At 63.3% G+C, this 57,671-nt stretch carries 41 protein-coding genes (2 of these 41 running past the window's edge); 18 read left to right on the top strand and 23 right to left on the bottom strand.

Features of this window, described 5'->3' with window-relative positions; all coding sequences use genetic code 11:
* The 4 genes from aroG to RUGAMON1_RS06135 form a co-directional block, all read right to left on the bottom strand.
* Positions 1-149: the start of a 3-deoxy-7-phosphoheptulonate synthase AroG gene (gene aroG, locus RUGAMON1_RS06150; RefSeq protein ID WP_445229662.1), read on the bottom strand. It extends 931 nt beyond the left edge of the window; only the first 149 of its 1,080 coding nucleotides appear in the window; it begins with the start codon at positions 147-149; its stop codon lies off the left edge, out of view.
* Between the two features lie 368 nt (positions 150-517).
* Positions 518-1,978 carry a metalloprotease TldD gene (tldD, locus tag RUGAMON1_RS06145; RefSeq protein WP_445229661.1) on the bottom strand — a complete coding sequence of 487 codons (1,461 nt, stop codon included), beginning with the start codon at positions 1,976-1,978 and terminating at the stop codon, positions 518-520.
* Between the two features lie 52 nt (positions 1,979-2,030).
* Entirely contained in the window at positions 2,031-2,828 is a 798-nt protein-coding gene (locus RUGAMON1_RS06140; RefSeq protein ID WP_445229660.1) for a carbon-nitrogen hydrolase family protein, read from the bottom strand.
* Positions 2,829-2,851: 23 nt separating this feature from the next.
* Entirely contained in the window at positions 2,852-7,045 is a 4,194-nt protein-coding gene (locus RUGAMON1_RS06135; protein WP_445229659.1) for a YhdP family protein, read from the bottom strand.
* A gap of 185 nt (positions 7,046-7,230) precedes the next feature.
* Here RUGAMON1_RS06135 and glnE point away from each other — a divergent pair, with 185 nt between their 5' ends.
* The 4 genes from glnE (at position 7,231) to RUGAMON1_RS06115 (ending at position 16,772) form a co-directional block, all read left to right on the top strand.
* Positions 7,231-9,978, top strand: coding sequence for a bifunctional [glutamate--ammonia ligase]-adenylyl-L-tyrosine phosphorylase/[glutamate--ammonia-ligase] adenylyltransferase (gene glnE / locus RUGAMON1_RS06130; RefSeq protein WP_445229658.1), 2,748 nt, complete (start codon positions 7,231-7,233; stop codon positions 9,976-9,978).
* A gap of 120 nt (positions 9,979-10,098) precedes the next feature.
* The gene (locus RUGAMON1_RS06125; protein WP_445229657.1) at positions 10,099-10,560 is read left to right on the top strand and encodes a cache domain-containing protein; all 462 of its coding nucleotides are present in this window, start codon (positions 10,099-10,101) and stop codon (positions 10,558-10,560) included.
* Between the two features lie 189 nt (positions 10,561-10,749).
* Complete coding sequence (locus tag RUGAMON1_RS06120) at positions 10,750-13,671, top strand: TonB-dependent receptor domain-containing protein (protein ID WP_445229656.1); 2,922 nt, start codon at positions 10,750-10,752, stop codon at positions 13,669-13,671.
* Between the two features lie 161 nt (positions 13,672-13,832).
* Positions 13,833-16,772: a TonB-dependent receptor plug domain-containing protein gene (locus RUGAMON1_RS06115; RefSeq protein WP_445229655.1), complete on the top strand. Its 2,940-nt coding sequence runs from the start codon at positions 13,833-13,835 to the stop codon at positions 16,770-16,772.
* A 65-nt stretch (positions 16,773-16,837) separates the two neighbouring features.
* On the opposite strand, the gene RUGAMON1_RS06110 is transcribed toward RUGAMON1_RS06115, so the two are convergent.
* From RUGAMON1_RS06110 to tkt, 3 genes are all read right to left on the bottom strand, one after another.
* Positions 16,838-17,710 (bottom strand): ATP-dependent Clp protease proteolytic subunit, encoded by an 873-nt coding sequence (locus RUGAMON1_RS06110; RefSeq protein WP_445229654.1) that lies wholly within the window; start codon positions 17,708-17,710, stop codon positions 16,838-16,840.
* A gap of 148 nt (positions 17,711-17,858) precedes the next feature.
* Positions 17,859-18,869: a type I glyceraldehyde-3-phosphate dehydrogenase gene (gap, locus tag RUGAMON1_RS06105; RefSeq protein ID WP_020705225.1), complete on the bottom strand. Its 1,011-nt coding sequence runs from the start codon at positions 18,867-18,869 to the stop codon at positions 17,859-17,861.
* 48 nt (positions 18,870-18,917) lie between these two features.
* Positions 18,918-20,912, bottom strand: a complete 1,995-nt coding sequence (gene tkt / locus RUGAMON1_RS06100; protein WP_445229653.1) for a transketolase — start codon at positions 20,910-20,912, stop codon at positions 18,918-18,920.
* 153 nt (positions 20,913-21,065) lie between these two features.
* On the opposite strand from tkt, the gene RUGAMON1_RS06095 reads away from it, so the two are divergent.
* On the top strand, positions 21,066-21,791 hold the full coding sequence (locus tag RUGAMON1_RS06095) for a 16S rRNA (uracil(1498)-N(3))-methyltransferase (RefSeq protein ID WP_445229652.1): 726 nt from the start codon (positions 21,066-21,068) through the stop codon (positions 21,789-21,791).
* 147 nt (positions 21,792-21,938) lie between these two features.
* Positions 21,939-23,243 carry an aspartyl/asparaginyl beta-hydroxylase domain-containing protein gene (locus tag RUGAMON1_RS06090; RefSeq protein WP_445229651.1) on the top strand — a complete coding sequence of 435 codons (1,305 nt, stop codon included), beginning with the start codon at positions 21,939-21,941 and terminating at the stop codon, positions 23,241-23,243.
* A gap of 310 nt (positions 23,244-23,553) precedes the next feature.
* Here RUGAMON1_RS06090 and RUGAMON1_RS06085 read toward each other — a convergent pair whose 3' ends face one another.
* Positions 23,554-26,454, bottom strand: coding sequence for a TonB-dependent receptor domain-containing protein (locus tag RUGAMON1_RS06085; protein WP_445229650.1), 2,901 nt, complete (start codon positions 26,452-26,454; stop codon positions 23,554-23,556).
* Between the two features lie 465 nt (positions 26,455-26,919).
* Positions 26,920-27,111 carry a hypothetical protein gene (locus tag RUGAMON1_RS06080; RefSeq protein ID WP_445229649.1) on the bottom strand — a complete coding sequence of 64 codons (192 nt, stop codon included), beginning with the start codon at positions 27,109-27,111 and terminating at the stop codon, positions 26,920-26,922.
* Between the two features lie 597 nt (positions 27,112-27,708).
* Between RUGAMON1_RS06080 and RUGAMON1_RS06075 the strand changes: the two genes are divergently transcribed.
* Positions 27,709-29,349, top strand: a complete 1,641-nt coding sequence (locus tag RUGAMON1_RS06075) for an NAD(P)/FAD-dependent oxidoreductase (RefSeq protein WP_445229648.1) — start codon at positions 27,709-27,711, stop codon at positions 29,347-29,349.
* A gap of 370 nt (positions 29,350-29,719) precedes the next feature.
* The gene (locus RUGAMON1_RS06070) at positions 29,720-32,485 is read left to right on the top strand and encodes a TonB-dependent receptor (RefSeq protein WP_445229647.1); all 2,766 of its coding nucleotides are present in this window, start codon (positions 29,720-29,722) and stop codon (positions 32,483-32,485) included.
* A 127-nt stretch (positions 32,486-32,612) separates the two neighbouring features.
* On the opposite strand, the gene corA is transcribed toward RUGAMON1_RS06070, so the two are convergent.
* The 5 genes from corA to glnA form a co-directional block, all read right to left on the bottom strand.
* Positions 32,613-33,581: a magnesium/cobalt transporter CorA gene (gene corA / locus RUGAMON1_RS06065; RefSeq protein WP_445229646.1), complete on the bottom strand. Its 969-nt coding sequence runs from the start codon at positions 33,579-33,581 to the stop codon at positions 32,613-32,615.
* A 127-nt stretch (positions 33,582-33,708) separates the two neighbouring features.
* Positions 33,709-35,214, bottom strand: coding sequence for a nitrogen regulation protein NR(I) (gene ntrC, locus RUGAMON1_RS06060; RefSeq protein ID WP_445229645.1), 1,506 nt, complete (start codon positions 35,212-35,214; stop codon positions 33,709-33,711).
* 70 nt (positions 35,215-35,284) lie between these two features.
* Positions 35,285-36,382, bottom strand: a complete 1,098-nt coding sequence (gene glnL, locus RUGAMON1_RS06055; protein ID WP_445229644.1) for a nitrogen regulation protein NR(II) — start codon at positions 36,380-36,382, stop codon at positions 35,285-35,287.
* Between the two features lie 10 nt (positions 36,383-36,392).
* Positions 36,393-36,884: a DUF4124 domain-containing protein gene (locus RUGAMON1_RS06050; RefSeq protein ID WP_445229643.1), complete on the bottom strand. Its 492-nt coding sequence runs from the start codon at positions 36,882-36,884 to the stop codon at positions 36,393-36,395.
* A 125-nt stretch (positions 36,885-37,009) separates the two neighbouring features.
* Positions 37,010-38,425, bottom strand: coding sequence for a type I glutamate--ammonia ligase (glnA, locus tag RUGAMON1_RS06045; RefSeq protein WP_026335076.1), 1,416 nt, complete (start codon positions 38,423-38,425; stop codon positions 37,010-37,012).
* A gap of 312 nt (positions 38,426-38,737) precedes the next feature.
* Between glnA and RUGAMON1_RS06040 the strand changes: the two genes are divergently transcribed.
* The gene (locus tag RUGAMON1_RS06040) at positions 38,738-39,196 is read left to right on the top strand and encodes a rhodanese-like domain-containing protein (protein ID WP_445229642.1); all 459 of its coding nucleotides are present in this window, start codon (positions 38,738-38,740) and stop codon (positions 39,194-39,196) included.
* Positions 39,197-39,296: 100 nt separating this feature from the next.
* Here RUGAMON1_RS06040 and RUGAMON1_RS06035 read toward each other — a convergent pair whose 3' ends face one another.
* The 7 genes from RUGAMON1_RS06035 to RUGAMON1_RS06005 form a co-directional block, all read right to left on the bottom strand.
* Positions 39,297-40,661 carry a TAXI family TRAP transporter solute-binding subunit gene (locus RUGAMON1_RS06035; protein ID WP_445229884.1) on the bottom strand — a complete coding sequence of 455 codons (1,365 nt, stop codon included), beginning with the start codon at positions 40,659-40,661 and terminating at the stop codon, positions 39,297-39,299.
* A gap of 161 nt (positions 40,662-40,822) precedes the next feature.
* On the bottom strand, positions 40,823-43,942 hold the full coding sequence (locus RUGAMON1_RS06030) for a transglycosylase domain-containing protein (RefSeq protein WP_445229883.1): 3,120 nt from the start codon (positions 43,940-43,942) through the stop codon (positions 40,823-40,825).
* Between the two features lie 365 nt (positions 43,943-44,307).
* Positions 44,308-45,093 carry a competence/damage-inducible protein A gene (locus tag RUGAMON1_RS06025; protein ID WP_445229641.1) on the bottom strand — a complete coding sequence of 262 codons (786 nt, stop codon included), beginning with the start codon at positions 45,091-45,093 and terminating at the stop codon, positions 44,308-44,310.
* Positions 45,094-45,108: 15 nt separating this feature from the next.
* On the bottom strand, positions 45,109-45,933 hold the full coding sequence (locus RUGAMON1_RS06020; protein WP_445229640.1) for an EI24 domain-containing protein: 825 nt from the start codon (positions 45,931-45,933) through the stop codon (positions 45,109-45,111).
* A complete protein-coding gene (locus RUGAMON1_RS06015) occupies positions 45,933-46,928 on the bottom strand; it encodes a sterol desaturase family protein (RefSeq protein ID WP_445229639.1) in 996 nt (331 codons plus the stop codon). Before RUGAMON1_RS06015 ends, RUGAMON1_RS06020 begins: the two co-directional genes overlap by 1 nt.
* Positions 46,925-47,962: a polysaccharide deacetylase family protein gene (locus RUGAMON1_RS06010; RefSeq protein ID WP_445229638.1), complete on the bottom strand. Its 1,038-nt coding sequence runs from the start codon at positions 47,960-47,962 to the stop codon at positions 46,925-46,927. Before RUGAMON1_RS06010 ends, RUGAMON1_RS06015 begins: the two co-directional genes overlap by 4 nt.
* Positions 47,962-48,933, bottom strand: a complete 972-nt coding sequence (locus tag RUGAMON1_RS06005; protein ID WP_445229637.1) for a YVTN family beta-propeller repeat protein — start codon at positions 48,931-48,933, stop codon at positions 47,962-47,964. Before RUGAMON1_RS06005 ends, RUGAMON1_RS06010 begins: the two co-directional genes overlap by 1 nt.
* Before the next feature lie 140 nt (positions 48,934-49,073).
* Between RUGAMON1_RS06005 and RUGAMON1_RS06000 the strand changes: the two genes are divergently transcribed.
* Positions 49,074-49,430: an FKBP-type peptidyl-prolyl cis-trans isomerase gene (locus RUGAMON1_RS06000; protein ID WP_445229636.1), complete on the top strand. Its 357-nt coding sequence runs from the start codon at positions 49,074-49,076 to the stop codon at positions 49,428-49,430.
* A gap of 103 nt (positions 49,431-49,533) precedes the next feature.
* On the opposite strand, the gene RUGAMON1_RS05995 is transcribed toward RUGAMON1_RS06000, so the two are convergent.
* Positions 49,534-50,313, bottom strand: a complete 780-nt coding sequence (locus tag RUGAMON1_RS05995; RefSeq protein WP_445229635.1) for a hypothetical protein — start codon at positions 50,311-50,313, stop codon at positions 49,534-49,536.
* A gap of 186 nt (positions 50,314-50,499) precedes the next feature.
* Here RUGAMON1_RS05995 and RUGAMON1_RS05990 point away from each other — a divergent pair, with 186 nt between their 5' ends.
* Both RUGAMON1_RS05990 and RUGAMON1_RS05985 read left to right on the top strand, forming a co-directional pair.
* Positions 50,500-50,805: an HU family DNA-binding protein gene (locus RUGAMON1_RS05990; RefSeq protein WP_328595527.1), complete on the top strand. Its 306-nt coding sequence runs from the start codon at positions 50,500-50,502 to the stop codon at positions 50,803-50,805.
* 187 nt (positions 50,806-50,992) lie between these two features.
* The gene (locus RUGAMON1_RS05985) at positions 50,993-51,244 is read left to right on the top strand and encodes an acyl-CoA-binding protein (RefSeq protein WP_020705202.1); all 252 of its coding nucleotides are present in this window, start codon (positions 50,993-50,995) and stop codon (positions 51,242-51,244) included.
* Between the two features lie 99 nt (positions 51,245-51,343).
* On the opposite strand, the gene RUGAMON1_RS05980 is transcribed toward RUGAMON1_RS05985, so the two are convergent.
* Positions 51,344-51,625, bottom strand: a complete 282-nt coding sequence (locus RUGAMON1_RS05980; RefSeq protein WP_445229634.1) for a polyhydroxyalkanoic acid system family protein — start codon at positions 51,623-51,625, stop codon at positions 51,344-51,346.
* 210 nt (positions 51,626-51,835) lie between these two features.
* Between RUGAMON1_RS05980 and fdxA the strand changes: the two genes are divergently transcribed.
* The 6 genes from fdxA to rsxB form a co-directional block, all read left to right on the top strand.
* Positions 51,836-52,159, top strand: coding sequence for a ferredoxin FdxA (fdxA, locus tag RUGAMON1_RS05975; RefSeq protein WP_008445669.1), 324 nt, complete (start codon positions 51,836-51,838; stop codon positions 52,157-52,159).
* A gap of 106 nt (positions 52,160-52,265) precedes the next feature.
* Positions 52,266-53,333, top strand: a complete 1,068-nt coding sequence (locus tag RUGAMON1_RS05970) for an NAD(P)/FAD-dependent oxidoreductase (RefSeq protein WP_445229633.1) — start codon at positions 52,266-52,268, stop codon at positions 53,331-53,333.
* A 214-nt stretch (positions 53,334-53,547) separates the two neighbouring features.
* Complete coding sequence (locus tag RUGAMON1_RS05965) at positions 53,548-54,783, top strand: polyhydroxyalkanoate depolymerase (RefSeq protein ID WP_445229632.1); 1,236 nt, start codon at positions 53,548-53,550, stop codon at positions 54,781-54,783.
* A 107-nt stretch (positions 54,784-54,890) separates the two neighbouring features.
* Complete coding sequence (locus tag RUGAMON1_RS05960; RefSeq protein ID WP_445229631.1) at positions 54,891-55,319, top strand: MarR family winged helix-turn-helix transcriptional regulator; 429 nt, start codon at positions 54,891-54,893, stop codon at positions 55,317-55,319.
* Positions 55,312-57,072, top strand: a complete 1,761-nt coding sequence (locus RUGAMON1_RS05955) for a chloride channel protein (RefSeq protein ID WP_445229630.1) — start codon at positions 55,312-55,314, stop codon at positions 57,070-57,072. Before RUGAMON1_RS05960 ends, RUGAMON1_RS05955 begins: the two co-directional genes overlap by 8 nt.
* Positions 57,073-57,106: 34 nt before the next feature.
* Positions 57,107-57,671, top strand: partial view of an electron transport complex subunit RsxB gene (gene rsxB, locus RUGAMON1_RS05950; RefSeq protein WP_445229629.1) — the 5' portion only. It continues 146 nt past the right edge of the window; the window shows 565 of its 711 coding nt (coding positions 1-565); its start codon is at positions 57,107-57,109; its stop codon lies off the right edge, out of view.

The raw sequence follows: 57,671 nt of genomic DNA, 5'->3' as shown, positions 1-57,671 counted from the left end.
TCCTGGCCGTGCAGGATGCGGTGCAGCGCGATGCGGGCGTCGGCCGCGGTCTGCTCGGCGTTTTCAGTGCAGGCGAATTCGCGGATCAGATGGGACGGCGGCGTCAATTCCTTCATTTCGCGGATGCGCAAATCATCGGTACGGGGCATGCTGTTCTCCAGGTAATGAATCAAAAAATCAGGGTAAAAAAAAACCGCCTCGGGAGGCGGTTTTTCAGGAATTTGCGGGAACTCGTCTTTGCTTCTACGTGCACCGGCCGCTACTCCACCGCCTCGAGGTTGGAATCGCTAAAGTAAAAGTAGGTGGTAAAGAAGAAGCGGGTCATGATGGTGTTCCGAAAGTATTGGAATGACTATAACGCTATTGCCAACGGCTTGGCAAGTAGTTTATGGCTATAAGCTCATGCTCCAACAGCGGGAACAGCGGGGGTCAGATCTGACATTCGGACACGAGCTCTGCCGTAACGGTGTCCTACGGCAGAGCTCGTGTCCGAATGTCAGATCTGACCCCCGAGGTTTTAAGCGGTGCCGCCGACGGTCACGCCGTCGATGCGCAGCGTCGGCTGGCCGACGCCCACCGGCACGCTCTGGCCTTCCTTGCCGCACACGCCCACGCCCGGATCGAGGCGCATGTCGTTGCCGATCATGGAGACGCGGTTCAGCACTTCCGGACCGTTGCCGATCAGGGTGGCGCCCTTGACCGGGTAGGTCACCTTGCCGTCTTCGATCATGTAGGCCTCGCTGGCCGAGAACACGAACTTGCCGTTGGTGATGTCGACCTGGCCGCCGCCGAAGTTGACCGCGTACAGGCCGTTCTTGACCGAGGCCAAAATCTCCGCCGGGTCCTTGTCGCCGCCCAGCATGTAGGTGTTGGTCATGCGCGGCATCGGCAGGTGGGCGAACGATTCGCGGCGGGCGTTGCCGGTCACCGGCATCTTCATCAGGCGCGCGTTCATGGTGTCCTGGATGTAGCCTTTCAGGATGCCGTCCTCGATCAGCGTGGTGCACTGGGTCGGGTTGCCCTCGTCGTCGATGTTGAGCGAGCCGCGGCGGTCGGCCAGCGTGCCGTCGTCCACCACCGTCACGCCCTTGGCGGCGACGCGCTCGCCGATCATGCCGGAGAAGGTCGACGAACCCTTGCGGTTGAAGTCGCCCTCGAGGCCGTGGCCGATCGCCTCGTGCAGCAGGATGCCGGGCCAGCCCGGTCCCAGCACGACGGTCATCGGACCGGCCGGCGCCGGACGCGCGTCCAGGTTGACCACCGCCGATTTGACGGCGTCGGTCGCGTATTCTTCCAGCAGGGCGTCGCTGAAGTAGCCGTAGTCGTAGCGGCCGCCGCCGCCGGACGAACCCATCTCGCGCCGGCCGTTCTGCTCGACGATCACCGTCAGCGACACGCGCACCAGCGGGCGGATGTCGGCCGCCAGCACACCGTCGCTGCGCACCACCAGCACCACGTCGTATTCGCCGGCCAGGCTGGCCATCACCTGCACCACGCGCGGGTCCTTGGCGCGCGCCATCTTCTCGATGCGCTCCAGCAGCTTGACCTTGGCGGTCGCGTCGAGCGACGCCAGCGGATCGTTGGGCAGGTACAGCGAGCGGCCGCCGGTCGGCGTCATCGCGCTGGCCACCTTGATCTTGCCGGCGCCGGCGCGGGCGATGGTGCGCGTGGCCGAGGCCGCATCCATCAGGGCCGCTTCCGAGATATCGTCCGAGTAGGCGAAGGCGGTCTTGTCGCCCGACACGGCGCGCACGCCGACGCCCTGGTCGATCGAGAAACTGCCGGTCTTGACGATGCCCTCTTCCAGGCTCCAGCCTTCGTTCTTGGTGAACTGGAAATACAGGTCGGCGTAGTCGACCTTGTGGGTGAACATCGAGCCCAGTGTCTTGAGCAGCTTGGCTTCGTCCAGCCCGAACGGCGTCAGCAGGATGTCGCGCGCTACGGCAAGGGTGGACAGATTCGGTTCAAATGGCTTCATGATGGTGTCTTCTAAGAGTGTGGTGCAATTGTAGCGGAGTTCACATGCGCCGTTACATGGTCCTGTGTTTCAGTGCCGGCAGGCTCTGGCGTACGCTGTCCATGAACATCAGGTCGATGTCGCCGTGGACCACGCCCTCGCCCTCGGCCAGCACGCTCTTGACCGCGCCCCACGGGTCGATCAGCATGCTGTGGCCCCAGGTGCGGCGGCCGTTCGGATGGGTGCCGCCCTGCGCGGCGGCCAGCACATAGCACTGGTTTTCGATGGCGCGCGCGCGCAGCAGGATTTCCCAGTGCGCGAGGCCGGTGGTGTAGGTGAACGCGGCCGGCACCACGATCAGCGCCACCGGTCCCATCGCGCGGTACAGCTCGGGGAAGCGCAGGTCGTAGCAGACCGACATGCCGACCTTGCCGAACGGCGCCTCGAACACACCGACATGCCGGCCCGGCACGATGGTCCTGGATTCATTGTACGACTCCGTGCCCTTGGTGAAGCCGAACAGGTGGATCTTGTCGTAGCGGCCCACGTGCTCGCCCTGCGGGTTGTAGACCAGCGTGGTGTTGATGACTTTTTCCGTATCCTCGGACGCCAGCGGCAAGGTGCCGCCGATCAGCCAGATCTCCAGCTCCCTGGCCAGCGCGGACATGAAGTCCTGGATAGGTCCCTGGCCCAGCGGCTCGGCGACGGCGACCTTGTCGCTGTCCTGCAAGCCCATGATGGCCCAGTATTCCGGCAGCAGCACCAGGGTCGCGCCAGCCTCGGCGGCCTGGGTGACCAGGCGGCGCGCGGTGGCGATATTTTCCGTCACGGACGGCGAGGAAATCATTTGTACTGCGGCGACTGTATTCATGGCTGTCCCGTTCAACGAGTTGATCACTGCGCGCCCTTGGCGGGCGGTTCCACCTTGGAGGCATCGAGCTTGGTCACCACCGGCGCCTTCCACGGCCCGGTGACCTGCATATGATAGGTCAAGGCCTTCATCACCGGCGCGCTCAGGAACAGCTGCGCCAGGAAACTGCCCAGGCCGATCACCGGATTGACGGCCAGCGCGTACACCAGCGGCGCCGTGCCCAGGTTCACTTCCGGTATCACCACCACATGCAGGTTGGTGGTTTCGTTGGCGATGTCGGCGCTGCCGTCCATCAGCACGGTGGCGGCGACGCCGTGCATTTTCAAGTTGTCGGTCTTGGCGATGCCGTGGTTGATGGCGGCGTTGGCGGTGATGCCGTCGAACGCCAGGCCTTCCGAAAACACATCGTGGAAATCCAGCTTGAGCAGGCGCGGCAAGGCTTGCAGGCTGAGCACGCCGAGCAGCTTGGCGGCGCCCGCATCCTGCTTCAGGAACTGGCCTTTTTCCACGTTCAGCTTGATGTCGCCGGACAGGCTGGGCAGGTCCAGCGAATACGGCAGGCCCTTCCAGGCGATGTCGCCGTTGAGCGTGCCCTTGCCGTTGCGCAGCGTGCCGGCGAAGCCGAAGCGGTCCAGCAGCTTGCCGGCGTCGGCGATGTCGAGATTGAAGTTCAGGCTGGTGGTGTGGGCGCCGTCCCTGGTGACCCATTTGCCGGTGCCCTTGAGCTCGCCGTCCGGGTTGGCCAGCGACAGCTTGCCGATCCGCCATTCGCGCGCGTTCGGCAACTGCGCGTTGCTCGCCTGCAGTTCCAGCCGGCCCAGCTGCTTGTTGAACAGGTCGAAGCGCTCGACCACCACGTCCAGCGCCGGGATGGTGGCGGCCGCGCTCTTGCCGTCCAGCAGATCCTGCACATCCTTCGACGCCGATTCCTGGATCACCAGCGACGACAGGCGCGCCGTCACCTTGCCCAGGCCCTGGCCGGTGGACGGCTCGCTCCAGGTCACATAACCGTTGGCCTGGCTGGAATCGACGCTGGCCTGCCACACCGATTTCTGGCGGCTGACGCCGACCACCACGTTCTCCAGCTTGCGGTCGCCGATCACCAGTTCGCTGGCGCGCGCGGCGATGGTGTCGGGCATCACGTATTGGGCGACATCGGCGCCGTCGGCGGCAGGGCCGGCGGACGGCTCGGCCTTGCCGGCGATCTCGCTGCCGAAGTCCAGCCAGTTGTCGACGTTGAGCGCGCGCAGGCTGATGTTGAAGGACATGCCGCTGTCCGGCTCCGGCGCCGGCGCGTTGACGCCGATGCCGCCGCGCACCAGCTTCCACGGCGTCTTGCCGGTTTTCTGGCGCTGGTAGCGGGCGTTGATATTGCCGCCGAGGGCGACGCGCATGTCGTCATGCACGGCGCCGGCGGCGTCCGGCGTCAGCGCGCTGCTGAGCACGAAGCGCACCGGCAACGCATCCGGCGCGGCCTTTTTGACCGGCGCCGGCAGTTCGATGCCGAGGCCGTTCAGCGTGGAGTCCACCGCCACCACCACCTGGTGATCGCGCGCCGTGACGGTGCCGGTGTAGCGCGTGCCGCCCGAGAAGTGGCTGGCCAGGCGCTGCATGGCCGGCATCGGGTAGGCCTTGCGGAAGCCGTCGGCCGTCATCGCGCCGGCCAGCTTGACGACGATGGCGTTGTCCTTCTGGCTGCCGCCGGTGATGCTGACCGGTCCGCCGAGGAAGTTGCCCGACAGCTGGCTCAGGTTGACGCCGTGCTCGTTGAACTCGATCTTGCCCTGCGACGCCTGCACCGGCGGCAAGTCGTTCATCAGCGTGATGTCGTTGTTGGCCAGTTGCAGGGCCCCCTGCACCTTGGCGTCGATCAGGTGCGACAGCGGCAGGCGCAGGCTCAGCGCCAGCTTGGCGTTGCCGCTGGCCTGGGTTTCGTCGGTGAAGTGCGAGATCCATTCCAGCACCGGGCTGACGCTCATGTACTTGAGGAATTCCTGCATCGGCCCGGCGGCGTTGCCGTCGATTTCCAGCATCGCGTCGTGGATCATCAGGTCGGGAATCACCGCCTTGACGCCGGACAGCGCGACGCCGGCGGTGGTGGCGGTGTCGCCGCGGATTTCCATGCGGGCGCGGTCGAACACGAAGCTGCCCTTGATGTGCTCGGCCTGCGGCCACAGCGGCAGCGGCTTGCCGTCCTTGCCCAGCTCCTTGCCGTCGTGCAGGAAATGGCTGGGAGAATAATTGAGCTTGCCCTCGGTCAGCTTGCCGGCCACGCGGAATTCGCCGCGCGCCTTGTCGGCGCTGCTGTCGCCGTGGAAGGGGAAATGCGCCAGGTCGCCGCGCAGGCGCACGGTGACGTCGCTGGCGACGCCGCCTTCAAGCGCGCCGGTCAGCCAGGCGCGCAGGTCGTGCGGGGTCTGCATCGGCAGGTAGTTGTCGATGCGGTTCAGCTGGAAGCCGTTCAGCGTGCCGGTCAGGTCGGCATGGCCGGCGCCCTTGCCGGCCAGCGGCATCTTGTGCGAGCCCTGCAGCGTGCCGCTCAGGCCGTTTTGCAGGAAGTCCATGCTGTCGATCTGGAACAGCAGCTGGTTGTCCGGCTCGAACGACCAGCGCGCCTTCAGGTTCAGGTGGTCGAACGGCATCGCCGCTTCGCTGAAGTAGTCCGGCATTTGCAGCACCAGCTGGGTCGAGGCCAGGCTGAAGCTGCCGCCCTTGTCGGTGGCGTCGATGGCGCCGGTCAGGTTGTCGAAGCCGGGGATGGCGGGCAAGGCGGCGATGGCCGGCGACCTGGCGGTCCTGGCCTGCGCCAGACGCGGCGGCTGCGGCTTCAGACCCAGGCCCACCAGCTCGCCCTTGACGCGGTAGGACTGCAAGGCCGGATAGGCGCCCTGCCATTCGGCGGAAAAGTTTTGCAGCAGGCCGCGCGGCGCGAAATCGGCCAGCAGCTTGCGCTGGTGCTCGGTCAGCGGCAGGCGCTCGGCCAGGCCGGCCATGGTTTGCAGGTCCAGCTGGCGGGCGCGGATTTCATAGCGCTCCGGCTTGGCGCCGCTGGCGACGGTGTAGTGTTCGGACAGCGAGGTCGGCGCCATCAGCAAGCCGTCGCTGGTGGTCAGGGTCAGGTTGGTCAGCTCGACACTGTGGCCCAGCGCGCCGAAGCGCGGGCGCACGGCGCCCTTCTTGACCAGCGGCGCGGTGGCGGACAGCTCTTCGCGGGCGGCGATGCGGCCGCTGAGCTGGCGCAGGTCCAGCAGCGGCAGCTCCTTGCCGAGCACGGCGGAAACGTCGCGCAGGCCGACATCGGCGGTAAAGCCGGTCACGCGCGACTGGTCGATGCCGACCCAGGCGCGCAGCGAACCGCCGCCACTGTTGAGCTCGAACGGGAAGTCCAGCCACGGCTTCCAGGCCTGCAGGTCGGTGCCGCGCACGTCGGCGTACAGCTCGCCCTTCCACATCGACAGGTTGGACACGCGCGCGCCGAAGGCGGGATGGCTGAAGTCGGCGCGCACGTCGAGCGGCGCGGCCAGCGCGGCCGGCGGCGTCGCCTTCAGCGCCAGCTGGTGATGCAGCCATTGGTTGCGCAGCAGGATGCTGACGCCGTCCAGCGCCAGCGGCGGCGCGCCGCGCTGCAGGTCGGTCCATTGCAGGCGGCCTTCGCGGATGACGATCTCGCGCTGCGCCAGCAGCCAGTCGGCGCCGCGGCCGTCGCTGGGCTTGCGCGGGTCGATGTAGATGCCGGCCACCAGCAGGCGGCCGTCGGCTTCGCGCCGCACGTCGAGCTCGGGGCGCACCAGTTCCAGCGATTCAAAGCGCACGGCGCCGGCCAGCACGCTCCACCACGACAAGGTGGCCGACACGCTGGGCAGGGTCAGCGCCTGCTGGCCCTGCTGGTCGTGCAGCACCACGTCGCCCAGGAACAGGTTGGGACGCAGGCCGGTCCAGGAAGCGTAGATGCGGGAAATGGAGACGCGGTTGCCGACCGCGCCGCTGGCCAGGCGCTCGATATCGCCCTTGTAGTGGTCGATGTTCGGCAGCACCACGTAGCGCAGCGTCAGGAACAGGATGGCGAAGGCGAAATACAGCAGCAGGAACAGCTTCAGCGTGAAGCCCAGCACATGGTGGCTGGCCAGGTTACAGATGCGATAGGCGGCACGCAGCCGGTGCCAGCGCGCAGCCAAAGGGCCCTCGCCTGTCACAGTCTCCTCTTCTGGTTTTTGCATCAATAAGCTAATAAATCAGGCCATGCGTCAAATAAATCGCTAAACTCGGTTTCAAGCTTTTATGCCTGCGCAGCAATTCTACCGCAAGCCCTGCGCCAACCAGCGCCGCTTAGAGCGGGTCCGCGCCGGTTTTACATGCTTTACATGCTGTTACCGACTAACTTGTTTCAGGAAACACGTTGCCAATGATTGCACCAACCGTGTCACGTTTTTACCAGCGTTGGCTGGCCGCCGCTCCCGACCGCGCCGCCAAGGCTGATGATTTAGCGCAATTATCGCTTGCCCAGATTAATCTTGCTGATTATTTAGCAAAAGAAGCCGCCAATGTGCCCCCGGGCGCCCCGCCGCTGCCCTTGCCGCGCGCCATGCGCCGGCTGCGCAATCTGCTGGTATGCGTGCTGATCCGCCGCGACCTCGAAGGCAAGGCCAACCTGGCCGAGGTGGTGGAAGCCATGACCCGCTTCGCCGACTTCGCCATCCAGCAGCATATGCGCGAGATTTACGCGGAAATGACGGCGGCGCACGGCACGCCGATCGGCCGCGATTCCGGCCTGCCGCAGGAGTTGATCGTGCTGGGCATGGGCAAGCAGGGCGGCGGCGAACTGAACGTCTCGTCCGACATCGACCTGATCTTCGTCTATCCGGAGGATGGCGACACCGTCGCCGGGCCGGGCCAGCGCAGCCTGTCCAACCACGAATTCTTCATCCGGCTGGGCAAGAAGCTGATCGCGGCTTTGTCGGAGATCACGGAAGATGGCTACACGTTCCGGGTCGATATGGCCTTGCGGCCGAACGGCGGCTCGGGCCCGCTGGCCGCCAGCCTGAGCATGGTGGAGCAATACCTGATCGTCCAGGGCCGCGAGTGGGAGCGCTACGCCTGGGTCAAGGCGCGCGCCGTGACCGGTCGCGCCGAGGACATCGCCGCGCTGGACGCCATCGCCCGGCCGTTCGTGTTCCGCCGTTACCTGGATTTCGGCGTCATCGACGCCATCCGCAATATGCACGCGCAGATCCGCGCCGAGGTCAACCGCCAGGAGCGGCTGCACCCGGACCGCAGCAACAACGTCAAGCTGGGCCGCGGCGGGATCCGCGAGATCGAGTTCCTGGCGCAGGTGTTCCAGCTGATACGGGGCGGTCGCGACGCCGCCCTGCGCGACCGCTCGACCCGCACCACGCTGCGCATCATCGCCGAGAAGGGCCTGCTAAGCCACGCCATCGTCTATCAACTGCTGGCTTCCTACACCTTCCTGCGCAACCTGGAACACCGCCTGCAATACCTGGACGACGCTCAGACCCACACCCTGCCGGCCAACGACGCCGACCGCCTGCTGGTGGCGCAGATGATGGGCCTGCCCGACACCGCCACCCTGCTGACCCAGATCGAAGCCCATCGCCAGTTCGTCGCCGGCCAGTTCGATGAAATGTTCTCGGACAAGACCAGCGGCAGCGACAACGACATCAATCCGCAGTCGAGCAACGAGTGCGCCGATCCCGACAACCGCGAAGCCATGGTGTCGCGCTTCACCGCACTGGGTTTCGACGATCCCGAGGGCGCGGCCAAGCGCCTGATTTCGACCTGGCAGGCGCCGCGCCTGCAATCGCTGCCGGAAGCCAGCCGCAACCGCCTGCTGGGACTGGTCAACGCGGCGCTGCCGCTGATCGTCCAGTGCTCGCTGGAATCGAGCGGCGGCAACCAGCAGGCCACGCTGGGCCGGCTGCTGGATTTCCTGGAGGCGATCGCGCGCCGCTCGGCCTATCTGTCGTTGCTGACCGAGTATCCGCACACGCTGGCGCGGGTGATCCGCATGGTGCACGCCAGCGGCTGGGCCGCGCAGTTCCTCAGCCAGCACCCCATCCTGCTCGACGAGCTGCTGGACGACCGCGTCCGCAACGCCGTGTTCGACCCGGTGGCGCTGGCCGCCGACCTGGAAATACAACTGGCCTCGGCGCCCGGCGACACCGAGCGGCAGATGGATATCCTGCGCGAAATCCACCACGCCCAGCTGTTCCACCTGCTGGCGCAGGACCTGGCCGGCGACCTGACGGTGGAAAAGCTGGCCGACCACCTGTCGGCGCTGGCCGACACCATCGTCGCCGCCGCCATCAAGGCGATCTGGCAGATGGTGGCCACGCGCCACCGCGAAGTGCCGCAGTTCGCGGTGATCGCCTACGGCAAGCTAGGCGGCAAGGAGCTGGGCTATGTGTCCGACCTGGACGTGATCTTCCTGTACGACGACAGCGACCAGGAGGCGCCGGCCCAGTACGCCAAGCTGGCGCAGCGCTTTATTACCTGGATGACATCGCACACCTCGGCCGGCATCCTGTTCGACATCGATACCGCGCTGCGCCCGGACGGCGCCAGCGGCATGCTGGTGTCGAGCGTGTTGGCGTTCGAGAAGTACCAGAGCAGCTCGGCCTGGGTGTGGGAGCACCAGGCGCTGACCCGCGCCCGCTTCTGCGCCGGCGACGCGGCGATCGGCGCGCGCTTCGAGCAAATCCGCGAGGCGGTGCTGCGCAAGGAGCGGCCGGCCGACGGCCCGCTGAAGCAGGAAGTCATTGCAATGCGGAAACGCATGGTCGACGCCAAGCCGAACCACAGCGAGCTGTTCGACCTGAAACAGGATCCGGGCGGCATGATCGACATCGAGTTCATCGTCCAGTTCCTGGTCTTGCAGCACGCGGCGGCCTATCCGCAACTGACCGCCAACTACGGCAACATTGCACTTTTGAAAATGTGCGGCGAGCTGGGTTTGATCGATGCAGGCCTGGCGGCGCGGGTCGGCGACGCCTACCGGCAGTTGCGCAAACTACAACACCAACTGCGCCTGCAAGGCCAGGACCTGGCGCGCGTCGATCCACAATTGGTGGCCGCCCACGCGGCCCAGGTCATGGAGTTATGGCGCACTATATTTGAAGGCAATGTTGCCAAGTAACAACGAAGCCTTTGTTAAATTGCTGCTGTTGAGATTTAAACTCGTCAACTACAGTAATATTGAAAACCACAACATCAGAGCGCCCAGCGCCATCGCCGTTTTATTCAAAGGAGAAATGATATGAGAGCATTAATCGGTGCCGCGGCGTTAAGCTTCAGCATGTTTGCAATGTCATCGACCGCTGTGGCCGCCGACAAGGGAACGCCGGACGAAGCGGTCGCCATGGTAAAGAAAGCGGTTGCCCTGATTAAATCCGATGGCAAGGAAAAAGCTTTCGCCGCGATTTCCGATCCGGCCAATACGACTTTCCATGACCGCGACCTGTATATTTATGTGTACGATTTAAACGGCATCGCTTTGGCCCATGGTAATAATCCTAAAATGGTCGGCAAACCTTTGATTACCCTCAAGGATAATGAAGGAAAACCGATGATTAAAGAAATGGTCGACCTCGCCAAATCCAAGGGCAAGGGCTGGGTGGATTTCAAATGGCCGAATCCGGTCACCAAGGCGGTGGAAGCCAAATCCGGCTATATCGAAAAAGTCGACGACATGTTGGTCGGCTCCGGCATCTACAAATAAAAGCAGTAGCGTGAAGCAACAACCGGGACGATGTCCCGGTTTTTTTTCGCCCTCATTCTTGGATCATGCCAAAAATTGGCGCGTAAACACCAGAAACGAGCTTACGGACGTGGGAACTCTTCGGCAGCCTAGTCAGTCTATCAGCGGTGGCATTCCAAAATAACCGTGACACACCCTAGGAGCCGGATAATGAATAATGAAACCACGATCGCCCGCGCCATTCGCCTGCTGTGCATAGTCGGCCCCGCATTGGGCGCGCAAACCGCAATGAGCCAGGAAACTGCTGAACCGATGCAGAAGGTGCTGATAACCGGCTCCCGCATCGCTTCGCCGGCGGCGGAATCACCCTCGCCATTGCAGATATTAAACTCGGTGGATATTGCCGCGTCCGGCGCCACCAATCTGCAGGATTTATTGCAGAAGAACCCGACCATGGGTACGCCGACCATCAGCCGTTCCAATTCCAATTTCCAGACATCGAGCGCCGGGGTTTCCACCGTTAATTTAAGAAACCTCGGCGATTCACGCACCCTGGTATTAATTAACGGCCGGCGTTTTGTTTCCGGCGTGCCCGGAGATACTGCGGTCGACCTCAACACTATTCCCACGGATTTTATCGACCGGGTGGAATTATTAACCGGTGGCGCCTCGGCAACTTATGGCTCGGATGCCGTGGCAGGCGTGGTCAATATTATTCTGAAGAAAAACTTTAACGGCGTGCTGTTCGACGCGCAAACCGGCCGCAGCAACGAGGGCGACGACTTCAAGAAAAAACTGGCGCTGACTTTCGGCACCACCAGCGCCGACGGCGCCAGCAATGTCATGGGCCATTTCGGCTACTCGAAACAGGGCGCGGTCTACTCGCGCGACCGTCCGGCCTCGGCCGTCGACCAGACCTCGGCCATCACCCAAGGGCACCCGGAACTGGCCTTCGTGGTCAAGCGGCCCAACTTTTCCGGCTATGCGCCGCAGGGCCATTTCTTCGGCGACAGCGAAGATTTCACCTATGATAAAAACAATAACATTATCCCGTGGAATCAAAATGGCGCGGCCGGCAGCGGCGCCGGCGCCACCGGTTTCAACCGATCGGCCTACCGCCTGATCGCCGTGCCGACCGAACGCTACCTGTTCGCCACCAACGGCAACTGGGCGTTCAACGACCAGCACAGCGCGTTTTTCGAGGGCACCTACGCCTCGTCCAAGGTCGATACCAATATCGAACCCTTCGCACTGGGCTCGGACCAGGTGTACAAGCCCAGCGGCCAGGTGCCGGCCGCTTCCCTGGTCAACGGCGTGCTGGTCAAGAACCCGCTGGTGCCGCAGTACCTATATGACCGCATCAGCGACACCGACGGCGACGGCGTGCCGGATTACTTCTTCACCCGCCGCCTGTCCGAATTCGGCCCGCGCCACGCGACGGTCGATCGCGACACTTTCCGGCTGGCGACCGGCCTCAAGGGCACGGTGCGCGACTGGAGCTATGAAGCCTACCTGGCCTACGGCAAGACCAAGGAGGCGCAAAACTCCACCGGCCAGGTCAATGTGATGAGCCTGCGCAATGCGCTGGAGGCGATCCCCGGCCCCGACGGCACGCCGGTGTGCCGGGACGTGCACGCGACGGCCGAGGGTTGCGTGCCGATCAACATCTTCGGCTACAACAGCATCACCCCGGCCGCGCTCAAATACGTGACCGCGCCCGGCTCGCTGGAAACCGCGATCACGCAGAAACTGGTTGGCGGCTCGGTCACCGGCGAGGTGCCCGGCCTGGCCGCCGGCCGCATCGGCATCGCCGCCGGCTTCGAGTGGCGCAGCGAGGATTCCAGCGCCGTGCCCGACCCGCTGACCCAGTCCGGCCTGAACGCCGGCAACGCCCTGCCCCCTACCTTCGGCAACTTCCTGGTGCGCGAAGTGTTTGTCGAAACCCGGGTGCCGCTGCTCAAGGAGCGGCCGTTCGCCCGCGAACTGAGCTTCCTCGGCACGGTGCGCCACGGCGATTACTCCACCGTCGGCAGCACCAACAGCTGGAACGCCGGCCTGGAATGGGGCGTCAGCTCCGACTTCAAGCTGCGCGGCACGCGCGCGCAATCGACGCGGGCGCCCAATATCAACGAGCTGTTCCAGGCGCCCAGCCAGGATTTCCCCACCGGGCTGGTCGATCCCTGCGAGGGCGTGTCGTCTTCCGGAACCGGCGCGCTGGCCGTCAATTGCCGCAATGCGGCGGGAGTTGCGGCCAATATGGCGGCACATGGCGGCATTTTCACGTTAAACCAGGCCGACCAGCAGGGCATCAGCGGCTACAACACCGGCAACCCCAAGCTCAAGGCGGAAAAAGGCCGCTCCACCACGATAGGCCTGGTGGTGACGCCGCGCTCGGTGCCGATGCTGCGCCGCTTCACCTTCACGCTCGACTATTTCACCATCAAGATCGCCGACGCCATCGTCAGCACCGACCGCCAATATGCGCTGGATCAATGCTACAACCAGAACAACCAGGCGTTTTGCAGCTTCATCACGCGCCGCCCCGCGGCCGTCGGCAACCTGAGTTCCGGCTCCATTCAATATAGCAACATCGCCTCCACCAACAGCGGCGGCTTCGGCACCGAGGGCGTCGATGTCACGGCCTCGTGGTCGGACAAGGTCGGCCCCGGCAACCTGAGCGCCCGCCTGGCCTGGACCTGGCTGCGCCAGCTGTGGCAGAAAGCGACGCCGGAAGCGGAGAAGAACAGCGACGTCGGCGAGGTCACGGCGGCCAACACCAACGCGCCGCGCAACCGGGCCGGCCTCAACCTCGCCTACAAATGGGGGCCGGCCGGCGTCAACTGGACTGCCACCTACACCGGCCCGGTGTCGCTGGACGACCAGTTCCTGAAGAGCTTGAGCATCGCGCCGGGCTCGGTGGGCGTGGGTTCGCGCACCTACAACGATTTCCAGTTCACCTATGACGTGAAGAAATACCTGCAGCTGTACCTGGGCATCGACAACGCGTTCAACGCCAAGGCGCCCCCCATCATCAGCGGCCTGCCCGGCAACCAGACCGGCACCGAGACCGACACCTCGACCTATGACGCGATCGGCCGGCGCTACTATTTGGGCTTGCGCATCACCTTGTAGCGTAAAAAGAACAGCAACGTTATTTTTTTGATTATTTTGGTATTTTATGTTTACAGAAATACCATCGACCCAATACATTAGCAGATCGGAAAAAATGTTTTTCCGGCAAGTTGCAATGCTCATGAAAATTGGAGGAGTTGGTAATGATCAAGGAAACAACGTTGTCCCGTTCTGTACGCATGATCTGCGTGGGCGGACTGGCGCTCGGTTTACAAGCCGCCCACGCCCAGGACGCCGCTACGGAACCGCTGCAGAAAGTACAAATTACAGGTTCGCGGATTTCGGCACCCGGCGCCGAATCGCCGTCGCCGCTGCAAATCCTGACTTCGGCCGATATCGCCGCCTCCGGCGCGGTCAACTTGCAGGAACTGCTGCAAAAGAATCCAACGCTGGGCACGCCGACGCTGAGCCGCACCAACTCGAACTTCCTGACCTCGGGCGCCGGCGTTTCGACCGTCAACCTGCGTAACCTGGGCGATTCGCGCACCCTGGTGCTGGTCAATGGTCGCCGCTTCGTTTCCGGCGTGCCGGGCAGTACTTCGGTCGACTTGAACACCATCCCGACCGACTTCATCGAACGGGTTGAGATGCTGACCGGCGGCGCTTCGGCGACCTACGGTTCGGACGCGGTGGCCGGCGTGGTCAACATCATCCTGAAGAAAAACTTCGACGGCGTACTGGTCGATGCCCAGTCCGGCCGCAGCAGCAAAGGCGATGACCTCAAGAAAAAACTGGCGCTGACCTTCGGCACCACCAGCGCCGACGGCGCCAGCAACATCATGGGCCACTTCGGCTACTCGAATCAAGGCGCGGTGTTCTCCAAAGACCGCGATCGCTCGTCGAAGGACCAGACCTCGTCCATCAGCAAGGGCCACCCTGAACTGGCCTTCATCCCGAAATCCCCGAACTTCTCCGGCTATGCGCCGCAAGGCCACTTCTACGGCGACTCCGAAGACTTCACCTACGACAAGAACGGCAACGTCATCCCGTGGAGCACCAACGGCGTCAACGGCGTCGGCGCGACCGGCTACAACCGTTCCGGCCTGCGCACCATCGCTGTACCGACCGAACGCTACCTGTTCGCGTTGAACGGCACCCACGCCTTCAACGACAACCACAGCGCCTTCTTCGAAGGCACATACGCATCGACCAAGGCCTCGAGCAATATCGAAGCCTTCCCGCTCGGTTCGGACCAGGTCTTCAAAGGCAGCGGCGGCCAGGTTCCGGCCGGCGCTATGGTCAACGGCAAGCTGGTCAAGAACCCGCTGGTGCCGCAATACCTGTACGACCGTATCAGCGACACCGACGGCGACGGCATCCCGGATTACTTCTTCACCCGCCGTCTGTCCGAGTTCGGCGCGCGCCACTCCGACGTCGACCGCGACACCTTCCGCATCTCCACCGGCCTGAAAGGCACGGTCAAGGATTGGAACTACGAGACCTACGTCACCTACGGCAAAACCAAGGAAGCGCAGAGCTCCACCGGCCAGGTCAACATCCCCAACCTGCGCAACGCGCTGAGCGCGATCCCCGGCGCGGCCGGCGGCGCCCCGGTCTGCAGCGACGCCAACGCGGTGGCTGAAGGCTGCGTGCCGATCAACATCTTCGGCTACAACACCATCTCGCCGGAGGCACTGAAATACGTGACCGCCCCGGGCTCGCTGCTGACCGCCGTGACCCAGAAACTGGCCGGCGCATCGGTCAGCGGCGACCTGTTCGAACTGCCGGCCGGCAAAGTCGGCCTGGCGGCCGGTTTTGAATGGCGCAGCGAAGAATCGAGCTCGGTTCCCGACCCGCTGACCCAGGCCGGCCTGAACGCCGGCAACGCGACGCCGCCGACCTACGGCAAGTTCCAGGTGCGTGAAGCATTCGTCGAAACCCGCGTCCCGCTGCTGAAAGACAAGCCGTTCGCCAAGGAGGTGAGTTTCCTGGGCACCTTCCGCCACGGCGACTACTCGACCGTGGGCAGCACCAACAGCTGGAACGCCGGCGGCGAATGGGCCGTGACCTCGGACTTCAAGATCCGCGCGACCCGCGCGCAATCGACCCGCGCGCCGAACATCAACGAGCTGTACCAGGCGCCTAGCCAGGACTTCCCGAACGGCCTGGTCGATCCGTGTGAAGGCGTGTCGTCGTCGTCGAGCTCTGCGCTGGCGACCAACTGCAAGAACGCGCCTGGCGTGGCGGCCAACATGGCGGCACACGGCGGCGTCTTCACGCTGGGCCAGGCCGATCAGCAGGGCATCAGCGGCTACAATACCGGCAATCCGGACCTGAAAGCTGAAAAAGGTCGTTCGACCACGATCGGGGTGGTCATCACGCCGCGTTCGATTCCGTTGCTGAACAAGGTCACCTTTACGGCGGACTACTTCAAAATCAACATCGCGGACGCCATCGTTGGAACCGACCGCCAGTATGCGCTGGACCAGTGCTACAACCAGAATAACCAGGTGTTCTGCAAATTCATCACCCGCCGTCCTGCGCAAACGGGTAACCTGAGCGCCGGCTCGATCCGACTCAGCGATACCGCCGTCACCAACAGCGGCGGCATGGGTACCGAAGGCATCGACATGACCGTGTCGTGGGCGGACAAGGTCGGTCCAGGCCGCCTGAGCGCGCAACTGGCTTACACCTACCTGCGTGAATTCTGGCGCCGGGACATTCCGGAAGACAAGACTGATCCATCCAAAACCCCACGCAACGACGACGTCGGCGAAGTCACCGCCAACGGCATCAACGCTCCGCGCAACAAGGCAGTGTTGAACACGGCGTACAAATGGGGCAGCTTCGGCGCGACCTGGACCGCAACCTATACCGGTCCTGTGGCGCTGGACGACCAGTTCCTGAAAAGCCTGAGCATCGCGCCGGGCACGGTGGGCGTTGGTTCGAAGACCTACAACGACTTCCAGTTCACGTACGACATCAAAAAGGACGCGAAGAAGTCGATGCAGGTTTACTTCGGTATCAACAACGCGTTTGACGCCAAGCCGGCACCGATCATCAGCGGCCTGCCAGGCAACAGCGTCGGCACCGAGACCGATGCGTCGACCTACGACGCCATCGGCCGCCGCTACTACCTGGGCCTGCGCGTTTCGCTGTAATCGCTGTAGCTAATTAAAAAGCCCACCGGCCTGAGTTCGCTCAGTGCCGATGGGCTTTTTTTCGTCTAACGCGTGAAGGTGCGCGCCAGCCACTGCTTCATCGCCGCGATGCGGCCGGGCGGCAGCGTGCACAGCTGCTCCAGCCCCGCTGCCGGGCCGTAGTACAGGAAGTCGGCCGGCAAGCCGAGGTCGCGCAGCAGCTGGGCCTTCTGCTCGTCACTTGACGGTGTCCAGAACGCGCCGATGCCGCGCACACCGGACGCTTCCAATTGCGCCTTGTCCAGCGCCCACATCTGCGCCGGCGGACAGCCGGGCGCATGCTGCTGCGCCGTGATCATATCGGTGCCCAGTAATTGCTTGCGGTGAGCCAGATAGCGCGCAAAGGTGTCACGCAAATCACCGCGCACCCCAAGCTGCCGATAAAATTCATTCTGCCTCGCCATCTGGCGATCGAAGAATTCGCGATTACCGGCCATTGTCGATGTGCGAAACAACTCGCCGGCCTGTGATTCCGTTACATGCACGACCTTGGCGCCATCAAGATAGTTGAAGGTCAGGCCATGTATCGCGACGACCGAGCCAGGCAGGACGGTCTTGGTGGCAGCAGCCGAAAACAGATAACTGGCGCATGCCGACAAACACCGGCCGTCGACCACAATATGCATGTTTCGCTTGCGGATCACGTCGGCAATGTCCAAGGCGCTGGCAATATTGCCGCCGTACGAATCGACCACCACGGTATCGACATGACTGTCCGCAGCTACCGCGGCCTTGAACTGCTCGGCCATGGCATCGTCTATCGTGCCAATCAGCGTGACGTGCCGGGCACCCGCGGAGAGCACTGTCAAACTGAATGACAGGTTTTTCGCAACCGTCTCCCTGATATGCGCCGGCGTAGGTGCCTGTGCGGCGCCGGGCAAGGGCCACAAGGTGCTCATCAACAACAAGTTCAGCACTGCCCGACGAGGTATTTTCATAGTAGATGTTAAATAGTTTATATTAAACATATAGTAACATTCAATTTTCGCCTGGGCAAAAAAAAACCTGCCGGATTGCGCCGGCAGGCTCTACTGGATTCGCGGAAGCTTACTTCGCGGTCATCAGTGCAACGGTGGTGTCCAGCATGCGGTTCGAGAAGCCCCACTCATTGTCGTACCACGACGATACCTTGACCAGACGGCCCGACACTTTGGTCAGGGTCGAGTCGAAGTTCGACGAAGCAGGATTGTGGTTGAAGTCGATCGATACCAGCGGTTCGGTCTGGTAGGTCAGCACTTCTTTCAGCGCGCCTTCAGCAGCGGCCTTCATCAGCGCATTGACTTCGTCCACGGTCGTGTCGCGCTTGGCGATGAACGACAGGTCGACCAGCGAAACGTTGATGGTCGGCACGCGGATCGCGAAGCCGTCCAGCTTACCGTTCAGCTCAGGCAGCACCAGGCCAACCGCGGCGGCGGCGCCGGTCTTGGTCGGGATCATGCTCATGGTGGCCGAACGGGCGCGGCGCAGGTCTTCATGCATCACGTCCGACAGTACCTGGTCGTTGGTGTAGGCGTGAATCGTGGTCATCAGGCCGGTTTCCACGCCGATGGCGTCGTTCAGCGGCTTGACCAGCGGGGCCAGGCAGTTGGTGGTGCACGAAGCGTTCGAGATCACGGTGTCGGTAGCCTTCAGCACGTGCTGGTTGACGCCGTACACGATGGTGGCGTCGACGTCCTTGCCGCCTGGTGCCGAGATGATGACTTTCTTGGCGCCGCCCTTCAGGTGAGCCGAAGCCTTCTCTTTGGTGGTGAAGAAGCCGGTGCACTCCAGCACCACGTCCACGCCCAGATCGCCCCATGGAATTTCCGCCGGGTTGCGCTGCGCGAACACGCGGATCACGTCGCCGTTCACGATCATATTGTCGCCGTCCACCGTCACGGTGCCGGGGAACTTGCCGTGGGCGGTGTCGTAGCGGGTCAGGTGGGCGTTCGATTTGGCATCGCCCAGGTCGTTGATCGCAACGATCTGGATGTCTTGTTTCTTGCCGCCTTCGTAGAAAGCGCGCAGCACATTGCGGCCGATGCGGCCGTAGCCATTGATTGCAACTTTGATCGTCATACTATGCTCCTGATTAGAAAAATAGGTAATGCAACAAGCAATTATAGATTATGCAATGACAGATTTGACTTTCGCCACGACGTTTTCCACCGTGAAGCCGAAGTGCTTGAACAGCACGCCTGCCGGAGCCGATTCACCGAAGGTATCGATGCCGACCACAGCGCCTTCCAGGCCGACGTATTTGTACCAGAAATCGGTTACGCCGGCTTCGATTGCCACACGTGGCAAGCCTTTGGTCAACACGCTGGCCTTGTAAGCGGCGTCCTGACGGTCAAATACATCGGTCGACGGCATCGACACCACGCGCGCCGCGATGCCTTCCGCGGCCAGCGCGGAAGCGGCGGCCACGGCCAGCTCGACTTCGGAACCGGTGGCGATCAGCGTGACCTTGGCGCCGGCCACGTCGCTCAGCACGTAGCCGCCGCGGGCGACGTCGGCGATCTGCTGGGCGCTGCGCTCCTGGTACGGCAGGTTCTGGCGCGAGAAGATCAAGGTCGACGGACCGTTCTTGCGCTTGACCGCCTCGCCCCATGCGACCATCGATTCGACGGTGTCGCACGGACGCCAGTTGTCCAGGTTGGGGATCAGGCGCATCGACGAGACGTGCTCGACCGATTGGTGGGTCGGGCCGTCTTCGCCCAGGCCGATCGAATCGTGGGTGAACACGAAGATCGAACGCAGCTTCATCAGCGCGGCCATGCGCAGCGCGTTGCGGCTGTAGTCCGAGAAGGTCAGGAAGGTGGCGCCGAACGGGATGTAGCCGCCGTGCAGCGTGACGCCGTTCATGATCGCCGACATGCCGAACTCGCGCACGCCGTAGTTGACGTGGTTGCCCGGCTTGCCGGAACGCAGCGCGACGCACTCTTTCCAGTTGGTCAGGTTGGAGCCGGTCAGGTCGGCCGAGCCGCCCAGGAATTCCGGCAGCACCGGCGCCAGCGCCTGGATGGCGTTCTGGCTGGCCTTGCGGGTGGCGATGTTTTCTTTCTTCTCGACGCAGGCGGCGATGCCGGCGGCCAGGGTGGCGTCGAACGCGGCTGGCAGGTCGCCGGCCATGCGGCGGCTCAGTTCAGCGGCTTCGGCCGGGAATTGCTTGCTGTAGGCGGCGAAGGTCGCGGCCCAGTCGGCTTCCAGCTTGGCGCCGGCGGCCTTGGCGTCCCAAGCGGCATAAACGTCGGCCGGGATCTCGAACGGCGCGGCGCTCCAGCCGATGTATTCGCGCACGGCGGCGATTTCCTTGTCGCCCAGCGCGGCGCCGTGCACCTTGTCGCCGCCCTGCAGGTTGGGCGAGCCCTTGCCGATGATGGTCTTGCAGCAGATCAGGGTCGGCTTGCTGGCGGTCTTGGCGGCGGCGATGGCGGCCGAGACGGCGGCGACATCGTGGCCGTCGACCGCGCGGATCACGTTCCAGCCGTAGGCTTCGAAACGGGCCGGGGTGTCGTCGGTGAACCAGCCTTCGACCTTGCCGTCGATCGAGATGCCGTTGTCGTCGTACAGCGCGATCAGCTTGTTCAGGCCCAGCGTGCCGGCCAGCGCGCACACTTCGTGCGAGATGCCTTCCATCAGGCAGCCGTCGCCGACGAAGGCGTAGGTGTAGTGGTTGACGATGTCAAAGCCGGGCTTGTTGAACTCGGCAGCCAGCAGGTACTCGGACAGCGCCATGCCAACCGCGTTGGCGATACCCTGGCCCAGCGGACCGGTGGTGGTTTCCACGCCCGGGGTGACGTCGACTTCCGGGTGGCCCGGGGTTTTCGAATGCATCTGGCGGAAGGACTTGATGTCGTCCATGCTCACCGCGTAGCCGGACAGGTGCAGCAGCGCGTAGTGCAGCATCGAGCCGTGGCCGTTGGACAGCAGGAAACGGTCGCGGTTCACCCATTTCGGGTTGGCCGGGTTGTGGCTGTAATGGCCACTCCACAGCGCCACGGCGATTTCGGCCATGCCCATCGGCATGCCTGGGTGGCCGGAATTGGCCTTCTGGACGGCGTCCATTGCCAGCGCGCGAATCGCGTTAGCCATTTGGGTGGTTGGGAGCGTAGAAGTCATCGTTGGTCTATCACGAAAGTATGGAAACTGGGGGCAATGGGATGCTGCTGTCGTTACTACTGTCTGTGCTGCACTCTTGCTGAACCCATTATTTTACCAGACCGAGGCGTCCACCATTTAAAATTGCGGAACTCAAACCGACCGGATCCGCGCATGCCCCGCTTTTATATCTCCCAGCCTTTGGCCGTCGGCCAGCTCGTCAGCCTGCCCGAGGCGGTCGCCCACCACATCCAGGTGCTGCGCCTGGCGCCGGGCGAACTGGTGACGCTGTTCAACGGCGAGGGCGGCGAATACAGCGCCACCCTGAGCGACATCGGCAAGCGCCACGTCAGCGTCGAGGTCAAGGCGCACCAGCCGCGCGAGGTCGAGCTGCCGTTCGGCATCACGCTGGCGCAAGCGCTGCCCGAGGCCAGCAAGATGGACTGGATCATCGAAAAGGCCATCGAGCTGGGCGTGTCCGGCGTGCAGCCGCTGGCGGCGCAGCGCTGCGTGGTGCGGCTGTCGGCCGAACGGGCGGAAAAGAAGATGGCGCACTGGCAGGGCATCATCGAATCGGCCTCCGAGCAGAGCGGCCGCAACCGCCTGGCCCAGCTGGCGCCGCTGCAAGACTACAAGCAATGGATCACCCAGCAGGACATGCACCGCCGCATCATCCTGACGCCGCGCGCCGGACAGTCGCTGGCCGACTGGGCGCGCCACCAGAGCCCGCAGGCGGTGACCCTGGTGATCGGCCCCGAGGGCGGCCTCAGCGACGCCGAGGAAAACCTGGCGATCCAGCACGGCGCCCTGCCGCTGGCCATGGGCCCGCGCATCCTGCGCACCGAGACCGCCGGCCTGTCGGCCGCCGCCATCCTGGGCGGGCTGTGGGGCGGCATGTAACGGCGTGCGGCGCAATGTAACGTAATGATGTGGAATTCCAACACTTGATCTGGTTTCATGCCGTCCTTGCCTCTGGGGGCAAGGACGACGGGCTATAATTTTTTGGCAGGCAACAAAGCTTCCCTGCCAACCCGTCAACGACTAGAAATGATCACCTCCATGCCCAATCCGCACACGGCGACCGAAGTTGCAATCTTGGAGGCCGCAGCCATCAAAGCCAGCAAGGCTGGACAGGAGGAAGAAGCCGGCCGCACTTGGGCCCGCATCCTCGAACTGGAACCTGCCCACGTGCTGGCGCTGAGCTCACTAGGCAAGCGCGCCTTCCGCCACAACGACATCGCCACTGCGCGCCGCGCCTTCGAGCGCCTGGCGCAAGCCGCGCCCGACGATCCGCAAAGCTGGATCAGCCTGGCGCTGGCCTGCCAGCGCCAGCAAGATGAAAAAGCCGAGGAAATCGCCATCCACAACGCGCTGGTGGCCGACCCTTCGCATATGGTGGCGCTGATCCTGCGCGCCAACCTGCTGGAACGGCAGGGCAAAACCCACCAGTCGGCCTCGGTGTATGGCGCGGTGGCGGCGGTGGCGCCGCCGGCCGAGCAGCTCGATCCCGGCATGCGCGACGCTGTCCAGCATGCGATGCAGTATGTCGACCAGTACCACGCCGGCTACGGCCGCTTCCTGGACCGTTTCCTCGAACAGCAATACCAGCAGTATGCCGGCGAGGACCTGCGCCGCTTTCGCGAATCGGTGGACCTGATGGTGCGCCGCAAGCGCCGCTATGAGTCGGCATCGATGATGTACCACTACCCCGGCCTGCTGCCGCAAGCCTTCCTGCCGCGCGAGCAGTTTCCGTGGCTGGATGCGATCGAGGCTGGTACCGACGCCATCCGCGACGAGTTCCTGCAAGTGCTGCAGGCCGAGGACGGCTTCACGCCCTACCTGACCTACGCCGACGACGTACCGCACAACCAGTTTGCCGAGTTGAACAACTCGCCGCGCTGGAGCGCCTTCCACTTGCTCAAGGACGGCGCGCCGGTGCCGCAGAACGCCGCCCAGTGCCCGCGCACCATGGAACTGCTGGGCGGCGCGCCGCAGCCCGACCAGCCGGGCCGCACGCCGACCGCGATGTTCTCGCTGCTCAAGCCCAAGACGCGCATCCCGCCGCACGTCGGCGTCAGCAACGCACGCCTGGTGACCCACTTGCCGCTGATCCTGCCGGGCCAGTGCGGCTTCCGGGTCGGCAACGAGACGCGCGCATGGCAGATGGGCCAGGCCTGGGTGTTCGACGATACCATTGAGCACGAGGCCTGGAACGACAGCGAGCAGCTGCGCGTGGTGCTGATCTTCGACATCTGGCACCCGCAGCTGTCGCTGGCCGAGCGCGCGATGATCACCGCACTGACCGACGGTATCAACAGCTTCCGGGGCCAGCAGGGCGGCTTCGATCTCTGACTGCTTACTTCGCCTTGGAGAAGGAGTCCCTTTTTTTTCTGGCCAAGAATTCATTTGCCGAATCGGAACGCTGCCATCTTGCGAAGCTGAGTGCTTGTAGCGGGTCCTTGATCGTGTCGGTGGATTGACGGGCTAGCAAGCGACAAAATCTGTCCAATATTGGCAACCCCGGGGCCAGCTGCTCCATTCCAACCGCGCCTGCCCAACGCCTTCCGACTGGTATTAACCAGCACCAACGCTTGGTGTGAGCCTTTGTAAAAAAAACGGCACCCGAAGGTGCCGTTTTGGAACGCGCTTACGACTAAATAAATTAGAAGCGTGCGGTCAGGTTCAGGTAGATGAAGCGACCCAGCGAATCGTAAACCTGTGGGTAGCCGTTACCGTTAGCCGAACCAGCGGCAGCGGTCACCAGGGTCGACACGGTCGGAGGATCTTTGTCGAACAGGTTGTTGACGCCGGCGCTCAGGCTGATCTTCTTGGTGATCGCGTACTGCACGTTCAGGTCGAAGTAGTTACGAGCGGACAGGTGATCTTCGATCTTCGCTGGCAGGTTGGCTGGATCGGCTGCCAGTTGCGCATCGCCGCTCAGGCCTTCCTGCTTGGTCGAGCCGACATAACGCCAGGTCGCCGACAAGTCGAACTTCCAAGGGGTCGACCAGGTCACGCGGGCCTTATGACGCCATTCCGGGGTAGGCGTACCGCAAGTGGCACCGAAGTAGCCTTTGCAGTTGTACGAGCCCAGGCCTGGAACGTTTTCAGTCGACGAGTCCAGCATGTAGGTGCCGTTCAGGTTGAAGTTCATGGTGCCATAGGTGCCGGCACGCATCACGTAGGCAGCGCCCAGATCGACACCGGAAGTGCTGACCGAACCGATGTTGGCGTTGGTGGCTTCGACAAAACCAAGCGGACCATTAGGCGATTCCCACAGGCTGCCGAAGGCGTCGCGTTTGACCAATGCGCAGAAGGCTGGCGTGGCTTTGGTCAAGCACTGGGTCAGAGCAACCGTCGGATCGACGTTCGAGATCGTGTTCTTGATCTTGATCTTGAAGTAATCGACCGTCATGGTCAGGTTCTTGACCGGATTCAGCACCAGGCCCGCCGTGTAGGTCGTACCTTCTTCCGGCGCCAGCGTAGGATTACCACCGGTCAGGCTGGAGTGCTGGTTGGCCGAGTTGTAGTCGATATGGCCGTATTGCGCTGCGGTGACGCCGGTATTGGCGCAGGCTGCCGCGCTGGCGCTGACGACATGCTGTCCTGGGCCGGCGACCAATACACCTTCGCACGGATCGATTGCAGGACCGTTGTTGCCGATCGTACGTGGGTTGTACAGGTTAGGAATGGTCGGCGCACGAACCGCGCGCTGGTAGCTGGCGCGCACACGTGCCATGTCGGCCACTGGCGCCCAGTCGATACCCACGCCGTAGGTGTTGGCGGTGTGGTCGGTGCTGTACTCGGAACGACGGAACGAGCCCGACAGATCCAGCGAATCAGCAAACGGTTTTTTCTCCAGCAGCGGAACGCGGGTCTCGGCGAAGATTTCCTTGACCGAATAGCCGCCTACGACTGGTGGCGATGCGCCGCCTGCGCCCGACAGGTCACCCGACAGGGTGGTGTCATCCGGACGGTAGACCAGCTTCTCGGCACGGCGTTCCACACCGAACGACACGCCTACGCCATTGCTCGACCATGGCGACTTGATGCCATACACGCCCAGGTCGGAACCGATGGTGCCGCCCATGATGATCTGCTGGGTGTAGCCGGTGTTGAGACCCGAAGCGCTCAGGTAGTTCAGCATCGCCGGGGTGATCGCACCGCCGTACAGGTTGTAAGGGACGCAAGCGGTATCGGCGCCGCTGACTGCCGATGCGCAAGTTGCCTTGCCGCCGACGTTGACCACGTCGAAGGCCTTGGCGATCTTAGCCGCCGAGAAGTAGTTGACGTTCGACTCTGCGTGGCTGACACGTGCGTACTGACCGAAAACATCGTACGACCAGTTGTTGATCTCGCCCTTGACACCCAGCACTTCGCGGAATGAGTTGTCGTTGATCGAGTCGATACGTGGACCGCCTTCGACGTTACGCTTGGAAATGCCGACGGTGACTTTCGAGGTCGGCGAATTGGTCAGGCCCAGCGCGGTGCGCCATGCGTCGGTCAGCATCGGGTTGTCGCCGACGATGGTCGCGCGGATGCCGGCAAAGATACCGCCTGGCGCCACTTGCGCGTCGGTCGAGTAGTTGTGGAAACCAAATTCCTGGTAAACCCGCACTTTGTCGTTGATATCGTAGTGCGCCTGGGCGTTGAAGCCGTACATCTGCGAAGGACGTTGCAGATAGTTCAGCGGGCCGAAGTTGTAAGCGTCGGTGGCGCCGTTGTAAGCACGAACACCGCCCTTGCCGTCGTTGGTGAAGGCGCCTACGCGGCCGCTGGCCTGGGTGCCGGAACCAACGCAGGTGAAGGCGTCGCCGCCTTGCAGCGAGCAGGCGCTGAAGTCGCGCGCCGATTGCAGCACCGGATTGGTTTCTTTGTAGGTGAAGAACAAGGTGGCGTTACCCTTGTTGTTGTCGAAGTTGCTACCCAACAGGATGCTGGCATCCTTGGTGCGGCCGTCGAAGTTGACGTTGCCTGGAACCGGGAAGCCGCGCTTGGACACCACACCGGCAACCGCGCTGTGCTGGTCGTGGTTGAAGCCGGCCACATTGGCCTGGACTTCAACGCCTTCGAAGTTGTCGCGCAGGATGAAGTTAATCACGCCTGCGACCGCGCCCGCGCCGTACACTGCGCCGGCGCCGCCGGTCAGCACTTCAACGCGCTTGATCAGGCCGGCTGGAATTTCGTTCAAGTCCGGTGCGGAATCTTTCACGCTACCGGCTGGCAGGCGCTTGCCGTTGACCAGCACCAGGGTGCGGTCGGAGCCAAGGTTACGCAGGTTGGCGGTCGCGGTACCGGAGGCGCCGTTGGAAATTGCCGCGCCCTGCGCTGCAAACACTTGCGGCAGGTTGTTGAGCATGTCTTCGACATTGCGCACGCCGTCGATCTTGATGTCTTTGGCGCTCAGGACCGTCACTGGGCTTGCGCCCTCGGTGTTCAGCGTAGGGATACGCGAACCGGTCACTTCAACTTTTTGCATAGGCTGGTCCGCCTGCTGCGCGGACGCGGCATGCATACCCAGCGCCATCCCGCTGACGAACATCACGCGGATCGAGCGAGACAATACTGTTTCCTTGATCATTATATTGTATTCCTTGGTGTGTTTTATTAGAACGTTTAACGGCATCTTTTGGATAGCAACTAAAAACGACCCATTTCTTTGTTTAACCTCTACCGACTGAGAATAGTCTGGATAAAACTATTCGTTCACCGGCAACTGCACTTTCTCTGCCCCAGGTAAAGATCGGCGCTTGCGTCATCGTTGATGAAATAAAGCCAAACTTTTCCGCTGTTCATAAAAACATAGCAACTCGGCTATTGTCAATGAACCTTACAAGCTTCGGACGAGCCCGCGCCGGGCTGCCGATTCGGTGCACCGGCGTGGTGCGATGCGGCAAAGCGCGGGCGCACAGATTCAGGTAGATGTATTTTTATTAATTTTATGAATTGTCTCGTTCATGCAACATCGCAACAAGGCGCGCACCGGATGGATTAAAAAAGTTTCCGAAAATGCATTTTTAATTTCCTATCAAATAACGAAATGATCGCAAAAAAACAACAACCCGCCCAACTTGCTTGGTTTCCCGTCCTTCTGCGGTGTGTTGTGAGCAAGTACACCAAAATTTTCAACCGTCAAGCCGCAACCGGCGAAAATCAATGAAAAACCGGGGCTTCCCAGAACAAAGCGCATCCAATATGCCAAGGCCAGCACGTTTTTCATCGCCGGCGGCGCACTATGAAGTTTCCAATTTGAAACATAAACGCAACGGATCCCCGATAAAAACCGCTGCCTGCCCGTTTTGGTGCTAGTCGCCTTTTCACAACAAAATCCAAGGTAGTTTACTTGTGAATAATTTCAAAAAAAGAAATACTCAGCACATTGTTAAATGCCTGGGGCCTCAGATTTTGCATGTTTTGCGCTATCGCCACGAATTTCAAATTATTTATAAATAGGCATTCCAATTCTGAAGATTAAATATCCGCAGGAGAAACAAATTGAATGAATAGATAACTTTTGCGGATAATTCCCGTATATATTAATGCCGAGGCAAACCACGGCAATGGTGCGGCGGCATTGTCAACCGGGGCGATAATAAGCGCTGGCCCGCTGAACTTAATATCTCGCAAGCCTCGCTCCAGCGTTTTATATTTAGCGTGCTGCGATTTTCCCGCATTTCAGCGGGCGAACAGCGCCGGCATGGCTGCAATAGGCCGCCATTGCGGGTAAAATACGGGGTTTTACGGGCCGATCCGGGGCAGAACGCCGCCGCGCCCGACTATCATGGCGCCTAGACAGCGCCCTCTCAGGAAGCCATCCATGTTGCGATTAAACGAAGTCAAACTCCCGCTGAACCACGCCGAGGCCGATCTGCCGGCCGCCATCCTGGCGCGCCTGGACATCGCCGCCGACGCCCTGCTCGGCTACACGGTATTCAAACGCAGCTACGACGCCCGCAAGAAAACCGCGATCGTGCTGATCTATTCGCTCGACGTCGACGTCAAGGACGAAGCAGCGCTGCTCAAACGCCTGCACCACGACGCCCACCTGATGCCGTCGCCGGACACTTCCTATAAATTCGTCGCCCACGGCGAGCAGTTGGCCGGCCACGACCAGAACCCGCGCCCGGTGGTGATCGGCACCGGCCCCTGCGGCCTGTTCGCGGCGCTGATCCTGGCGCAAATGGGCTTGCGTCCCATCATCCTCGAACGCGGCAAGCAGGTGCGCGAACGCACCGTCGACACCTTCGGCTTCTGGCGCAAGCGCGAACTCAATCCGGAGTCGAACGTGCAGTTCGGCGAAGGCGGCGCCGGCACCTTCTCGGACGGCAAGCTGTACAGCCAGATCAAGGACCCCAAGCACTACGGCCGCAAGGTGCTGACCGAGTTCGTCAAGGCCGGCGCGCCGGAGGAAATCATCTACGTCAGCAAGCCGCACATCGGCACCTTCCGCCTGGTCAAGATGGTCGAGCAGATGCGCGCCAACATCGAACAGATGGGCGGCGAATACCGCTTTGAAAACAAGGTGGTCGACATCGAGATCGAGCAAGGCCCGGACGGCGGCCAGGTGCGCGGCCTGACGCTGGAAAGCGGCGAGAAGATCGTCACCAACCACGTGGTGCTGGCGGTCGGCCACAGCGCGCGCGACACCTTTGAAATGCTGTACAACCGCGGCGTCTACATCGAGGCCAAGCCGTTCTCGATCGGCTTCCGGGTCGAGCATCCGCAATCGCTGATCGACGCCTGCCGCTTCGGCCCCAACGCCGGCCACCCCATCCTCGGCGCCGCCGACTACAAGCTGGTGCACCACGCCGCCAACGGCCGCGCCGTGTACAGCTTCTGCATGTGCCCGGGCGGCACGGTGGTGGCGGCCGCGTCCGAGCCGGGCCGCGTGGTCACCAACGGCATGAGCCAGTATTCGCGCAACGAACGCAACGCCAACAGCGCCATCGTGGTCAGCATCTCGCCGGAAGTCGACTACCCGGGCCACCCGCTGGCCGGCATCGAGTTCCAGCGCCGGCTCGAGGAAAAGGCGTTTGAACTGGGCGGCGGCACCTACAATGCGCCGGGCCAGCTGATGGGCGACTTTGTCGCCGGCCGCGCCTCGACCGAGTTCGGCAGCGTGGTGCCGTCGTACAAGCCGGGCGTGCACCTGACCGACCTGGCGACCATCCTGCCGGAGTTCGCGGTGAGCGCGCTGCGCGAAGCCTTCCCGGCGTTCGACAAACAGGTCAAGGGCTACTTCAAGCACGACGCCGTGCTGACCGGGCTGGAGACGCGCACCTCGTCGCCGATCCGCATCAAGCGCCGCGACGACACGCTGCAAAGCCTGAACACGCGCGGCCTGTTCCCGGCCGGCGAAGGCGCCGGCTACGCCGGCGGCATCCTGTCGGCCGGCGTCGACGGCATCAAGGTGGCCGAGGCGGTGGCGCTGTCGATGGCCGCCGACCAGCAGCCCTGACACCCCTCCCCCGACCGGCCGCCGCCCCCTCTGGCGCGCGGCCGGCACCCTCCCTCTCCGCTCCCGCGCCTGTTGTCAGGCTGGCAAACCGTCATCGCACATCGCATGAACATGGTTAAACGTTCCGCCATTTCCTACCATTGATCAGCAATAAACAACCAAATACTTTGTATTTTTGTGTAAATAAGTCGTCTTTTTTTGAAATAAGCATAAAAAGTGTTGTTTATTTCAATCTTGTTACAGAGTGTCAATTGACCTTGCCAAGCTCAAGTGGTCTGATGACCGCCTTGGATAATCCATTGATGGATTATTCATTATGAAATTTTCAATGAAAAAGTACTAAGCCGTAACCTCGCTAGGAGTTCAAGCAATGATGATGGAAACTGTAATTTCGCGTTCGCTGCGCCTGATGTTTTCGGGTAGCGCTGCACTGATCGGTGCAGGCCTGCTGTCCCAGCCAGTATTTGCACAGGATACCCCTGTCATACAACGCGTGGAAATCACCGGTTCGTCGGTTAAGCGTGTCGACGCTGAAACCTCGCTGCCGGTACAAGTGGTAACCAAGGCTGAGATCGCCCGCACCGGCGCCACCAGCACCGAAGAGCTGTTGCAGTCGATTTCCGCCTTCTCCTCGGCGGGCGGCACCAGCAACGCCACCGGCGCCGGCACCTCGACCGGCGGCCTGTCGTCGATCTCGCTGCGCGGCCTGGGCTCGACCCGCACCCTGGTGCTGGTCAACGGCCGCCGCCTGGCGGCGTTCGCCGGCAGCGACGGCGCCTCCGTCAACGTCAACGTCATCCCGCTGGCCGCCATCGAGCGCGTCGAAGTGCTGAAGGACGGCGCGTCCGGCGTGTACGGCAGCGATGCGGTGGCCGGCGTGGTCAACTTCATCCTGTCCAAGCAGACCGAGGGCGTGGAAATCACCGGCGGCTACGGCTCCCCATCGCAAAGCGGTGGCGGCCAGAACAGCAAAGCCTCGATCACCGGCGGCTTCAACACCGACAAGCTGAATCTGGTGATGTCGGGCTCCTACGAAAAGGAAAAGGCCCTGTTCGGCCGTGACCGCGACTACGCGGCCACCTCGACCAAGCTGCCTTACTACAACGGCACCGCGACCGGCCTGGGCAACATCCAGGGTTCGTTCACGCCAGGCAAAGGCACCGACGCCGGCTTCAGCTCGGGCGGTTCGGGCTACGGCAATCCGCTGGCCATCGGCGACAAGTGCGGCACCATCAAGATGGGCACGCTGCAAGGCGGCGCCAAGGGTTCGCCTTACTGCTACTACGACAGCGGCCCGGACGTCGGCCTGACGCCTGATCGCGAGCTGTTCAACTTCACCAGCAACCTGACCTACCAGCTCAACGAGAACCACCAGCTGTTCGGCGACGTGCTGTACTCGCAGAGCAAAGTCACCCAGACCTACCAGGCATCGCCGGCGCGCGCCAGCTTCTTCGAGACCGACGGCGAGTTCGCCAAGCAAGGCGTGGACGCGGCACTGCTGCTCTTCCCAAGCAACCCGGTCTACCAGTCGATCGCCGCGCCTTACCTGCACAGCCAGGGCTTCGATTCGCTGATCGGCAAACCGCTGTCGATCACCTCGCGCGTGTTCGACTTCGGCCCACGCCAGAACGTCGACACCGCCAAGCAGGCGCGCGTGGTCGTTGGCGCCAAGGGCACCATCGGCAAGGTCGACTACGAAGTGGCGCTGAGCCACAACGAGTCCAAGCTGAACAGCGCTGTGACCACCGGCTACTTCTCGCAAGTGGCCTACGCCAAGATCATCAACGCCAGCAACTGGAATCCATGGGCTGCAGGCGGCGTGCAAACCGGCGCCCTGGCCGACCAGCTGAAAGGCGCAGCCTTCAGCGGCGACTTCCTGGCCGCCAAATCGACCAGCGACTCCTTCGACGCCAAGATCACCGGCGACTTCTGGACCATCGCCGGCATCACCCCGCAATACGCGGTGGGCGCACAGTCGCGCAAAGAGAACTACACCACCAGCCCTAGCGCGGCTTACCAGTCGGGCGACATCTCCGGCCTGGGCGGCTCGGTCGTACCTATCGACCGCGACCGTACGGTGAACTCGGCGTTCGGCGAACTGAGCATTCCGCTGACGAAGACGCTGGAAGCCAACCTGGCGGTGCGCGACGACCATTACGACGACGTCGGCAATTCGGCCAACTGGAAGGGCAATGTCCGTTGGCAGCCGACCAAGACCTTCCTGCTGCGCGGTTCGTACGGCACCGGCTTCCGCGCACCGTCGCTGGTCGACCTGTGGACGCCGCAGACGCTGGGCACCTCCGAGCAGTTCAACGACCCGGCAACCAAGCAAACCGGCCTGCAAGTCAATGCTCTGTCGGGTGGCAATCCTAACCTGAAGCCGGAGAAGTCGAAGCAGTACTCGTTCGGCGCCGTATGGCAGCCGGTATCGACCGCCAGCATCGGCGTGGACTTCTTCAACATCAACATCCGCGACATCCTGGCGACGCCGTCGGCACAAGAGATCGTGTCGCGCTTCCGCGCCGGCGACCCAGCCTACGCAGGCCTGGTGACCCTGAACGGCAACGACATCGTCAGCATCCGTTCGACGCTGGCCAACACCGGCAACGCCAACGTGCAGGGCCTGGACCTGACGGCCAACTGGAAGGACAACTTCAGCTTCGGTAAGCTGGAAGCCAACCTGAACGGTACCTACATGGATACCTTCGACCAGACCAGCCCGGGCGGCGACGTCTCGCACAAGGTCGGCACCATCGTTGACGGTTCGGGCAACCCGGTGATCGGCGCGCAAAACGGCGGCGTGATCCTGCGCTGGAAGCATCAGCTGGCCGGCACCTGGAGCAAAGGTCCGTGGGCGACCACCCTGGTGCAGAACTATCGCAGCGGCTACCAGGTTGGCCACGACCTGAACGACAACAAAGTGTTCATCTCGTCGGAAGCCACCTACGATGCCAACGTCACCTTCCGCGGCATCAAGAACCTGACCCTGGCGCTGGGCGTGAAGAACCTGTTCGACAAGCAGCCTGACCCGATTGGTACCGCAGTCACCAATCAGTTCCAGTCCGGCTACGACATCAACCAGTACGATCCACGTGGCCGCTTCGTCTACGTGACCGCTGGCTACAAGTTCAAGTAACCGCAAGACGTAAAAAAGCCCGCGCAGCTTCAGGCCGCGCGGGCTTTTTTTCGTTTAAGAGGCGAACCCCGAACCGAGGCGGGGTCTGACCCCGTACGGGGTCAGACCCCTGCGGCCGCAGTGCGGGTTACAGCCAGCCGGCCTTCCTGAAGCGCCGGTGCAGGTACAGGCATACGCCCACCATCACCAGCACCGCCATCGGATAGCCGTACTTCCATTCCAGCTCCGGCATGAACTTGAAGTTCATCCCCCACAGTCCGGCAAACGCGGTGACGATCGCGAAGATCGCAGCCCATGCCGCCAGCCGCTTGTTCACTTCGCTCTCCTCGATCGCCACCATCGACAGGTTGACCTGGATCGCCGTGGCGATGGTGTCGCGGATGCCGTCGAGCGAGGCGCTGATGCGGTGCAAATGGTCATGCACATCGCGGAAGTATTCCTGCGTGTCCTGGCACATGGCCGGCACGCGGCCGCCGTGCAGCCGCCCCACCGCTTCCATCAGCGGCGACACCACATGGCGCACGATGGTCACCTTGCGCTTGAGCTCATACAGCCGCTGGATGTTGTCGCGCTGCTTGCCCTGGCTGAAGATCAGCTCCTCGATTTTTTCCAGTTCCGTTTCCAGCATGTCCAGCACCGGGAAGTAGCGGTCCACCACCGCGTCCATCAGCGCGTACAGCACGAAGGCCGGACCGAGGCGCAGCATGTGCGGCTCCTTCTCCGCCCGCGCGCGCACGCCGAGGAAGCCCTGCTGGCTGTGGCTGTCGCGCGCCGACAGCACGTAGTTGTCGCCGACGAAGATATCGACCTCGCCGACGTCGATATCATTGTTGCGGCACTCGATGGTCTTGACCACCACGAACAGCGAATCGCCGTACTCTTCGATCTTGGGCCGCTGGTGGCCGCGCCGCGCATCCTCCACCGCCAGCTCGTGCAGGCCGAACTCCTGCTGCATGATCGCCAGTTCGTCCGGCTGGGCATCGCGCAGGGCGACCCAGACAAAGGTCTCCGGCTTCTCGATGTAATCGCTGATCTCCTCGACCGGAATGTCGGCCAGCTTCTGGCCGTCCTGATAGGCCACACAATTAATCAGCATACTGTTTCCATAAAAAAAAAGCTCCTGGCTTCGTCAGCCAAGAGCTTACCTCAAACCCCGCACTGCGGCACACAGGGGTCGGACCCCGTCCGGGGTCCGACCCCTTTCTTGCGGGTTAAGCCTTCACTCAATCGTCCTTGGCGCCGTCGATGCCGAGTTCGGCGATCTTGCGGGTGATGGTGTTGCGGCCGATGCCCAGGCGCACCGCCGCGTCGTTCTTGCGGCCGTGCGTGTGCTTGAGCGCGGTGCGTATCAGCGCCGACTCGAACTGCCGGCCCAGCACCGCCATCACTTCCTGCTGCCCGCCGCTGAGCATGCTGGCGGCCTGCGCTTCCAGCAAGCCCAGCCACGCGTCCGGCGCGCCGGACGCTGCCGATGCGTGGGCGCCGCCGCTGCCGCTGTCGGCCACCGGCATCGCCATCACCGTGCCGTGATGCTGGATAGTCGCGTAGCTCTCGGCCGGCGCCGGCGCGTGGCCCTGCTCCTGCGTCAGCTCCAGCGGCAAATCCTTCACCTCCACCGTCTGGCCCGGCGCCATCACGGTGATCCAGTTGCACAGGTTTTCCAGCTGGCGCACATTGCCCGGCAAATCCAGGCCGCTGAGGAATTGCAAGGTGGAGTCGCTCATGCGCTTGGCTTCCACGCCCAGCTGCTTGGCGCTCTGCACCAGGAAGTGGCGCACCAAAATAGGGATGTCCTCGCGCCGCTCCCTCAAACTGGGCAGGCGCAGACGGATCACGTTGAGGCGGTGATACAAGTCTTCGCGGAACAAGCCTTCGCGCACGCGCTGTTCAAGGTTCTGGTGGGTCGCGGTGATCACGCGCACATTGGCCTTGAGCGGCTGGTGGCCGCCGACGCGGTAGAAGTGACCGTCCGACAGCACGCGCAGCAAGCGCGTCTGCAAATCGAAGGGCATGTCGCCGATTTCATCGAGGAACAGCGTGCCGTTCTCGGCCTGCTCGAAGCGGCCGCGGCGCGTGGTCTGGGCGCCGGTGAAGGCGCCGCGCTCGTGGCCGAACAGTTCGGACTCCAGCAAGTCCTTCGGAATCGCCGCCGTGTTGAGCGCGATGAAGGGCTGCGCCGCGCGCGGGCTGTGCTTGTGCAGCGCGCGCGCCACCAGCTCCTTGCCCGAACCCGATTCGCCGGTGATCAGCACCGTCACGTTCGACTGCGACAGGCGGCCGATGGCGCGGAACACTTCCTGCATCGCCGGCGCCTGGCCGAGGATTTCCGGGGTTTCCGACGGCCCCGATTCAACGCTGGTCTCGCGCAGGCTCTCGTCCAGCGCGCGGCGGATCAGCTCGACGGCCTTGTCGATGTCGAAGGGCTTGGCCAGGTATTCGAAGGCGCCGCCCTGGAAGGCCGCGACGGCCGAATCCAGGTCGGAGAAGGCGGTGATGATGATGACCGGCAGGCCGGGGAAGCGCGACTTGACCAGTTGCAGCAGGTCGAGGCCGGAGTCGCCCGGCATGCGGATGTCGGACACCAGCACCTGCGGCGTCTCGAACTCCAGCGCGGCGATGGCGTCGCGCGCGTTGGCAAAACTCTTGGTGGCCAGGTTTTCCCGTGCCAGTGCTTTTTCCAGTACCCAGCGGATCGATTCGTCGTCGTCTACTATCCAGATTGGCTTCATGTGTTGTGTGTATCCCGCAATATGGATCGTCAATCAAGGGACCCGGCATCCGCCCCCTGCCCGCCTGGGCTTATGGCAATGGCAGCAGGATGCGGAAGTCCGTATATCCAGGCCGGCTCTCGCACTCGATCACACCCATGTGCTGTTGCACGAAGGTTTGCGCTAGGGTCAGACCCAAGCCGCTGCCGCCCTCCCTGCCCGACACCAATGGGTAGAAAATCCGGTCGCGGATCTGGGGTGCGATGCCCGGTCCATTGTCAATGATATGCAAGTCTAATGCCAGCCCGTAGCGGACCTTGGCCAGCGTGACTTGACGGGCCACGCGCGTCTTGAAAACGATCTCCGCATCGCCGTTGTCGATGCGGCTGGCCAGCGCCTGGGCGGCGTTGTGCGCGATGTTGAGCACGGTCTGGATCAGCTGCTCCTTGTCGCCGCGGAACTCGGGGATCGAGGCGTCGTAGTCGCGCAGGATCGTCAGGCCGGACGGGAACTCGGCCAGCATCAGGCTGCGCACGCGCTCCAGCACTTCGTGGATGTTGACGTCGCCGACGATGTGCGGCCGGCGATGCGGCGCCAGCAAACGGTCGACCAGCGTTTGCAGCCGGTCCGCTTCCTTGATGATGACCTGGGTGTACTCGCGCAGCTGGCCGGCGTGCAGCGCCGGCAGCTCCATCTCCAGCAGCTGCGCGGCGCCGCGGATGCCGCCCAGCGGGTTCTTGATCTCGTGCGCCAGGTTGCGGATCAGCTCCTTGTTGACCTGGCTCTGGTCGAGGATGCGTTCCTCGCGGTCCAGCTTGAGGTGCTGCAGGTGCTCGCGCAGCTCGATCAGGATGTGGCCGGGCGGCTCGTCCAGCGCCGAGACGATGCTGTGCACGTGCAGCGCATCGCGCCCGGCCCGCTCCAGCATCAGGTCCTGGCGCAGGTCGGAGAACTTGTGCTCGCGCGCCTGGTTGCAGATGTTGTCGAGCTCGCCGGGATTGAGGAACTGCGCGCTCAGCGTCTGGCGCGACAGCGCCTTGAGCGAGCTCTCCAGCAGATTCTCTGCGGCCGCGTTGGCATAGACGAACCGGCCCTCGGCGTCCAGCAGCACCACGGCCGAAGCCAGCAGCTCCAGGCCCGCCAGTGCCGGCGGGCGGTGCTTGCCGGCGTTAAGACTCGTAAGGCTCATAGTAAACTCGTCATCGGATGTTCGCGATCTCACGCTTCAAGGCTTCGATATTCTTTTCCGAGCGGCCGATGTTGTCGCGCATGGCGGCCACCCGCTCCTGGTATTTGGCGTAGTTGCGCTCGTCGCCGCGCCGTTCCGGCTCGCCGTTGTTGAACTCCTTGCGCAGCTCCGCCAGTCTTTGCGTCTCGTTCTTCAGCTCTTCTTCCAGGATGCCGCGGCGGTCGGCGTCGCGGGCGCGCTGTTCGGCGCTGTCGACGCGCGGAAAGTCGCCCGGCGTGCTGACCGGCGCCGGCACGTTGCCGCTGCGCGCAGGCGTGCCCTGGCGGCGCGGTGGCGCCGGGATCACCGTGCCCGGCAAATCCATGGACTTGCAATAGCTGCCGCGGTTGATGTCGGTGTACTCGATGCCGCCGTTGGGCGTGACGCACTTGTAGATCTGCGCCTGGGCCGCACCGCAGCCCAGCAGCGCCAGCAACACGCATCGTTTAAAGCTAGTTGTCATTCGAAATCCATGGGTGAAACTATCCATCCCGAATATACAACATCCAAAGAAAAACGCGGGGAAAGCTCTGCTCGCCCCGCGTTTTTTGCTTCACTACAAGCATCGGCGCTGCCGATGCGTTGCAATTACAGCGAGTAGTACATGTCGAACTCGGCAGGGTGAGTCGTCATGCGCATGCGCTGGACGTCCTGCATTTTCAGTTCGATGTAAGCGTCGATCATGGAATCGCTGAACACGCCGCCACGGGTCAGGAACTCGCGGTCTTTGTTCAGGTTGTCCAGCGCTTCTTCCAGCGAAGCGCACACGGTTGGGATCAGTGCGTCTTCTTCCGGCGGCAGGTGGTACAGATCTTTCGATGCTGCCTCGCCCGGGTGGATCTTGTTGGCGATACCGTCCAGACCAGCCATCAGCAGCGCTGCGAAGCACAGGTAAACGTTGGCCAGTGGATCCGGGAAGCGGGTTTCGATACGGCGGCCCTTAGGATTGGCCACGTGCGGAATACGGATCGAAGCCGAACGATTCTTGGCCGAGTACGCCAGTTTGACTGGAGCTTCGTAGCCTGGAACCAGACGCTTGTACGAGTTGGTGCCTGGGTTGGTGATCGCGTTCAGTGCCTTGGCGTGCTTGATGATGCCGCCGATGTAGTACAGCGCGGTGTCGGACAGGCCGGCATAGCCGTCGCCGGCGAACAGGTTGACGCCGTCTTTCCAGATCGACTGGTGCACGTGCATGCCGGAACCGTTGTCGCCAACGATAGGCTTAGGCATGAAGGTGGCGGTCTTGCCATAGCTGTGGGCCACGTTCCAGACCACGTATTTCAGGTTCTGGGTCCAGTCGGCGCGCTCGACCAGGGTCGAGAACTTGGTGCCGATTTCGTTCTGGCCGGCGCCGGCCACTTCGTGGTGGTGCACTTCGACCGGGATGCCCAGCGATTCCAGGATCAGGCACATTTCCGAACGCATGTCCTGGAAGCTGTCCACTGGTGGCACTGGGAAGTAGCCGCCCTTGACGGTCGGACGGTGGCCGGTGTTGCCGCCTTCGAGCTTCTCGCCGGTGGTCCACGAGGCTTCTTCGGAATCGATCTTGACGAAGCAGCCGGACATGTCGATCTTCCAGCGCACGCTGTCGAAGATGAAGAACTCTGGCTCCGGGCCGAAGTAGGCGGTGTCGCCCATGCCGGACGATTTCAGGTAGGCTTCAGCGCGCTTGGCGATGGAGCGTGGATCGCGGTCGTAACCCTTGCCGTCGGCAGGCTCGATGACGTCGCACTGCATGAACAGCGTGGTCTCTTCCATGAACGGGTCGATGTTCGCGGTGTTTGGATCTGGCAGCAGAATCATGTCCGAAGCTTCGATGCCTTTCCAGCCGGCGATCGAAGAACCGTCGAATGCGTGACCCGATTCGAACTTGTCGATGTCGAAGTGCGACACAGGCACGGTGACGTGCTGTTCTTTACCACGGGTGTCGGCGAAACGGAAATCAACGAATTTGACTTCGTTTTCCTGGACCATTTTCAGAACTTCTGCGGCTGTCATTGCCATGCGTATCTCCTAAAGGAATGTGGGGCTCGTGCGCTCTTGGTAAGCAGTATCCGTGCCAGCTCAAAACTCATCAGCTTATGTCGATAGCGTCTTTGAACTTGCTGGCAAAATGAATCTAAAATTCGCAAGCAGGCCAAAATGCCACTATTTGAGGCAACTCAATACCGCACCAACTGAGTGCATGTTCGAGATATTGCACCTGTTTTGTGCATTTTTGGAGAATTCCCGAAAAATGCACGGCTTTGGTGCGTCTGCGTGTGGTGCGGACGCAGGAGGCCTATAATAAACTCAAACTTATTTCTGGAACATGACATGAGCAAAATAGACGATATTCTTGCGCTGGCCCGCAGCCGCAGCAAAGACTGGCCCTATGCCGGCGCCGTGACGCCGCAGGAAGCGTATGAACTGATCAGCGCCGACAACGCGATCAAGCTGGTCGATGTGCGCACCCATGCCGAGCGCGACTGGGTGGGCCGGGTGGCGATACCGGAAGCCCAACATGGTGCGGTCCAGTGGAGTCTGTATCCGGGCGGGATCGCCAACCATGAGTTCATCGAGCAGCTGAACTCGGTGGCGCGCAAGGACCAGGTGATTTTGTTCCTGTGCCGTTCCGGCGTGCGTTCGCGCAGCGCCGCCAAGCTGGCCACCGAACACGGCTACCAGCACTGCTACGACATCCTGGAAGGCTTCGAGGGCGACAAGGACGAGCACGGCCACCGCAAAAACGTCAGCGGCTGGTGCAAGGCCGAGCTGCCCTGGACCGGCGCTTAACAGTTGCATCAAATCGAGCACAGCGTCGTTGCACCGCCTCGCCGTGCTAACGCACTGTCTTCGGCGGCGCGCCTAGCTGCGCTCAATTTAAAGCAACTGCTTAGACCGCCACCGCCTCATCCGGCGCGGGCGCCGACTCGCCCATCAGGAACTGGATGCGCTTGCGCACGAACTGGATGTGGCTGCGCAAGCCGTACAAGCCGTCCGCGAACGATAGCGGGATCGACACCTGGTTGACCAGGTCCTCGATCTCGTTCAGGCGCGCCAGCTGGCTCTCGTAGACCTGCATCCGGTTCTCATCCGACGCCTCCTCCACCGCCTGCTCCACCGCACGCAGCTGGCCGTACCAGCGGTACACGCGCGAACGGATGCGCCACACGTACAGCGGCGGCACCACCTTGGACAGCGGCAGTATCAACGCGCCCAGCGCCACCACCACGACCCACATGCGGTCAAAGAAATTCGCCAGCCAGAACGTCATGTAGCGTTGCAGCAGCGGCGGGCCGCTCTTGTAGAACTTGGCCGCCTCGGCGTCCACCGGGATCTCGGTGTACTTGGCCGATGGGAACTGGCCCTGCTGCGAGAACCAGCCGGCGCCGCTGTGAATGCTGCTGGCCGCCTGCACGAACAGGTCGGTCAGCGCCGGATGCAGGTCGTCGCGCGCCACCAGCGTGGCGGTCGGGGCGATCAGGTTGTAGTCCTCGGCCGGGATATCGCGGCCCAGGTCGACGATCCCCTGCGGCAGCACCACGTGCGTCAAAAAGGGCAGCTTGCGGGCGTAGGCTTCCGCCTGGTTGAAGTTGAACAGCTTGATGCCCGGCGTTTGCAGCAGCATCTGGATCAGCGGCGCCTCCGGGGCCGAGGTGAACACCAGGCCGTCGATGCGTCCTTCCAGCAGCTCCACCGTGGCCGGCGTGTTGGCCAGCGAGAAGCGCTCCACTTCGCCCTTCTCGACGCCGTTCAGCTCCAGCACCTGGCGGAACAGGCGCGGGGCGCCGGCGCCTCTGGGGCCGTAGTTGATCTTCAGGCCACGCAGCTGCGTCAGCTGGGTGATGGGCGGCTTGCCCTTGGTCTCGCGCAGGAACAGCCACAGCGGCTCGACAAACAGGCTGCCCAGCGAGGTCAGGCCTTCACGCTCGGCCGCTTCCTCGTTGGTGGAACCGCTTTGGACGAAGGCGATATCGACTTCGCCGGCCTTCAGGCGCTTGAGGTTTTCGCCGGAGCCGGCGGACGGCACCAGCGTCACCTTGACGCCGTGCTTGGCCAGCGCGGCCGCGTATTTCTTACCGAACTCGGCGTAGGCGCTGTTTTCCTGGCCGGTGGCCAGGCGCACCGTACGCGGCGGCGCCGGATCCACCAGCCAGTAGGCCAGCAGGCAGACACCGGCGATCAGGGCGATGGTGGGCGCGGCGGCGACAAACAAGTCCCGCATGGAGAACTGCGTGAACTTGAGGATTTTGGACATGTGGTGGCGTATCGGTTTCATGGGCTGATACATTGCCAACAAATGAGCAACTATGCAAGGGAAACACGCCGCTGCCGATTGAGCGGCGCCTTACCCCTTTGAGGCCGAGGGTCGGACCCCGTCTGGGGTCCGACCCTGGTGCGCCGCCGTGCGGGGTGAAATCAGCCGCCGCAGGCCTGCAGCGGCGGCGTCACCGCCGCCGTGGCGTTGCCGCCGGTCTTGACGATCACCGGCGGCGTCGGCCCCGGCTTGGCGATCGGATGCGGCTCGATCAGCGGCATCAGGTTGGGCGCCAGCACCACCAGCAGCTGCACCGGCAGCGCGCTGGTGAAGTCGTAGTGCTTCGAATCCGGCCCGTGCACATAGGCCGTCATCGAACCAAAGAAGCGCTCGCCGATGTTGAACACAAACGTCGCCGACCGGTTCACATAGCGTGACTCGATCAGGCGTCCGCCGCCGCCGTAGACGTCGAAGCGCTGGTCGCCGGTGCCGGTCTTGCCGCCGACCGGGATCACCTTGCCGTCCGAACCGACGAAGGCCATGCGCGCCCGCTTGGCGGTGCCGTCCGACACCACGCCGCGGATCGCATCGGCCACCACGCGCGCCACCTCCGGCGCCAGCACTTGCTCGTTGGCGGTCGGCTTGCCCTTGGTGACCACGGTCTCGTACGGCGTGCCCTCGGCGAAATGCAGCGAGCTGATGCGCTGGCTGCTCTTGCGCACGCCGCCGTTGACGATAATCCCCATCAGCTCCGCCAGCGCCGCCGGCCGGTCGGCCGAGGCGCCCAAGGTGGTCGCATACGAAGGCACCAGCGAATCGAACGGATAGCCCATCTTCTTCCACTGCTTGTGGATTTCCATGAAGCCTTCCACCTCGATCAGGCCGACGATGCGCTTGTCCTGCGCGTGCTTGTGGTGGGTCTTGAACAGCCACTGGTAGACTTCCTGCCGCTCCTTCTCGCTGGCCGCGGTCATCTGCGACAGCGTGGCGCCCGGATGCAAGCGCATATACGCCGCCATCCACAGCTCCAGCGGGTGCACGCTGGCCAGGTAGCCGCGATCGGCCAGCGACCACTTGTCGATCGCATACTGATCGTACAGCTTGGCCACGCGCTCTTCCGGCACCTCGTTTTGCGACGGCAGGTTGTCCTTCAGGAAGGCGGCAAACTGCTGCTGATTGGCGGTCGGATACAGGGTGCGGTGGATCACCGCCAGCCGCACCGGCGTGCTGCGGATATTCGCCAGCAGGATCTTGTCCAGCTCGGACTCCGGCTTGCCCTTGTACTTGGCGTAGAAGCGGCCCAGGAATTCCTTGCCTTCCTTGTCGGCGAAGCGCGCCAGGTATTGGGCGCGGCGCGGATCGTCCGAATCGGCCAGCAGCGATGCCGACGAGCCCGGCGTCTGGAACATGTAGTACTTGGCGACGTCGCGCATCAGGCGCACGAACACCAGGTTGGTCGAATGGCGCAGCGCCTCGGTCACGGTCAGGATCTTGCCGTTGTCGTCCTTCGAGAAGTTGCCGAAGTGGTGCAGGCCGCCGCCGGTGAAGAAGCCCTCGCCCGGATTGCCGGAATACTTGCGCTCCATGGCCGCGTTCAGCATCGGCGTCAGTTCGCGTCCGCCCTTCTCCAATGGCAGCGCCTTGAAGTAGTCCAGCGCCCATTGCGACAGCTTGTCCTGCGGATCGACCTTGACGTTGCCGAGCGCCGCAGCATCCATGCCGCCGTACTTCTTGTGCAGCATGTCGACGATGTCCAGATAGGTCACCAGCGTGCGCAGCTTGGCGGTCGAGCCCAGGTCCAGCTTGGCGCCTTCGTTGATGTCCAGCGGCTGGTCGAAGTTATCCGTTTGCAGGCGCAACAGATTGTTCTGCTCGCCCTTCTCCAGCAAGGTGAAGCTGTACACCACGTTGGCCGGATCGCCGTTGCCCAGCATGCCCTTGCCGGTCAGGCCGGCGGCCTTGGCCTTCTCCGGATCGCGCAGGTCGCGCAGCACTTGCGTGACGGCGGTCTGGGCCTGCGCGTCCAGGGTGCTGACCACGCTCAGGTCGAGGCGGTCCAGGTTGTACATGCGGTTGTCGCCCAGCAGGTTGGCCAGGTGGTTGCGGATCGCGTTGGAGGCCTTGCGCGACACGAAGGTCATCGCCGGCGCCGACTCCAGGCCGTTGCCGGTGGCCGGATGCAGTTTCTGCTGCAAGGCCATGTCGCGCATGGCCGGCGTGATCACGCCGTCCTGCGCCAGGATGCGCAGGTGGCTGTTGGCCAGCACTTCCAGGTCGGCCGCGCCGGCGCCCAGGTAGTAGCTCGGACGGCGTTGCGCGATCATCAGGCTCAGCGCTTCCTTGAAGGTCAGCGCGGTTTCCGCATCCGGGTTGTCGAGCTTGCCGCCCAGCAGGCGGTTGAAGTCCGGGAAGCTGCGGCCATACCAGACCCACATGCCGTCGCCGATGCCGTTCACTTCGCCGTAGCCGGGCTTGGCCGACAGCGGCACCGTGTTCAGGTAGTCGATGACGATGCGGCGGCGCGCCTTGGTGGTGTCCGGTCCGTCCTGGTAGGAGCGCAGGCTGGCCGAGACCATCTGCTGCAACTTGTCCTTCATGGAACCGGTGCGGCCCTCAGGCGAGTGGCGGTATTTTTCGATCTGCGTGGCCAGCGTGCTGCCGCCCGCCGCGCGGTGGCCGCCGGCGACCGAGGTCACGCTTTTTTCAATCACCGCCTTGCCCAGCCGGTCCCACTCGACGGCCGGATTGCGGGTCGGGTATTTGGTGTCGAGCAGCTCGCGGTTTTCAATGAACAGCAGGCTGTTAATCAAGGCCATCGGCGCCTGCTCGAACTTGTTGTAGATGCGCTCCGGATAGCTGGCGGCAAACAGCTGCTGCGCGCGGCAATCGTAGATCGTCAGGCCGGTCTTGGTCTTTTCGCGATAGGTGGCGAACACGCCCATGTCGGCCAGCTCGGCCATCTTGGGCGAGATGCGCACCTGCGCGCTGACCTGGTAGTCGCGCGCGCTCAGCTTGCCCAGGTAGTCCGGCAGGCCGGCGTAGCCGAGCCGCTCGTCGTACGGGCTGTCTTTCGGGAAACGGATCGCCTTGCTGGCGCCCGGCTCCATCTTGTAGGTCATCTTGCCGACCAGGTCGGTGAAGATGCGCGCCTGCATGCTGGAGGTGCGGGTTTCCTGGATGCCCCAGTAGACCGCGAACGACAGGCCGACCAGCAGCACCAGCAGGAAAGCGTTGCGCGAACGCTTGCTTTTCGGCGGCGTGGTGGGCGGCGGCGCGTCCATCTGGGCCTGGGCCAGATGCGCTTCGGTTTGCTCGGGAGTGGGCGGCGGCACAACACGCAAGTGCCGGGTACGGCGATAGCCTAACGCTGCTGCGCCTGCGCGCAATTTGCGCACTGCGCGGACAACAAGACGGGGCCGGCGGAAACGACGATTGCTTAACATATGATTCAAACCGGTCAGCTGTTTCAGTAAAACTTACTCGAATGTAGGGCTACATTGCTAGCTTCCATTGCACCACATCGGAGGGGTGCGAACCGGCGCGGATGCAGAATAATTTTACTGCGCGGTTTGTTTTTCGCAAAAAAACAACGGCGTGCTTTCCGCGGAAAGAACGCCGTCCGGGCCCTTCTGATAACAGTGTGACACTAAGTGTTGTTGAACTCTACATTGAGCTTCTTGAGCTCGGAGCACAATTGAATAAACGCTGTGGCTGTCTGGACCGCTTCGCCTTTGACGCCCAGCTCGATATGGCGGCGCGTGTGCGCATCGCCCACGCTCGGCAGGCTGAATACCTTCACCTTCGGGAACTGCGCTTCGAGCGCCACCATCAGCGGCGTCAGCGCCGATTCGGCCGCCTCGTACACCAGCACCGACTGCTCCAGGCGCGGCTCGCGGTTGAACAGGTCGGCGTAGTGGTTGTCCAGCACCCACTCGATCATCGGCCACGCCATCACCGGGAAGCCCGGCACGAAGTAATGCTTGTGCAAAGCGAAACCGGCAATGTTGTTGTACGGGTTAGGAATCAGCGCCGCGCCCTGGGCGAACTCGGCCATCTTCAGGCGGTGCAGGTTTTCCTCGGAATTCAGGTCCACCTGCTGGCCGGCGTCCTGGCCCATTTGCAGGATGCGCTGCTGGATGTTGATCTTGCCCTGCTCATGCATGACCAGCGGCAGGCCCAGCGCGTTGGCGGCGGCCAGGCGGGTGTGGTCGTCCGGCGTGGCGCCGATGCCGCCGCAGCAGAACACGATGTCGTCGCTGGCGAAAGTGCGCTTGAGCGTGGCGGTGATGCGCTCCGGGTCGTCTGCCAGGATTTCGGCCCAGGCCAGTTGCAGGCCGCGCGCCGCCAGCATCTGCACGACCTTGGGGAAATGCTGGTCGACGCGCCTGCCGGACAGGATTTCGTCGCCGATGATGATGAGACCGATGGCCATGGTTATCTGCTTTCTTTAAAGGGTGATTTCCGCCGGAGCGGCAGCCTGGGCGCGCAGGCGCGCCAGCGCATCGAGACAATAATACGCAAACCACAAGCCGGTGAAGATAAAAATCAGCACGTACAGCCAGATCGACGCCGCCGCCAGGAAGGGGAAGAACACCACCGCCAGCACGGTGCCGCCCAGCCAGATCGCGCCCGGCAAGGCGCCGGCCGCGCCCGAGATGACGCCGATCGCCAGCAGGCGCCAGCGGTGCTCGGCCAGGATCTGGCGGCGCTCCTCGGCGGTGGCGTAATCGGCCAGCGCGTCGTACACCATCACGCGGCAGGTCAGCCAGCCCCACAGCAGCGCCTGCACGATGATGGCCAGCGGCGGGAAAAAATACAAGGGCAAGGTCACGATCCACAGGCCGATGAAGATCGCCATGCCGCCCAGCGCGGTGACGGCGCTGCCGACCAGGCTGCCGCCCTTGCGCTGCTCCAGCTGCGGATAGTGGCGCAGGCCGACATGGCGGCCGATCAGCGGCATCGCGATCACGCCGATGAAGATCAGCGCGGTCAGTATCATCAGCGGCAGGAACAGCAGCATGGCGATCAGCGGCGGCATCACGGTTTTCAGCACGGCCAGCCCCAGCGAAGTGAGCAGGTTGCCGGCCGGCGTGAACAGGTTGTGCTCGGAGAATTGCGCATGCACGTAGTCGATCAGCGGTTGCAGCCAGAAATACAAGGCCACGGCCCACACGCCGACCGCCAGCAGGAAGGGCGCCAGGCTCATCGCCAGCATCTTGCCGTGCCATTGAGACAGGAAGGCGCGGCCCCAGGAACGGAGTACATTCGTCATCAGACCACATCCTTGCGTGCGTATTCGACCATGCGCTTCAGGCCCAGCCATTGCTGCGCCCAGAAGCCCTTGCCATATTCGCGGCCGGGAGTGACGACGCCCTGCGCGTCGGTCTGCGGCAGCTGGTCGCGGATGCCGGTGGCGACGTACGCCGGCGTGAAATTGGCGGTGCGGAAGATGATGTCCCAGATGGGCAGCAGCACGGCGAAATTGCAGCCGCCCAGCGTGCCCTTGCCGTGCGATTCGTGGCCGACGCCGATCGCATGGTGCATGCGGTGGTAGCGCGGCGACACCAGCAGCCATTCGCCGACGCGGCCGAAGTGAATGCGCACATTGGCGTGCTGCAGGCTTTGCAGGATGCGCGACACCGACACCAGCATCACGTACTGCGACGGCTCGACGCCGATGCACAGCGCGATCACGCCCATGTAGACGTCGCGCAGCAGGTCGTCGAGCAGGTGGTTGCGGTTGTCGCTCCACAGGTTCATGTTCTGCTGGCTGTGGTGCAGGCCGTGCAAGCCCCACCACCAGTTGAACTGGTGCGAGGCGCGGTGGTACCAGTAATCGAAGAAGTCCAGCACCACGAAGTAGACCAGGAAGCTGCCAAGCGGACCGATGCCCGGCCACAGCGATTCGAGGTTGAGCGGCTGGAAGCTTTCGAAGCGCAGCATGGCGGCCACGCTGTCCATCATCGGATCGAGCGTGAAGAAGATCAGCACCGAGAACAGGCCGATGCGGTGCAGCACGGTGTAGATGAAGTCGGTACGGCGGGCGTGCGGATCGGTGAACTTGTGCACCGGGATCATCGCCTCCAGCGGACGCAGCACCAGGAACAGCAAGGTCAGCTCCAGCACGCCGATCAGCAGCCACTCGGTGCCCTCGAACGCTTCCTCGATAAATTCGCCGAAGCCGAGCTGGAACACCAGCGGCTGTATCACCGTCTCGAACAACCAGCCTTGGGCCACGCCCAGCCAGTCGGAAAATAATTGCATCATTTGTGCTTGTTGAACTGTGAAAGATAGTCGGGATGCTCGCGCAGCGTGGCGAAGCAATAGCCCTTCTGTTCCAGGCCGCTGATCAGCGGCTCCAGGTTGGCCGGCGCCCACGCATCCTTGCGCGACCAGATGCCCATGTGGGCGACGAAGATGTCGCCGTCCCGCAAGTCGCGCAGGGACTTCTGCAACAATACCGCATTCGGATAGGCCGCGCTGGAGAGCTCGTCGCCGGAGAAGCCGGCCGGCGCCCAGCCCACGTGCGCGTAGCCGCAGGCCTGCGCCGCCGCCAGCGAACGCGGCGAGGTGCGGCCGGCCGGCGCGCGCCAGATCGGATCGAGGTGCTTGCCGGTCAGTTCGACGAAACGCTGGTCGACGCGCTTGATTTCCTCGCAATACTGCGCCGGCGTCAACGAGCGCAGTTTGCCGGCCTGCGCGCCGAAGCCGGGCTTGACCTGCAGGGAACCGTCGGCGCCGTCCTTGACCAGCACGTCATGGTCGAAGGTGTGCGAACCGATCGCATGGCCCTCTGCCACGCGCGCCTTCCAGTAGGCCGACCAGGACGGGTCGAGCGAGTAATCGCCGTTGATGGTTTTCTCGTTGGCCAGGAAGAAGGTGGCCTTGATCCGGTGACGGTTCAGCGTATCGGCGATCAGCGCGGCCTGCGACTGGCTGCCGGTGTCGAAGGTCAGGTAGATGGTGCCCTTGCAGGCGCTGTGGCGCAGCACGGCCGCCTGCGGCCTGGCGCCGGCGCCTGCCGCTGCGGACGCTACGGTCACGGCCGAAGCCGCCGGGGCCGGGGCGGCCGCCGACGCAGCTGTCGCCGCAGCCGCGGCGGCGATGCCGGCCGCCTTGGCTTCGGCCGCGCGCCGCGCCGGGCCGTTGAGGCTGCGGGCATGGGCGTTGGCGGCGCGGGCGGCGTCGTTGAGCTCGCGCGCGTCGCTGTTGGTCGCGTTGACCGCCTTGGCGCTGTCGGCGGCCTGCGCCGCCGGCGTCGCCGCCAGCGCCAGCAAAGTCAGGGCGGCGGCGGCGTTCATTACATGCGCTGGGCGGCGTTGAAGAAGAACACGCCGTGCGGCGAGCGTCCCACCGGGATCAGCTTGGTCACCTTGCGGGTGGCCAGGTCGATCACGGCCACTTTCTTGATCCAGCGCAGCGTGACCCACATGGTCTTGCCGTCGGCGGTGATCTCCATGCAGTCCGGGCCGCCTGGAACATTGATCTGGCCGACGTTTTCCAGCGTCTTCTGGTCGATGATGTTAATCGAGTTCGACACCCGGTTCGACACATAGGTCAGGCGGCCGTCGCCGGCGGCGCGGAAGTTGTGCGCGCCCTGGCCGGTCTTGATGCGCTTGACGGTTTTCTGGGTTTTCCAGTCGATCACTTCGACGTAGTCGCTGCCCATGATGCCGACCAGCAGGTACTTGTCGTCCGGCGTCATGGCGATACCGGCCGGCAGTTTGCCGACCGACATGGTCCACTTCAGCGTCTGCGTGGCGAGGTCGATGGCGCTGACCTGGTCGCTGCCCTGCTGGGTGATGAACACCATATTGCTGGCGGCGTTGAAGGCCATGTGGCTGGGCAGCTTGGCCAGCGGGATGCGCTTGGCCAAGGTCAGGTTGGCGCCGTCGTATTTGTACAGGTCGACGCGATCCAGCCGCAGCGAGTTCGACACGAACCACTTCTGGTCCGGCGAGAAGCCGATCTGGTAGGGGTCGAGGATGTCCTTGATGGTGCGCTGGACCTGGCCGCTCTTCGGATCGAGGAAGATCAGTTCGTTGCCCACCGAGCTGGCGACGATCAGGGATTTGTTGTCCGGCGTCGACATCAGGTGGTGCGGCTCTTTGCCGACCGGGAAGGTGGACAGGTCTTTGTAAGTGTCCTGATCCAGCAGTTGCACAGTGGCGTCGCGCGAGTTAAGCACAACCACTACGTTGGCCTGCGCGCTGCTGATGGCAGTGACGGCGCAGGCACAGGAAAGCACGATACGGCGGAGACTACGGAGCATGTAAAAATCGCTTGAAAGAGCAAAACGTTTATTTTACGTGCAAACTGCGCCGGGACGAGACAAATGCCGCAATTATTCCTTGCTGCGGACGCCCTGCTACAATTCGGGGCTATCTTTAACGACTCCACAGAAGGAAAATCATGTCCATTATCACCACCGACTCCGGCCTGCAATACATCGAACTGACCGAAGGCGAAGGCGACGTCGCCAAAGCCGGCCAGAACGTCACCGTGCACTACACCGGCTGGCTGCGCAACGACGACGGCACCAAGGGCGCCAAATTCGACTCCAGCAAGGACCGCAACGATCCATTCGAGTTCGCCCTGGGCGCCGGCATGGTCATCCGCGGCTGGGATGAAGGCGTGCAAGGCATGAAGATCGGCGGCGTGCGCCAGCTGATCATCCCTGCAGAACTGGGCTACGGCTCGCGCGGCGCCGGCGGCGTGATCCCGCCGAACGCCACGCTGATTTTTGATGTGGAACTGCTGGGCGTTTAAGTACAAGCGCCGTAGTCATTCCCGCGAAAGCGGGAATCTATGCTGAGTATGGATTCCCGCCTGCGCGGGAAGTCATGGCCCCCAATGGGGGGCATGACGGCGGTCAGCGCTGCCAGTTGCGGCGCAGCGCTTCCAGCTCGGCTCGCGTGTCGAGCATGCCGCCGACGATGCGCTGGTCGATCGCTTCCAGCAGCGCCGTCGGCATCTCGGCGCCACCCAGGCCGTAAACGCCCGCCGCCGGCAGCGGCCGCGCGTTCTGCACCAGCACCGGGATCCGCCACTCGTCGCTGACGCGGCACGCTATCCCCACCAGATCCTGACTCAGGCCCACCAGCGTAAAGCTGCGGCAGTACCCTCCCTCGTTCGACAGAAAACTCAGCCCCACCCGCACCTCGCCTTCCGACGGCGCGGCGCCGCCCATCTGCTGGCTCAGCGCGTTGGCCAGGCGGCCCTGCGCGACCAGCATGCCGTTGCGGCTGGCGACGGTGGTCGGCGCCGCGGCCGGCTCGCTGAACCAGCCCGGCTGCCAACGCGCCAGGCCGAACTTGCCGGCCGCCAGGCCCAGCACCATGACCAGCGCCAGCGCGCCCCATTCCAGCCAGCCCCATTGATGTCTGGCCGCCTTGCGCGCGGCCTGCTGCTGCGCAGCGCGCTGCGCGCGCACCGCCGCCAGCTGCACCACCTTGGCGTGGCGCGGATGGGAACCCAGCTCGACGCCGGACGGCGCCTGCTCGGCATACACCTCGTCGCGCGCGGCGCGCAGGCGCGCCACGCGGCGGGCGAGGCTGCTGTCGCGGCGCATGGCGGACTCGACGGCGAGACGCAAGGCGTCGTCCAGTTCGCCGTCGGCATATGCAATCAAAGTCTCGTCTGAAAAGGTCATGATTCCTGTCCCGGATCGTCCCATCATAAACCTTTTTGCAGCGCGATGCGGGTCCGCGCGCGCCGCGTAGCACCAGTAAACACGGGGGTTTTATTGCAGTGCAGCGTGGCGCGGCAGCTACTGTAAGGGCTACTTCGTACAGAAACCATTACATTTGACAATATTTATGCTAATCTGCGCGCTCTAATAACCAAGGAGGTAGTAATGAAAAAAGGCGAATTGATTGCAGAATTTGCGAAACGCACTGAAGTGTCCGCTGCTGCCGCCAACGGTGCAGTGAATACTCTGATCGCCATCATCACCGAGCGTCTGAAAAAAGGCGACACGGTAGGCATCACCGGCTTCGGCACCTTCTCCGTGGCGAAACGCGCTGCCCGTAAAGGCCGCAATCCTGCAACCGGCGAAGCGATCAAGATCGCCGCGTCGAAAACTCCAAAATTCTCGGCTGGCGCGACCCTGAAGTCGGCTGTCAACCCGACGAAGAAGAAGTAAGCAGGCGCTTCGGCACGCGGCGTTCGCGTCGCGGTGCCAGTGCCCGCCAGGGCACCGGAAACGGCGGTACATGCCAGGTCTTCGGACCGGCCTGTCCGCCGTTCTGTTTTTGAGGAGTCCCTCTAGCGGTTTTGGCGGCGGCTGCGGGTATGATGGCGGCTACCCCCTACCTACCCGAGGAGAAGTGATGAGTTTAGAAGAGCAATTCGCGCAGGCCCAGCTGGATTCGAAGAACCTGCCTGAGCGCCCGGACAACATGACGCTGCTGAAGATCTACGCGCTGTTCAAGCAAGGTTCGGCGGGCGACGCCAGCGGCGACCGTCCCGGCATGACCGACTTCGTCGGCCGCGCCAAGTTCGACGCCTGGGCCGCGCTGCAAGGCACCTCGCTGGACGAAGCGAAACAACAGTACATCGACCTGATCGAAGGTCTGAAGTAAACCATACAACCCCGTCAGCCTCTGCGCCACGCTGGCGCCGCCGCTTAGGGGTCGGACCCCGCACGGGGTCCGACCCCGCCTGGCCGTGCGGGGTTTTTCTTAGCCGGCGGTGAACACCCGCCGCATCTTGTCGGCCACCTTGGCCTCGATCTGCGACGAGAACGCGCTGAACAGGAAGCCCAGCGCGATATGCAAACGCGCTTCTTCCGGCAGCAAGGTCAGCGATCCGCTGACGCCGCTGCGCTCGAAACGCAGCACGTCGCCGTCCCACACGCAGTCCAGATCAAATTGCTCGGCCAGCTTGTCGGCCACTTCCTGGGCGGCCGCGCGGGCCGGTTCCAGCGCCAGGTGGTGCGCCTGGACGATGTTGATATCAGCCATCCGGCATCCTCTTGTATGAAAAGGCGCCATGATGCCAGTTGCGCCGCAGCCGCGCCAGTCCGCGCCGGAACGCATTTGCTTATATGTATTGTATATAAGCGCAATTTGTGAGAAATAGCGAATTACCTTAAAATACAGTGCTTTGCTGAGGTTAGCCGGGCCATCCCACCGCCGCCGACGCCGCTGCACACCAACATTGATAGGACTGTTATGACCCACGTTGTCACCGAATCTTGCATCAGCTGCCGCTATACGGACTGCGTCGATGTTTGCCCGGTAGATTGTTTCCGCCAAGGCCCGAACTTCCTCGCGATCGACCCTGACGAGTGCATCGACTGCGCCGTGTGCGTGGCTGAATGCCCGGTCAACGCGATCTTCGCCGAAGAAGACGTGCCGGGCGACCAGCAGCAATTCATCAAGATTAACGTCGACCTCGCCCGCAACTGGCCTTCGATTACCAAGACTATCCCGCCGCTGCCGGAAGCGGACCAGTTCAAGGACGTCAAAGAAAAACTGCACCTGCTGGTACGCTAAGACAACTGGCGAGGCAGCCCGGGGCAGCGCCTTCCGCGTACGCTGGCAACAGCCGTCGCGCAGCCCAGTGTTGCCTAACCATTATTGAAATAACAGGAAACCACGTATGAATAGCACTGTCACCTCCCCTGGCGTCATCGAAGCCGATGCCGTCATCATCGGCGCCGGCCCGGTCGGCCTGTTCCAGGTCTTCGAACTCGGCCTGCTGGAAATCAAAGCCCACGTGATCGATTCGCTGGGCGCGGTGGGCGGACAGTGCGTGGAACTGTACCCGGACAAGCCGATCTACGACATCCCTGCCGTGCCGTCGTGCACCGGCCAGGAACTGACCGACAACCTGCTCAAGCAGATCGAGCCGTTCGAGCCGACCTTCCACCTGGGCCAGGAAGTGACCAAGGTCGCGCGCCGCGACGACGGCCGCTTCGACGTCGAGACCAGCGCCGGCACCGCCTTCGTCACCAAGACCATCTTCATCGCCGCCGGCGTCGGTTCGTTCCAGGCCCGCACGCTGAAAGTGGACGGCATCGAAGTGTTCGAAGGCTCGCAGCTGCACTACAAGGTCAAGGATCCTGCCCAGTTCGAAGGCAAGAACCTGGTCATCTGCGGCGGCGGCGACTCCGCGCTGGACTGGGCGCTGAACTTCGTCGGCAAGGCCGAATCGGTGGTCCTGTTGCACCGCCGCGAGGACTTCCGCGCCGCGCCGGCCTCGGTCGCCAAGATGAAAGCCTTGTGCGATGAATACGAAATGCAGCTGATCATCGGCCAGGCCACCGGCCACGAAGTCGATGCCGACGGCAAGCTGTCGCAGCTCAAAGTGACCGGCGCCGACGGCGTCACCCGCCGCGTGCCGCTGGACATGCTGCTGGTGTTCTTCGGCCTGTCGCCGAAGCTGGGTCCGATCGCCGAATGGGGCCTGGACATCGAACGCCGCCAGCTGAAGGTGCAAAACACCGAAAAATTCGAGACCAACGTGCCGGGCATCTTCGCGGTGGGCGACATCAACACCTATCCGGGCAAGAAAAAACTGATCCTGTCGGGCTTCCATGAAGCCGCGCTGGCCGCCTTCGGCGCCGCGCCATACATCTTCCCGGACAAGAAGATCCACATGCAATACACCACCACCTCACCTAAATTACACAAGGTGCTGGGCGTGGAAACCCCGGTCTTCGACTAATTGTCAGCAACTGTTCTACACAAAAGCAGCGGAAACGCTGCTTTTTTTATTGGTTCGGCGGTATTATTATTTGACCACGGCGGCATTGTGGATAATACGTAGGCTTGCTTGGCGGTATTTTGGAATGCTTTACGTCACAAACAATTATTCTAAAATTTGGCTTATGATGTGAGGTATTGGTGCATCGCACCAAGCTCTTGACCCAGGAATAAATATGCTCTACCACCTGCACGAAATGCACCGCTCTTTCCTGACGCCCCTGATGCAATGGGCCGACGCGTCGTCTAAAATGTTCACCAACCCGGTTTCGCCACTGGCGCACACGCCATTTGCCCAGCGCATCGCCGCGGGCTACGAGCTGATGTACCGCCTGGGCAAGGACTACGAAAAGCCGGCGTTCGAGATCGACAGCACCGAAGTCAAGGGCGAAACCATCGCCATCATCGAACAAGTGGTGTCGAACAAGGCCTTCTGTCGCCTGATCCACTTCAAGAAAGACCTGGACGACAAGAAAACCAAGGCCCTGAAACAGCCGACCGTGCTGCTGGTGGCGCCGCTGTCCGGCCACCATTCGACGCTGCTGCGCGACACCGTGCGCGGCCTGTTGCACGACCACGACGTCTTCATCACCGACTGGACCGATGCGCGCATGGTGCCGCTGTCGGAAGGCGCCTTCCACCTGGACGATTACATTTTCTACGTGCAGGACTTCATCCGCCAGCTGGGCCCGGACGTGCACGTGATTTCCGTCTGCCAGCCGACCGTGCCGGTGCTGGCGGCGATTTCGCTGATGGCCACCGCCAAGGACCCGGCGCTGCCGAAGACCATGACCATGATGGGCGGCCCGATCGACCCGCGCCGCTCGCCGACGCAGGTCAACAACCTGGCCACCGAAAAGAAATTCTCGTGGTTTGAAAACACCGTGATCTACGCGGTGCCGCCGAACTATCCGGGCTTCGGCCGCAAGGTCTACCCGGGCTTCCTGCAACACGCCGGCTTCATCGCCATGAATCCCGGCCGCCATGCGCAGAGCCACCGCGAGTTCTATATGCACCTGGTCGAGGGCGACGACGAGCCGGCCGACAGCCACCGCAAGTTCTACGACGAGTACAACGCCGTGCTGGACATGCCGGCCGAGTACTACCTGGACACGATCAAGACCGTGTTCCAGGACTTCGCGCTGCCCAAGGGCACGTGGATGGTCGGCGGCAAGCCGGTGCGTCCGCAGGACATCACCACGGTGGCGCTGTTCACCGTCGAAGGCGAACTGGACGACATCTCCGGCGCCGGCCAGACCCAGGCCGCGCACGACCTGTGCTCCGGCATCCCGGCCGACATGCAGCAGGATTATGTCGCCCCCGGCGCCGGCCACTACGGCATCTTCTCCGGCCGCCGTTGGCGCGAGATGGTGTGCCCGAAAATCACCGACTTCATCAAGAAGCACGGCTAAGCGCCCCCTGCTCCGCACCATCCCTGCTTCGGCGGGGATTTTTTTTGTCTCGATAAAATATATCATGTCGTGATATATTACGCGCTTTCACACTCAGCGCTGCCGCCATGCCCTCACGCTCCCCTCCACCGCTGGCCAAGTCCGACTTTGCCGCGCTGTCCGAATTCCGCTACCAGATGCGGCGCTTCGAGCGCTTTTCCGAAGACGTGGTGCAGGCCAAAGGCATCACCCCGCTGCAGTACCTGCTGCTGCTGCACATCAAGGGCTATCCCGGCCGCGACTGGGCCACCGTCGGCGAGCTGGCCGAGCGCCTGCAAGCCAAGCCGCACGGCGTGGTGGCGCTGGTGTCGCGCTGCGAGGCCGCCGGGCTGGTCGAGCGTCGCCCCGGCAGCAGCGACCGCCGCCGGGTCGAAGTTCATCTGCTCAAGGAAGGCGAGGCCATGCTCGGCCAGCTGGCCGAGCTGCACCGCGCGGAACTGCTGTCGCTGGACGGCGTGTTCACCATCCCTAAACTCAGCCAGGACGACCATGAATAACTACGACGCCCGCCGCGATTTCGACGGCAGTTCCCGGCTGGTGCTGATCGCCGCCATCGCCGCCGTGGTCGGCGCGCTCAGCACCGTGACCGCCGACCTGCTGCTGCACGCGATCCGCTTCTTCACCAACCTGTTCTTCTTCCAGAAGTTTTCCACCGCGTTCACCTCGCCGGCCACGCACACGCTGGGCGCCTGGGTGATCGCGGTGCCGGTGATCGGCGGCCTGATCATCGGCCTGATCGCGCGCTACGGCACCGAGGCGATCCGCGGCCACGGCATCCCGGAAGCGATCGAGGCCATCCTGTTCAAGAGCAGCACCATGTCGCCCAAGGTGGCCGTGCTCAAGCCGCTGGCGTCGGGCATCGCCATCGGCAGCGGCGGCCCGTTCGGCGCCGAGGGCCCCATCATCATGACCGGCGGCGCGGTCGGCTCGCTGATCGCCCAGCACTTCCACCTCAGCGGCGCCGAGCGCAAGGCCCTGCTGGTGGCCGGCGCCGTGGCCGGCATGACGGCCATCTTCGGCACGCCGATCGCCGCGCTGCTGCTGGCGGTCGAGCTGCTGCTGTTCGAACTGCGTCCGCGCAGCCTGGCGCCGGTGGCCGTGGCGTGCGCGGTGGCCGGCTTCCTGCGGCCGCTGCTGATGGAGAGCGGGCCGCTGTTCCCGCTACATACCGAGGCGCTGCCGCCGTCGGCGCTGCTGTCCTGCCTGATCGGCGGGCTGCTGTGCGGCGCGCTGGCCTGGCTGCTGTCGACCGCGCTGTACCGGGTCGAAGACGGCTTCCACAAGCTGCCGCTGCACTGGATGTGGTGGCCGGCGCTGGGCGGGCTGGCGGTCGGCATCGGCGGCTTCCTCCAGCCGCGCGCGCTGGGCGTGGGCTACGACGTCATCGCCGACCTGCTCAACAACCACATGGCCGCCAGCGCCATCGCCGGCCTGCTGCTCGTCAAGGCCGTGATCTGGCTGCTGGCGCTGGGATCGGGCACCTCCGGCGGCGTGCTGGCGCCGCTGCTGATGCTGGGCGCCGGCCTGGGCGCGCTGCTCGGCCCCTATTTACCTGGCGACGCCCCGGCCGTGTGGCCGCTGGTGTTCATGGCCGCCACCCTGGGCGGCATGATGCGCGCGCCGGTGATGGCGGTGGTGTTCGCCTTCGAGCTGACGCACGACGTCAACGCCCTGCTGCCGGTGCTGGCCACGTCGACCGTGGCCTATGCGTTCACGGTGATCACCATGCACCGCTCGATCCTGACCGAAAAAATCGCCCGCCGCGGCCATCACATCTACCGCGAATACGGCATCGATCCGATGGAGCGCCACAGCGTGGCCGAAGTCATGACGGCGGCGCCCGTCAGCATCGACGGGCAGACGCCGATCGCCGAAGTGCTGCTGAGCCACTTCGGCCCGGCGCAGCGCCACCGCGCCTTCCCCGTCACGCGCGACGGCGCGCTGCTCGGCATGCTCGACCGCGCGGCCCTGGACAGCGAGCGCGCCGCCGGCGCGCTGCGCGTCTACGAACTGTTCGGCGTGAACGTGCCGATCTTCGCGCTGGCCGACGAAACCTGCCGCGCGCTGGCGACGCGGCTGGCCGTGCACCAGCTGGAACGCCTGCCGGTGGTCAGCGACGCGCACACGCGCCGGCTGATCGGCATCGTCAGCCGCAGCGACCTGATCAAACCGGCGCTGAGCCTGCACGCGGAAGAGCTGGAGCGGCAGACCGTGCGCCGCGTGTGGCCGTCGAAACCGCGCTCGGAATAAGGTTTTTGGCGGCGGGCGGCGCAGATATCGGATAATGGCGTTTTATCGCAATGAGTTCGCCGTGCAGCCCACCGCCCCCACCACCTTAGCCGACCGCATCGAAGACGTCCTGCCGCAAACGCAGTGCACCAAGTGCGGCTACGACGGCTGCCGTCCGTATGCGGAGGCGATCGCCGCCGGCACGGCCGAGATCAACCAGTGCCCGCCCGGCGGCGCCGAAGGCATCGCCCGCTTGTCGTCGGTGACGGGCCGCAAGATCATTCCGCTCAATCCCGTCAACGGCGTGGAGCGGCCGCGCGCGGTGGCCTACATCGACGAGTCGCTGTGCATAGGCTGCACGCTGTGCATCCAGGCTTGTCCGGTGGACGCCATCGTCGGCGCGGCCAAGCTGATGCACACCGTGGTGCCCGAGCTGTGCACCGGTTGCGACCTGTGCGTCCATCCCTGCCCGGTCGATTGCATCGTCATGTACCCGGTCACCGAGACCACCGGCTGGGACGCCTGGCGCCAGGCCGACGCCGACGCCGCGCGCGCACGCCACGACTTCCGTACCGTTCGTCTCCAGCGCGACAAGGATGAAAACGACGCCCGCCTGGCGG

This window comes from Duganella rhizosphaerae, assembly GCF_040364205.1.
Lineage (GTDB): Bacteria > Pseudomonadota > Gammaproteobacteria > Burkholderiales > Burkholderiaceae_D > Rugamonas > Rugamonas rhizosphaerae.
This window is presented reverse-complemented; position numbering and strand designations above follow the sequence as displayed.

Bases quoted from the DNA above. Each gene is read 5' to 3' on its own strand.
- glnA (WP_026335076.1), bottom strand. From the start codon at position 38,425: ATGGCAATGACAGCCGCAGAAGTTCTGAAAATGGTCCAGGAAAACGAA.
- RUGAMON1_RS05960 (WP_445229631.1), top strand. From the start codon at position 54,891: ATGCCCTCACGCTCCCCTCCACCGCTGGCCAAGTCCGACTTTGCCGCG.
- RUGAMON1_RS05970 (WP_445229633.1), top strand. From the start codon at position 52,266: ATGAATAGCACTGTCACCTCCCCTGGCGTCATCGAAGCCGATGCCGTC.
- RUGAMON1_RS05995 (WP_445229635.1), bottom strand. From the start codon at position 50,313: ATGACCTTTTCAGACGAGACTTTGATTGCATATGCCGACGGCGAACTG.
- corA (WP_445229646.1), bottom strand. From the start codon at position 33,581: ATGCTGATTAATTGTGTGGCCTATCAGGACGGCCAGAAGCTGGCCGAC.
- RUGAMON1_RS06140 (WP_445229660.1), bottom strand. From the start codon at position 2,828: ATGAATACAGTCGCCGCAGTACAAATGATTTCCTCGCCGTCCGTGACG.
- RUGAMON1_RS06125 (WP_445229657.1), top strand. From the start codon at position 10,099: ATGAGAGCATTAATCGGTGCCGCGGCGTTAAGCTTCAGCATGTTTGCA.
- tkt (WP_445229653.1), bottom strand. From the start codon at position 20,912: ATGACTTCTACGCTCCCAACCACCCAAATGGCTAACGCGATTCGCGCG.
- RUGAMON1_RS05955 (WP_445229630.1), top strand. From the start codon at position 55,312: ATGAATAACTACGACGCCCGCCGCGATTTCGACGGCAGTTCCCGGCTG.
- RUGAMON1_RS06030 (WP_445229883.1), bottom strand. From the start codon at position 43,942: ATGGACGCGCCGCCGCCCACCACGCCGCCGAAAAGCAAGCGTTCGCGC.
- ntrC (WP_445229645.1), bottom strand. From the start codon at position 35,214: ATGAAGCCAATCTGGATAGTAGACGACGACGAATCGATCCGCTGGGTA.
- RUGAMON1_RS06020 (WP_445229640.1), bottom strand. From the start codon at position 45,933: ATGACGAATGTACTCCGTTCCTGGGGCCGCGCCTTCCTGTCTCAATGG.
- RUGAMON1_RS06015 (WP_445229639.1), bottom strand. From the start codon at position 46,928: ATGATGCAATTATTTTCCGACTGGCTGGGCGTGGCCCAAGGCTGGTTG.
- tldD (WP_445229661.1), bottom strand. From the start codon at position 1,978: ATGAAGCCATTTGAACCGAATCTGTCCACCCTTGCCGTAGCGCGCGAC.
- RUGAMON1_RS06040 (WP_445229642.1), top strand. From the start codon at position 38,738: ATGAGCAAAATAGACGATATTCTTGCGCTGGCCCGCAGCCGCAGCAAA.
- RUGAMON1_RS06005 (WP_445229637.1), bottom strand. From the start codon at position 48,933: ATGCTCCGTAGTCTCCGCCGTATCGTGCTTTCCTGTGCCTGCGCCGTC.
- fdxA (WP_008445669.1), top strand. From the start codon at position 51,836: ATGACCCACGTTGTCACCGAATCTTGCATCAGCTGCCGCTATACGGAC.
- RUGAMON1_RS05965 (WP_445229632.1), top strand. From the start codon at position 53,548: ATGCTCTACCACCTGCACGAAATGCACCGCTCTTTCCTGACGCCCCTG.
- RUGAMON1_RS05985 (WP_020705202.1), top strand. From the start codon at position 50,993: ATGAGTTTAGAAGAGCAATTCGCGCAGGCCCAGCTGGATTCGAAGAAC.
- RUGAMON1_RS05980 (WP_445229634.1), bottom strand. From the start codon at position 51,625: ATGGCTGATATCAACATCGTCCAGGCGCACCACCTGGCGCTGGAACCG.
- RUGAMON1_RS06070 (WP_445229647.1), top strand. From the start codon at position 29,720: ATGATGATGGAAACTGTAATTTCGCGTTCGCTGCGCCTGATGTTTTCG.
- RUGAMON1_RS06135 (WP_445229659.1), bottom strand. From the start codon at position 7,045: ATGCAAAAACCAGAAGAGGAGACTGTGACAGGCGAGGGCCCTTTGGCT.
- glnL (WP_445229644.1), bottom strand. From the start codon at position 36,382: ATGAGCCTTACGAGTCTTAACGCCGGCAAGCACCGCCCGCCGGCACTG.
- RUGAMON1_RS06075 (WP_445229648.1), top strand. From the start codon at position 27,709: ATGTTGCGATTAAACGAAGTCAAACTCCCGCTGAACCACGCCGAGGCC.
- RUGAMON1_RS06025 (WP_445229641.1), bottom strand. From the start codon at position 45,093: ATGGCCATCGGTCTCATCATCATCGGCGACGAAATCCTGTCCGGCAGG.
- RUGAMON1_RS06110 (WP_445229654.1), bottom strand. From the start codon at position 17,710: ATGAGCACCTTGTGGCCCTTGCCCGGCGCCGCACAGGCACCTACGCCG.
- glnE (WP_445229658.1), top strand. From the start codon at position 7,231: ATGATTGCACCAACCGTGTCACGTTTTTACCAGCGTTGGCTGGCCGCC.
- RUGAMON1_RS06080 (WP_445229649.1), bottom strand. From the start codon at position 27,111: ATGAAAAACGTGCTGGCCTTGGCATATTGGATGCGCTTTGTTCTGGGA.
- gap (WP_020705225.1), bottom strand. From the start codon at position 18,869: ATGACGATCAAAGTTGCAATCAATGGCTACGGCCGCATCGGCCGCAAT.
- RUGAMON1_RS06035 (WP_445229884.1), bottom strand. From the start codon at position 40,661: ATGTCCAAAATCCTCAAGTTCACGCAGTTCTCCATGCGGGACTTGTTT.
- RUGAMON1_RS06090 (WP_445229651.1), top strand. From the start codon at position 21,939: ATGATCACCTCCATGCCCAATCCGCACACGGCGACCGAAGTTGCAATC.
- RUGAMON1_RS06050 (WP_445229643.1), bottom strand. From the start codon at position 36,884: ATGACAACTAGCTTTAAACGATGCGTGTTGCTGGCGCTGCTGGGCTGC.
- RUGAMON1_RS06095 (WP_445229652.1), top strand. From the start codon at position 21,066: ATGCCCCGCTTTTATATCTCCCAGCCTTTGGCCGTCGGCCAGCTCGTC.
- RUGAMON1_RS06120 (WP_445229656.1), top strand. From the start codon at position 10,750: ATGAATAATGAAACCACGATCGCCCGCGCCATTCGCCTGCTGTGCATA.
- RUGAMON1_RS06010 (WP_445229638.1), bottom strand. From the start codon at position 47,962: ATGAACGCCGCCGCCGCCCTGACTTTGCTGGCGCTGGCGGCGACGCCG.
- RUGAMON1_RS06000 (WP_445229636.1), top strand. From the start codon at position 49,074: ATGTCCATTATCACCACCGACTCCGGCCTGCAATACATCGAACTGACC.